Annotated in this window: 59 protein-coding genes and 1 tRNA gene (2 of these 60 only partly in view); 35 read left to right on the top strand and 25 right to left on the bottom strand. The window is 72.4% G+C overall.

Annotated features, from left to right (window positions below; genetic code table 11):
• Positions 1-435: the 5' portion of an ABC transporter permease gene (locus QQX10_RS06975; protein ID WP_301121971.1), read on the bottom strand. Its footprint begins 735 nt before the window's first position; 435 of the gene's 1,170 nt are visible here — the first part of the coding sequence; its start codon is at positions 433-435; its stop codon lies off the left edge, out of view.
• Positions 432-1,373 carry an ABC transporter ATP-binding protein gene (locus tag QQX10_RS06970; protein WP_367281261.1) on the bottom strand — a complete coding sequence of 314 codons (942 nt, stop codon included), beginning with the start codon at positions 1,371-1,373 and terminating at the stop codon, positions 432-434. The genes QQX10_RS06975 and QQX10_RS06970 overlap by 4 nt, the downstream gene beginning before the upstream one ends.
• A gap of 122 nt (positions 1,374-1,495) precedes the next feature.
• On the opposite strand from QQX10_RS06970, the gene QQX10_RS06965 reads away from it, so the two are divergent.
• The gene (locus QQX10_RS06965) at positions 1,496-2,059 is read left to right on the top strand and encodes a TetR/AcrR family transcriptional regulator (RefSeq protein ID WP_301121973.1); all 564 of its coding nucleotides are present in this window, start codon (positions 1,496-1,498) and stop codon (positions 2,057-2,059) included.
• Here the strand turns inward: QQX10_RS06965 and QQX10_RS06960 are convergent.
• A complete protein-coding gene (locus QQX10_RS06960) occupies positions 2,056-3,564 on the bottom strand; it encodes a carboxylesterase/lipase family protein (protein ID WP_301121975.1) in 1,509 nt (502 codons plus the stop codon). The genes QQX10_RS06965 and QQX10_RS06960 overlap by 4 nt on opposite strands.
• Positions 3,565-3,680: 116 nt before the next feature.
• Between QQX10_RS06960 and QQX10_RS06955 the strand changes: the two genes are divergently transcribed.
• Both QQX10_RS06955 and QQX10_RS06950 read left to right on the top strand, forming a co-directional pair.
• Complete coding sequence (locus QQX10_RS06955) at positions 3,681-4,952, top strand: aspartate kinase (protein WP_301121977.1); 1,272 nt, start codon at positions 3,681-3,683, stop codon at positions 4,950-4,952.
• The gene (locus QQX10_RS06950; RefSeq protein ID WP_301121979.1) at positions 4,949-5,992 is read left to right on the top strand and encodes an aspartate-semialdehyde dehydrogenase; all 1,044 of its coding nucleotides are present in this window, start codon (positions 4,949-4,951) and stop codon (positions 5,990-5,992) included. Before QQX10_RS06955 ends, QQX10_RS06950 begins: the two co-directional genes overlap by 4 nt.
• A gap of 76 nt (positions 5,993-6,068) precedes the next feature.
• On the opposite strand, the gene QQX10_RS06945 is transcribed toward QQX10_RS06950, so the two are convergent.
• From QQX10_RS06945 to QQX10_RS06930, 4 genes are all read right to left on the bottom strand, one after another.
• Entirely contained in the window at positions 6,069-6,716 is a 648-nt protein-coding gene (locus tag QQX10_RS06945; RefSeq protein ID WP_301121981.1) for a hypothetical protein, read from the bottom strand.
• Between the two features lie 287 nt (positions 6,717-7,003).
• A tRNA-Pro gene (locus tag QQX10_RS06940) sits at positions 7,004-7,077 on the bottom strand.
• Positions 7,078-7,144: 67 nt separating this feature from the next.
• Complete coding sequence (locus QQX10_RS06935) at positions 7,145-8,053, bottom strand: metallophosphoesterase (RefSeq protein WP_301119360.1); 909 nt, start codon at positions 8,051-8,053, stop codon at positions 7,145-7,147.
• A gap of 2 nt (positions 8,054-8,055) precedes the next feature.
• Positions 8,056-10,563, bottom strand: a complete 2,508-nt coding sequence (locus tag QQX10_RS06930; RefSeq protein WP_439710116.1) for a penicillin-binding protein — start codon at positions 10,561-10,563, stop codon at positions 8,056-8,058.
• 160 nt (positions 10,564-10,723) lie between these two features.
• Between QQX10_RS06930 and sp36 the strand changes: the two genes are divergently transcribed.
• Both sp36 and QQX10_RS06920 read left to right on the top strand, forming a co-directional pair.
• Positions 10,724-10,882, top strand: coding sequence for a Sp36 family protein (gene sp36, locus QQX10_RS06925; protein WP_301119356.1), 159 nt, complete (start codon positions 10,724-10,726; stop codon positions 10,880-10,882).
• A 2-nt stretch (positions 10,883-10,884) separates the two neighbouring features.
• Positions 10,885-11,358, top strand: a complete 474-nt coding sequence (locus QQX10_RS06920; RefSeq protein ID WP_301119354.1) for a RidA family protein — start codon at positions 10,885-10,887, stop codon at positions 11,356-11,358.
• A 63-nt stretch (positions 11,359-11,421) separates the two neighbouring features.
• Here the strand turns inward: QQX10_RS06920 and QQX10_RS06915 are convergent, their stop codons facing one another.
• Both QQX10_RS06915 and QQX10_RS06910 read right to left on the bottom strand, forming a co-directional pair.
• Positions 11,422-12,114: a Crp/Fnr family transcriptional regulator gene (locus QQX10_RS06915; protein WP_301119352.1), complete on the bottom strand. Its 693-nt coding sequence runs from the start codon at positions 12,112-12,114 to the stop codon at positions 11,422-11,424.
• A 1-nt stretch (position 12,115) separates the two neighbouring features.
• Positions 12,116-12,520, bottom strand: a complete 405-nt coding sequence (locus QQX10_RS06910) for a hypothetical protein (RefSeq protein ID WP_301119350.1) — start codon at positions 12,518-12,520, stop codon at positions 12,116-12,118.
• A 95-nt stretch (positions 12,521-12,615) separates the two neighbouring features.
• Between QQX10_RS06910 and nth the strand changes: the two genes are divergently transcribed.
• Entirely contained in the window at positions 12,616-13,314 is a 699-nt protein-coding gene (nth, locus tag QQX10_RS06905) for an endonuclease III (protein WP_301119348.1), read from the top strand.
• A gap of 11 nt (positions 13,315-13,325) precedes the next feature.
• On the opposite strand, the gene nhaA is transcribed toward nth, so the two are convergent.
• Together nhaA and QQX10_RS06895 are read right to left on the bottom strand one after the other, a co-directional pair.
• A complete protein-coding gene (gene nhaA, locus QQX10_RS06900; protein ID WP_301119346.1) occupies positions 13,326-14,663 on the bottom strand; it encodes a Na+/H+ antiporter NhaA in 1,338 nt (445 codons plus the stop codon).
• Between the two features lie 47 nt (positions 14,664-14,710).
• The gene (locus QQX10_RS06895; RefSeq protein WP_301119344.1) at positions 14,711-15,421 is read right to left on the bottom strand and encodes a response regulator transcription factor; all 711 of its coding nucleotides are present in this window, start codon (positions 15,419-15,421) and stop codon (positions 14,711-14,713) included.
• A gap of 56 nt (positions 15,422-15,477) precedes the next feature.
• Between QQX10_RS06895 and QQX10_RS06890 the strand changes: the two genes are divergently transcribed.
• The 13 genes from QQX10_RS06890 (at position 15,478) to QQX10_RS06830 (ending at position 26,353) form a co-directional block, all read left to right on the top strand.
• Complete coding sequence (locus QQX10_RS06890; protein WP_301119342.1) at positions 15,478-16,212, top strand: hypothetical protein; 735 nt, start codon at positions 15,478-15,480, stop codon at positions 16,210-16,212.
• An 18-nt stretch (positions 16,213-16,230) separates the two neighbouring features.
• Positions 16,231-16,665, top strand: coding sequence for a thioredoxin family protein (locus tag QQX10_RS06885; RefSeq protein WP_301119340.1), 435 nt, complete (start codon positions 16,231-16,233; stop codon positions 16,663-16,665).
• 33 nt (positions 16,666-16,698) lie between these two features.
• Positions 16,699-17,136, top strand: a complete 438-nt coding sequence (locus QQX10_RS06880) for a DUF4395 domain-containing protein (protein ID WP_301119338.1) — start codon at positions 16,699-16,701, stop codon at positions 17,134-17,136.
• A 1-nt stretch (position 17,137) separates the two neighbouring features.
• A complete protein-coding gene (locus tag QQX10_RS06875) occupies positions 17,138-17,497 on the top strand; it encodes a DsrE family protein (RefSeq protein WP_301119336.1) in 360 nt (119 codons plus the stop codon).
• Positions 17,498-17,645: 148 nt separating this feature from the next.
• The gene (locus QQX10_RS06870) at positions 17,646-18,209 is read left to right on the top strand and encodes a heme-binding beta-barrel domain-containing protein (protein WP_301119334.1); all 564 of its coding nucleotides are present in this window, start codon (positions 17,646-17,648) and stop codon (positions 18,207-18,209) included.
• A 25-nt stretch (positions 18,210-18,234) separates the two neighbouring features.
• A complete protein-coding gene (gene ygfZ / locus QQX10_RS06865) occupies positions 18,235-19,374 on the top strand; it encodes a CAF17-like 4Fe-4S cluster assembly/insertion protein YgfZ (RefSeq protein WP_301119332.1) in 1,140 nt (379 codons plus the stop codon).
• Between the two features lie 283 nt (positions 19,375-19,657).
• Positions 19,658-19,918 carry a hypothetical protein gene (locus QQX10_RS06860; RefSeq protein ID WP_301119330.1) on the top strand — a complete coding sequence of 87 codons (261 nt, stop codon included), beginning with the start codon at positions 19,658-19,660 and terminating at the stop codon, positions 19,916-19,918.
• A 2-nt stretch (positions 19,919-19,920) separates the two neighbouring features.
• Positions 19,921-20,352: a type II toxin-antitoxin system VapC family toxin gene (locus QQX10_RS06855; protein ID WP_301119328.1), complete on the top strand. Its 432-nt coding sequence runs from the start codon at positions 19,921-19,923 to the stop codon at positions 20,350-20,352.
• 6 nt (positions 20,353-20,358) lie between these two features.
• Positions 20,359-20,718, top strand: coding sequence for a DUF2516 family protein (locus tag QQX10_RS06850; protein WP_301119326.1), 360 nt, complete (start codon positions 20,359-20,361; stop codon positions 20,716-20,718).
• 7 nt (positions 20,719-20,725) lie between these two features.
• Positions 20,726-21,151, top strand: coding sequence for a D-aminoacyl-tRNA deacylase (gene dtd / locus QQX10_RS06845; protein ID WP_301119324.1), 426 nt, complete (start codon positions 20,726-20,728; stop codon positions 21,149-21,151).
• A 228-nt stretch (positions 21,152-21,379) separates the two neighbouring features.
• On the top strand, positions 21,380-23,893 hold the full coding sequence (locus QQX10_RS06840) for an ATP-dependent Clp protease ATP-binding subunit (RefSeq protein ID WP_301119322.1): 2,514 nt from the start codon (positions 21,380-21,382) through the stop codon (positions 23,891-23,893).
• 296 nt (positions 23,894-24,189) lie between these two features.
• Complete coding sequence (locus QQX10_RS06835) at positions 24,190-25,329, top strand: neutral zinc metallopeptidase (RefSeq protein WP_301119320.1); 1,140 nt, start codon at positions 24,190-24,192, stop codon at positions 25,327-25,329.
• A gap of 10 nt (positions 25,330-25,339) precedes the next feature.
• Entirely contained in the window at positions 25,340-26,353 is a 1,014-nt protein-coding gene (locus tag QQX10_RS06830; protein ID WP_301119319.1) for an aldo/keto reductase, read from the top strand.
• Positions 26,354-26,372: 19 nt separating this feature from the next.
• Here QQX10_RS06830 and QQX10_RS06825 read toward each other — a convergent pair whose 3' ends face one another.
• Positions 26,373-27,278, bottom strand: coding sequence for an HhH-GPD family protein (locus QQX10_RS06825; protein ID WP_301119317.1), 906 nt, complete (start codon positions 27,276-27,278; stop codon positions 26,373-26,375).
• A gap of 59 nt (positions 27,279-27,337) precedes the next feature.
• Between QQX10_RS06825 and QQX10_RS06820 the strand changes: the two genes are divergently transcribed.
• On the top strand, positions 27,338-27,964 hold the full coding sequence (locus QQX10_RS06820; protein ID WP_301119315.1) for a hypothetical protein: 627 nt from the start codon (positions 27,338-27,340) through the stop codon (positions 27,962-27,964).
• A 27-nt stretch (positions 27,965-27,991) separates the two neighbouring features.
• On the opposite strand, the gene radA is transcribed toward QQX10_RS06820, so the two are convergent.
• Positions 27,992-29,365, bottom strand: a complete 1,374-nt coding sequence (radA, locus tag QQX10_RS06815) for a DNA repair protein RadA (protein WP_301119313.1) — start codon at positions 29,363-29,365, stop codon at positions 27,992-27,994.
• A gap of 78 nt (positions 29,366-29,443) precedes the next feature.
• On the opposite strand from radA, the gene QQX10_RS06810 reads away from it, so the two are divergent.
• Genes QQX10_RS06810 through proC form a run of 5 tightly spaced genes read left to right on the top strand, consistent with a single transcriptional unit; the run spans position 29,444 to position 33,645 of the window.
• On the top strand, positions 29,444-30,631 hold the full coding sequence (locus QQX10_RS06810) for a hypothetical protein (RefSeq protein WP_301119311.1): 1,188 nt from the start codon (positions 29,444-29,446) through the stop codon (positions 30,629-30,631).
• On the top strand, positions 30,628-31,242 hold the full coding sequence (locus tag QQX10_RS06805) for a TetR/AcrR family transcriptional regulator (protein ID WP_301119309.1): 615 nt from the start codon (positions 30,628-30,630) through the stop codon (positions 31,240-31,242). Before QQX10_RS06810 ends, QQX10_RS06805 begins: the two co-directional genes overlap by 4 nt.
• A 32-nt stretch (positions 31,243-31,274) precedes the next feature.
• Entirely contained in the window at positions 31,275-32,006 is a 732-nt protein-coding gene (locus QQX10_RS06800; RefSeq protein ID WP_301119307.1) for an ABC transporter ATP-binding protein, read from the top strand.
• Positions 32,003-32,752, top strand: coding sequence for an ABC transporter permease (locus tag QQX10_RS06795; protein ID WP_301119301.1), 750 nt, complete (start codon positions 32,003-32,005; stop codon positions 32,750-32,752). The genes QQX10_RS06800 and QQX10_RS06795 overlap by 4 nt, the downstream gene beginning before the upstream one ends.
• 50 nt (positions 32,753-32,802) lie before the next feature.
• The gene (gene proC, locus QQX10_RS06790; protein WP_301119294.1) at positions 32,803-33,645 is read left to right on the top strand and encodes a pyrroline-5-carboxylate reductase; all 843 of its coding nucleotides are present in this window, start codon (positions 32,803-32,805) and stop codon (positions 33,643-33,645) included.
• Positions 33,646-33,775: 130 nt separating this feature from the next.
• On the opposite strand, the gene QQX10_RS06785 is transcribed toward proC, so the two are convergent.
• Positions 33,776-34,813, bottom strand: coding sequence for an aminotransferase class V-fold PLP-dependent enzyme (locus QQX10_RS06785; protein WP_301119292.1), 1,038 nt, complete (start codon positions 34,811-34,813; stop codon positions 33,776-33,778).
• Between the two features lie 78 nt (positions 34,814-34,891).
• On the opposite strand from QQX10_RS06785, the gene QQX10_RS06780 reads away from it, so the two are divergent.
• Positions 34,892-35,776, top strand: a complete 885-nt coding sequence (locus tag QQX10_RS06780) for a LysR family transcriptional regulator (protein ID WP_301119290.1) — start codon at positions 34,892-34,894, stop codon at positions 35,774-35,776.
• 474 nt (positions 35,777-36,250) lie between these two features.
• Here QQX10_RS06780 and QQX10_RS06775 read toward each other — a convergent pair whose 3' ends face one another.
• From QQX10_RS06775 to QQX10_RS06765, 3 genes are read right to left on the bottom strand one after another with little or no spacing between them, the layout of a single operon-like run.
• On the bottom strand, positions 36,251-38,029 hold the full coding sequence (locus tag QQX10_RS06775; protein ID WP_301119288.1) for a carbohydrate-binding domain-containing protein: 1,779 nt from the start codon (positions 38,027-38,029) through the stop codon (positions 36,251-36,253).
• 12 nt (positions 38,030-38,041) lie between these two features.
• Entirely contained in the window at positions 38,042-38,821 is a 780-nt protein-coding gene (locus tag QQX10_RS06770; RefSeq protein WP_301119286.1) for a polyphosphate polymerase domain-containing protein, read from the bottom strand.
• Positions 38,818-39,435, bottom strand: coding sequence for a DUF4956 domain-containing protein (locus tag QQX10_RS06765; RefSeq protein WP_301119284.1), 618 nt, complete (start codon positions 39,433-39,435; stop codon positions 38,818-38,820). Before QQX10_RS06765 ends, QQX10_RS06770 begins: the two co-directional genes overlap by 4 nt.
• Positions 39,436-39,613: 178 nt before the next feature.
• Between QQX10_RS06765 and QQX10_RS06760 the strand changes: the two genes are divergently transcribed.
• From QQX10_RS06760 to QQX10_RS06750, 3 genes are all read left to right on the top strand, one after another.
• Positions 39,614-40,297 carry a response regulator transcription factor gene (locus QQX10_RS06760; RefSeq protein WP_301119282.1) on the top strand — a complete coding sequence of 228 codons (684 nt, stop codon included), beginning with the start codon at positions 39,614-39,616 and terminating at the stop codon, positions 40,295-40,297.
• Positions 40,294-41,739, top strand: a complete 1,446-nt coding sequence (locus tag QQX10_RS06755) for a sensor histidine kinase (protein WP_301119280.1) — start codon at positions 40,294-40,296, stop codon at positions 41,737-41,739. Before QQX10_RS06760 ends, QQX10_RS06755 begins: the two co-directional genes overlap by 4 nt.
• Positions 41,740-41,886: 147 nt before the next feature.
• A complete protein-coding gene (locus QQX10_RS06750) occupies positions 41,887-42,813 on the top strand; it encodes an endonuclease domain-containing protein (protein WP_301119278.1) in 927 nt (308 codons plus the stop codon).
• An 85-nt stretch (positions 42,814-42,898) separates the two neighbouring features.
• On the opposite strand, the gene QQX10_RS06745 is transcribed toward QQX10_RS06750, so the two are convergent.
• Positions 42,899-43,510, bottom strand: a complete 612-nt coding sequence (locus QQX10_RS06745) for a TetR/AcrR family transcriptional regulator (protein WP_301119276.1) — start codon at positions 43,508-43,510, stop codon at positions 42,899-42,901.
• Between the two features lie 101 nt (positions 43,511-43,611).
• Between QQX10_RS06745 and QQX10_RS06740 the strand changes: the two genes are divergently transcribed.
• Positions 43,612-45,057, top strand: a complete 1,446-nt coding sequence (locus tag QQX10_RS06740) for a DHA2 family efflux MFS transporter permease subunit (RefSeq protein WP_301119274.1) — start codon at positions 43,612-43,614, stop codon at positions 45,055-45,057.
• 25 nt (positions 45,058-45,082) lie between these two features.
• On the opposite strand, the gene QQX10_RS06735 is transcribed toward QQX10_RS06740, so the two are convergent.
• Positions 45,083-45,511 carry a cupin domain-containing protein gene (locus tag QQX10_RS06735; protein ID WP_301119272.1) on the bottom strand — a complete coding sequence of 143 codons (429 nt, stop codon included), beginning with the start codon at positions 45,509-45,511 and terminating at the stop codon, positions 45,083-45,085.
• 98 nt (positions 45,512-45,609) lie between these two features.
• Here QQX10_RS06735 and QQX10_RS06730 point away from each other — a divergent pair, with 98 nt between their 5' ends.
• Together QQX10_RS06730 and QQX10_RS06725 are read left to right on the top strand one after the other, a co-directional pair.
• Entirely contained in the window at positions 45,610-46,929 is a 1,320-nt protein-coding gene (locus tag QQX10_RS06730; RefSeq protein ID WP_301144534.1) for an anaerobic C4-dicarboxylate transporter family protein, read from the top strand.
• A complete protein-coding gene (locus QQX10_RS06725) occupies positions 46,922-48,073 on the top strand; it encodes an N-formylglutamate amidohydrolase (RefSeq protein WP_301119270.1) in 1,152 nt (383 codons plus the stop codon). The genes QQX10_RS06730 and QQX10_RS06725 overlap by 8 nt, the downstream gene beginning before the upstream one ends.
• Before the next feature lie 30 nt (positions 48,074-48,103).
• On the opposite strand, the gene QQX10_RS06720 is transcribed toward QQX10_RS06725, so the two are convergent.
• Positions 48,104-48,595 carry an SRPBCC domain-containing protein gene (locus tag QQX10_RS06720; RefSeq protein ID WP_301119267.1) on the bottom strand — a complete coding sequence of 164 codons (492 nt, stop codon included), beginning with the start codon at positions 48,593-48,595 and terminating at the stop codon, positions 48,104-48,106.
• A 52-nt stretch (positions 48,596-48,647) separates the two neighbouring features.
• Here QQX10_RS06720 and QQX10_RS06715 point away from each other — a divergent pair, with 52 nt between their 5' ends.
• Positions 48,648-49,430 carry a putative protein N(5)-glutamine methyltransferase gene (locus QQX10_RS06715; protein WP_301119265.1) on the top strand — a complete coding sequence of 261 codons (783 nt, stop codon included), beginning with the start codon at positions 48,648-48,650 and terminating at the stop codon, positions 49,428-49,430.
• Here the strand turns inward: QQX10_RS06715 and QQX10_RS06710 are convergent.
• The 5 genes from QQX10_RS06710 to QQX10_RS06690 all read right to left on the bottom strand — a co-directional run bounded on the left by QQX10_RS06710 (position 49,391) and on the right by QQX10_RS06690 (position 52,642).
• On the bottom strand, positions 49,391-50,386 hold the full coding sequence (locus tag QQX10_RS06710; RefSeq protein WP_301119263.1) for an SRPBCC family protein: 996 nt from the start codon (positions 50,384-50,386) through the stop codon (positions 49,391-49,393). The two genes, QQX10_RS06715 and QQX10_RS06710, sit on opposite strands and share 40 nt — an antisense overlap.
• Before the next feature lie 28 nt (positions 50,387-50,414).
• Entirely contained in the window at positions 50,415-50,759 is a 345-nt protein-coding gene (locus QQX10_RS06705) for an ArsR/SmtB family transcription factor (RefSeq protein ID WP_301119261.1), read from the bottom strand.
• A 243-nt stretch (positions 50,760-51,002) separates the two neighbouring features.
• Entirely contained in the window at positions 51,003-51,539 is a 537-nt protein-coding gene (locus tag QQX10_RS06700) for a helix-turn-helix domain-containing protein (protein ID WP_301119259.1), read from the bottom strand.
• A 20-nt stretch (positions 51,540-51,559) separates the two neighbouring features.
• Positions 51,560-52,228 (bottom strand): methyltransferase family protein, encoded by a 669-nt coding sequence (locus tag QQX10_RS06695; protein WP_301119257.1) that lies wholly within the window; start codon positions 52,226-52,228, stop codon positions 51,560-51,562.
• A gap of 21 nt (positions 52,229-52,249) precedes the next feature.
• Positions 52,250-52,642 (bottom strand): FKBP-type peptidyl-prolyl cis-trans isomerase, encoded by a 393-nt coding sequence (locus tag QQX10_RS06690; protein WP_301119255.1) that lies wholly within the window; start codon positions 52,640-52,642, stop codon positions 52,250-52,252.
• A gap of 137 nt (positions 52,643-52,779) precedes the next feature.
• Here QQX10_RS06690 and QQX10_RS06685 point away from each other — a divergent pair, with 137 nt between their 5' ends.
• Positions 52,780-54,060: an ATP-binding protein gene (locus QQX10_RS06685; RefSeq protein WP_301119253.1), complete on the top strand. Its 1,281-nt coding sequence runs from the start codon at positions 52,780-52,782 to the stop codon at positions 54,058-54,060.
• 42 nt (positions 54,061-54,102) lie between these two features.
• On the top strand, positions 54,103-54,186 hold the start of the coding sequence (locus QQX10_RS06680) for an iron chaperone (RefSeq protein ID WP_301119251.1). The gene runs 282 nt beyond the window's last position; 84 of the gene's 366 nt are visible here — the first part of the coding sequence; its start codon is at positions 54,103-54,105; its stop codon lies beyond the right edge, outside the window.

The raw sequence follows: 54,186 nt of genomic DNA, 5'->3' as shown, positions 1-54,186 counted from the left end.
CATGAACGGGATCGACAGCGCGAGGAAGGCCAACGACGCCGCCCACGCGGCTAGCAGCTTGCCCAGCACGATTTCGATGGCGCTCAGCGCCGTCACCTGCAGCGGCGCGAGCGTGCCGTCCTTGTTGTCGCCGTTGATCGAGGTGGCCGACAGCGTCGGCGACACCAGCAGCCCGAGGAAGAGCACGAAGAAGACGAGCACCCCGAACACCACATCACCGGGGCCGCCGTAGAACATCTCGCCGCCGACCGTCGACTCGAGCAGCAGCGTGACCGCGCCCACGAGGGCCACGAACACCGCGAGCGCCCACTTCCAGCGCGTCGACCGGATCCGCTGGCGCAGCTCGAGCTGGGCGACCAGGAGGATCCCGGAGAGGGAGGGTCGCCACGCTCCGCGCTGTCGGGTCTCCCCGGTGGAGATGTCGATCGCGGTCATCGCCGGTCCTCCTCCATGGTGAGGTACGCCTGCTCGAGCGCGCTGCCCGCGGGGCCGAACGCGATGAGCGGCACCTCCGCACCCACCAGCACCGCGAGGAGGGCCGCCGCGTCCGCCTCGTCCACCACGTGCACGGCGGCGCGCTCCGGCGCGTCGCCCACCGGCTCCCACGGTCGCCCGAGATCGCCGAGCACCGCGCGGACGTCCGTGCCCGGCAGCGCGGTGATCAGCCATCGCCGTCGCGCCTTCTCGACCACCGCGTCGGCGTCGGCGCCGAGCGTCGCCCCCTTGGACATGAACACCGCGGAGTCGACCATCTCGTCGAGCTCGGACAGCACGTGCGAGGAGATCAGGATCGCCTTGCCGTCCGCGGCGAGCGCGCGCACCAGCTCCCGCAGCTCGATCCGTGACCGAGGGTCGAGCCCCGAGGCCGGCTCGTCCAGGATCAGCACCTCGGGATCATGGACCAGCGCGCGGGCGAGGGAGAGGCGCTGCTTCTGGCCGCGGCTCAGCACCCTCGCCGGCTGGGAGGCGTACTCCGACAGATGCACGGTGCGGAGCAGGTCGAACGCTCGCGCGCGTGCGGGCTCACGCGCCAAACCGTACGCACGTCCGAAGGTGGTGAGCGTCTCCTCGCAGGTGAGCGAGTCCCAGGTGCCGAGCACGTCGGGCATCCACCCGAGGTGGACCCGGGCCGCCGCCCCCTCGGCGAGCGGATCCCTGCCCGCGACGCTCACCTCGCCGCCGTCGGGGCGCAGCAGGCCCGCGAGCATCAGCATCAGCGTGGTCTTGCCGCAGCCGTTCGGGCCGATCAGCGCGGTGACGTGACCCGGCGGCACGGCGAGGGACGCGTCGACGACCGCCTGCACGGTGCCGAAGGCACGGCGCAGGCCACGTGCCTCGAGCGCCAGGCCGCGGTCCACCTCCATGTGTGACATGACGCTCAACCTAGTGGTGATCGTTGTGTCGCGTGCACCCCCAATAGTGGGGGCAGCGCGCGATGGAGCCCGCTCGATAGAGTCGACTCACTCAGTCGCACGCCCATCGACAGGAGCGCCGCATGCCCCGTACCTCGGACAAGCCGGAGCGGCTGCGCGCCGCCGCCTTCACCCTGACCCGCGACAAGGGGGTGGACGGCTGGACGCTGGCCGACGTGGCGGCGGCCGCCGGGGTTCCCGCGGGCTCGATCTTCTACCACTTCCGCACCAAGGAGGCGATGGTGCTCGGCGTCGCCGACGAGCTCGACTCCGACCTCGCCGCCATCCTCGCGACCTGCGCGCTCGAGGACGGGCCCGTCGCCCGGCTGACGGCCCTCCTCGACACCTACGGCGACCGTTCGTCCGAGATCGTGGCCCGCGGCACCGCGATCGGCACGCTCGCGCCGCAGCTGCGCCGTGCGGGCGCCGCCGACCGCGTGGTGGCGCTGCAGGAGCGCCTGGTCGGCTGGATCGCGGCCCAGTTCGAGGAGCTCGGGTTCGCGCCGGCCGCGGCCCGGGCGCGCGCCCTCCACCTGCTGAGCGGGATCGAGGGGGCGGCCGCGCTCGCGAACGCGCTAGGCGACCCCCAGCCCCTCGACCTCGAGGCGGCGCACCTCGCGCGCTGGGTGAGCCGCGCGAGCGCCTAGCCCGGCAGCGTCTCGGCGGCGAACGCGCGCTCGAAGGCGTACCCCGCCTCGACGCCCCGGACGGGGTCGCCGTAGACGATCGTGGCCGTGCCGTCGGCATGCGGCGGCGCGTCGACTGTGCCGTCGACGACGACGCGGAGCCAGTCGCCGTGAACGGCGTCGGCGAGCGCCTGAGGCGCGGCGAGCCCCACCCGACGGATGGCCTCCCGATCACGAAGGATGTCGAAGCCGAAGGGCAGGTCAGCGCAGTGCGGGGCCTGCCCCAGCTCGGGGATGCTCCAGCGGAAGTCGTAGGCCCATGTGCGGGATGCCGCCTCTCCCGCGGCGCGCAGCGACGCCCACCGTGCCACGTGCCGCCTGAACATGGCGTCGGACAGCGCCTGACCGACCACGTCGGCGGCATCGCCGCCCTCGACGCGCGCCGCCAGCTCGGCCGCGAGGGGACCGCTGATCCCGGCGCGCTCCAGCGCCGCCGTCGGCTCGACGCCGTCGAGCGCCTCGCGCATGCCGGCGGCGACGGCGTTGAACTCGTGCGCGGTGGACCCGATCAGCAGCGCGACGTCGGCGCCGACGCCCGCCGCGATGCCCTCCGCGATCGTGCCGGGGATCAGCCCCCCATCGATCACGGGCGAGAGCCGTAGGTTGTCGTCGAGCAGGCCCGCGAGCGCGTCCTCGCCCGGAGGACCGTCGAGGAACGTGGCGCCCTGGGCGTCGAGCACCTCGATCTCCGAGCGCGATCGCATGCCCGCCAGGTCCGGCGCCACGCCGAGGGTGCCGGCGACCCGGGTCCCGAACGCACGCGCGTCGTCGACGGTGACCCGGACGTCCGCGGGGGACAGCGCGATCGCGCCCCGGAACAGCCCCTGGGCGGCGGGCATCGTCAGCAGGCGCATGACGGACGCCCCGCCCGCGGACTGGCCCGCGATGGTCACGCGCGACGGGTCGCCGCCGAAGGCCGAGATGTTCTCCTGGACCCACCGGAGCGCCGCGAGCTGGTCGAGCACCGCCCGGTTGAGCGGCGCCCCGTCGATCCAGCCGAACCCGTCGAATCCGAGCCGGTAGCCGAACGTGACGGTGACCACCCCGTCGCGCTGGAACGCCTGACCGCCGTACCACGGGCTCGCGGGTGAGCCGCCGACGAACCCGCCTCCGTGGATGTAGACCAGCACGGGCAGCCCGGCGCCCGCGCGCGGGTCCGGGGTGCCCACGTCGAGCGTGAGCGTGTCGGCTCCCGGGACCGTCGGCTCGGGGATGAAGGAGTCCGCCCACGGCGAGCGCCGCTGCGGGGTGGACCCATGCAGGGCGCAGTCCCGCACCCCGTCCCACGCCGCACGCGGCACCGGCGCGAGGAACCGCCGGTCACCGACGGGCGCCTCGGCGTAGGGGATGCCCAGGAACACCGCGGCGCGCGACACCTCCCCGTCGACGGAACGATGCTCGCGCCAGACCCCCCTCGCGGAGCCGGAGCGGGTGAGGACCTCGGGACGTCGGGAGGGCGTGGTCATGACGGCACGGTAGCCCAGCCGCTCGCGTGTGTGCGCCGCGCAGCGTGCCTCTAGAATGAGGCCCGGTGCCCGCCGTGTGCAGGGCGAAGCGACCCCCCTCCCTCTGGAGCAGAAGCATGTCCCTTGTGGTGCAGAAGTACGGCGGCTCGTCCGTCGCGGACGCCGCGGCGATCCGGCGCGTCGCCGCGCGCGTGGTCGACACGGTCCGCGCGGGCAACGACGTGGTGGTCACCGTCTCCGCCATGGGCGACACCACGGACGAGCTGATCGACCTCGCCAACGAGGTCACCACCGCACCCGACCCCCGCGAGATGGACATCCTGCTCACCGCGGGCGAGCGGATCTCGATGGCGCTGCTCGCGATGGCGATCAACTCCGCGGGCATCCCCGCGCAGGCCTTCACGGGCCCGCAGGCGGGCGTGATCACCACCGAGCACCACGGCCGCGCCCGGATCATCGACGTCGCACCCGGCCGCCTGCAGCGCGCGCTGTCGCAGGGTCGCGTGGCGATCGTCGCCGGCTTCCAGGGCCTCAACCAGGAGACCCAGGACGTCACCACGCTGGGACGCGGCGGCTCCGACACCACCGCGGTGGCGCTCGCGGCCGCGCTCGGCGCGGACGTCTGCGAGATCTACACGGACGTCGACGGCGTGTTCACGGCCGACCCGCGCATCGTCCCCGCCGCCCGCAAGCTCACCCGCATCACCTATGAGGAGATGCTCGACCTGGCCGCCTCCGGCGCCAAGGTCCTCATGCCGCGCTGCGTCGAGTACGCGCGCCGGTTCAACGTCCCCGTCCACGTGCGCTCCTCCTTCTCCGGCCTGGAGGGCACGTGGGTGACGGACGGCACCGAGGAAGGAGATGACATGGAAGACCCGATCATCGCGGGAGTCGCGCACGACCGCTCCGAGGCCAAGATCACGGTCACGGGCGTCCCCGACGTCCCGGGCTCCGCGGCCCGGCTGTTCGAGGCCGTCGCACGTGCCGACGTCAACATCGACATGATCGTGCAGAACGTCTCGGCGACCAACACGGGCGTCACGGACATCTCCTTCACGCTCCCGCAGGCCTCGATCCCCGCGGCCATCGCCGCGATCGAGGGCGACCACGAGGGCATCGGCTACGCCGCCCTCGCGACCGACGACACGATCGGCAAGATCTCGCTGGTCGGTGCCGGCATGCGCTCCAACTCGGGCGTCTCCGCGAAGTTCTTCGCGGCGCTGCGCGACGCGGGCGTCAACATCGAGATGATCACCACCTCCGACATCCGCATCTCCGTGGTCACCCGCGACGCGGATCTCGAGAAGGGGGTGAAGGCGGTGCACACCGCGTTCGACCTCGACTCCACCGAGGGCGAGGCCGTGGTCTACGGAGGGACGGGACGATGAGCCTGACAGTTGCAGTCGTGGGCGCCACCGGGCAGGTGGGCGCCGTCATGCGCGAGCTGGTCGCGGAGCGCTTCGCCGATGCGGAGGTGCGCTTCTTCGCGTCCGCCCGCTCCGCGGGACGCGCGCTCGAGCACCTGGGCCGCGAGATCGTGGTCGAGGACGTCGCCTCGGGCGACTACGCCGGGATCGACATCGCGGTGTTCTCCGCGGGCGGCGCCGCGTCCAAGGAGTACGCGCCGCTCTTCGCCGCGGCGGGCGCGATCGTGATCGACAACTCCTCGGCGTGGCGCAAGGACCCCGAGGTGCCGCTGGTGGTCTCCGAGGTCAACCCCGAGGCGCTGGACGACATCCCCAAGGGGATCATCGCCAACCCCAACTGCACCACCATGGCCGCCATGCCGGTGTTGAAGCCGCTGCACGAGGCCGCCGGCCTCGAGCGCCTGGTCGTGTGCTCGTACCAGGCCGTGTCGGGCTCGGGCCTCGCGGGCGTGGAGGAGCTGCACTCGCAGGCCGCCGCCGTGGTCGACGGCGCGAAGGCGCTCGCGCACGACGGCTCGGCGGTCGAGTTCCCGACGCCCGTGAAGTACGTCGCGCCGATCGCGTTCAACGTGGTGCCCCTGGCCGGCTCCGTGGTCGACGACGGCTCCAACGAGACCGACGAGGAGCAGAAGCTCCGCAACGAGTCGCGCAAGATCCTGGGCCTGCCCGAGCTGATGGTGGCGGGCACCTGCGTGCGCGTGCCCGTGTTCACCGGTCACTCGCTGTCGATCAACGCCGAGTTCGAGCGGGGCATCACCCCCGAGGATGCGTACGAGATCCTGGCCGCCGCCCCCGGCGTGCGGGTCGAGGAGGTGCCGACGCCGCTCGCGGCCGCCGGCGGCGACGTCTCGCTGGTGGGCCGGATCCGTCAGGACCGGTCCCTCGAGGGCACGCGCGGCCTGGTGCTGTTCGTGTCCGGCGACAATCTCCGCAAGGGCGCCGCGCTCAACGCGGTGCAGATCGCGGAGCTGGTCGCCGCGAAGCTCGGGGCGAACGCGTAGGCGACCGCCGCATCGTCCGACCGAGGCCCGGGCCCCCCTCCAGCGGGGACCCGGGCCTCGGCGCGTGTGCGGGCGCTCAGCGGCGGTTGAGCACGTGGACGTGGACGTCGGTCGGCACCGCGTCCTCGATCCAACCGCCTGCGGGGTCGGCTGTCAGGTGCACCTCAACCGTGGCGGCCGCATGGATCACCCAGCGCTCGCCTTCTGCGGTCCGCACCGTGCCCCGCACCGAGTTCGCCGCGCTGATGTGGACAGCGTCGGGGAGCCCGCTGATGTCGACCATGGCGCGGTCCTGCAGGTTGCCCACCCCGGTGGCGATCGGGTCGGGAGCGGAGCCCGCCTCGACCGCGGGGCAGAACACGGTGTCGATCCATTCCAGGAGCTCGACGCCACCGCCGTCGTACACCTCGATGGTGGCGCGGTTGTTGATGAGGCGCTCGAACACCACCCCGTCGTCGGGACGGATCCTGTCGAGCTCCATCGAGACCTCGGGAGGTGCGCCCGTGCAGAGGTCGGGGGCGTGCATGCCCGCGAACACCAGCAGGTCGGCCTCGAACGGCGCCGTCGAACCGCCCGGGACGCCGGCGTTGCCGTAGAACCGGCCCATCGGGAACTCGTACCTGTCGACCTCGGTGCGTGCCGAGGCGGGCGTGGCCATCGCCACGGCGAGCCCGATCGCCGCGGCGACGGCGAGCAGGGCGGGCTTGAGCGTGGATCGTGTCATGATCCTCTCCCCCGGCCCCCGGTGCGCCGGCGGGCGCCCTCCCCCTTTGGACGGGCCCACGAGTCGCAGTGAGCGCGGCCACCCTTGGGGACCTCGCACCCTAGAACAGACGGGCGGCGCGAAAGGTTGTGCCGGCCGTCCGCGCGCGGGGAGAGGGCATCGTGCGACGATGCGGGCGGGAGGCGTCGCGCGACGCACTGCCGGCGCGCACCCGACCGCCGAGACGACTCGCGGCGGAGACGACGAAGGGCCGGACGCTGTCGCGTCCGGCCCTTCTCTCACAACCGTCGGGGTGACAGGATTTGAACCTGCGGCCTCGTCGTCCCGAACGACGCGCGCTACCAAGCTGCGCCACACCCCGGTTTTTGAGCCTGCCTAGGATATCCGACGCGGGGCCGAATCATGAAATCCGCGGCCCCCGGGCTGGGTCAGGACCGCGGCACCAGCGTCAGGACGGTGGCCTCGGGCCGGCACGCGAACCGCACCGGAGCGTACGGCGACGTGCCGAGCCCGCCGCTGACGTGGAGGAACGCCCCGGCGCCGCCCGAGTCGGGTCGCACTCCGGGCCAGCCGTGCAGGCCGCTCGCACGGCTGGTGTCGAGGTCGCAGTTGGTGACGAGCGCCCCGTAGAGCGGCACGCAGACCTGCCCGCCGTGCGTGTGGCCCGCGAGGATCAGCTCGGCTCCGTCGGCCGCGAGCCGGTCGAGCGCGCGCGTGTACGGGGCGTGCACCACGCCGATGCGGGTCGCCGCGCCCGCGGCGAGCGCGGCGGCCTCCGGCATGGCGTCCCGGCCGATGTGCGGGTCGTCGAGCCCGACCAGGTCAAGGATCGACCCCGCGGCCTGCACGACGCCGCGCGCGTTGTCGAGGTCGAGCCAGCCGGCGTCGGTGAGACCGCGACGCAGGTCGTCCGTCGGGAGCCGCACCGGCTCGGGACGCACCCGCGTCGGGCTCGCGAAGTACGTGAACGGGTTCTTGGGGTGCGGCCCGAAGTAGTCGTTCGAGCCGAGGACGAACGCGCCCGGGAGGCGCAGCAGCGGCTCGAGCGCCTCGAGCACCGTCGGCACCGCCTCGAGGTGAGCGAGGTTGTCACCCGTCGTGATGACCGCGTCGAGCGGCTCCGCCGCCAGCGCCCGGACCCACCGCACCTTGTCCCGCTGCGACGGGGTCAGGTGCAGATCCGAGAGGTGCAGGATCCGCACGGGACGGCTGCCCGCGGGCAGCACCGGCACCGTGCGGCGGCGCAGCACGAAGGAGTGCGCCTCGGCGAGGCCCCACGCCAACCCGGCGCCGGCCGCGAGCGCGAGAGAGCCGACCACGCCGAGGGAGCGCCGCATCGTCAGTTCCCGTCGCTGCCGTCGTTGTTGTTGCCGCGACCGTTGCCGTTGTTCCCGTCGTTGCCGTTGTTGCCGTCGTCGGAGTCGTCCGAGCCGTCGTCGGTCAACGGCCAGCCCGAGGGCGGGTTGGTCGCGAAGTCGGCGGGGGGCCAGGAACCGCCCCACCAGTCGTCGGGTGCGACGTTCGGGTCCCAGCCGTCCGGCCAGTTGTACCACCAGTCCGGTCGCTCGTCGGTCGCGACCGAGAAGTAGATGGTCGAGCCCGGAAGCGCCTGACCCGAGGGCGACTGCGACACGACGATGCCCGGCGCGTACGCCTGGCTGAAGACCCGGGTCGGGTACTCCGCGAGCCGGAAGCCCGCGGCGGCGACCCGGTTCCGCGCCTCGTCCGCGGTGAGACCGACGATGTAGGGCACGTCGATCGGGTTGCCGTAGAGGATGTCGTCGCTGGGCTCGCCGAAGGTCTCGACGGGCATGCCCTCGAGCGCCACGTCCATGTACGCCTTCCAGGTCGGCGCCGACAGCGACGAACCGTAGAGCACGTTGTAGTACCTGCCGTTGAGCGTGATGTTGCGGCCGGGCTCGTCCACGTTGGGGTTCCCGAGCCACACGGTCGCGACCAGGTTGGGGGTGTAGCCCATGAACCAGAGGTGCTTGTTGAGCTGAGCGGTACCGGTCTTGCCGGCGGCCGGACGCCCGTCGGCCAGCTGCGCGACCACACCGGTGCCGCGCTCGACCACCTGCTGCATGGCGTACGCGACACCCGTCGCGATCTCCTCGTCGATCACGCGCTCGCAGCTCTCCTGCGGCACGTCGAGCGAGTTCCCGTCGGCGTCGGTCACGGACAGGATCGCGAGCGGGTCGCAGCGCACGCCGCCGTTGGCGAAGACCTGGGCGATCTGCGCCATGGTCAGCGGGGACGCGTTCTGGGTGCCCAGCGTGACGGACGGGACGATCTCGAAGTCGGCGCCGTCCGCGCGGTGGAAGCCCAGGTCCTCCGCGGTGTCGCGGACGGCGCACAGGTCGAGCTGGTTCGCCATGTTCGCGTACGCGGTGTTGACGGAGTTCGCCGTCGCGTCCAGCACCGTCTGCTGGTAGGCGCGGGCGCCCTCGACGTTGCCGGGCTCCCAGGTGCCGCCGCCGACGTTCCAGTTGTCGTCGAGGCACGATGCGGTCCACGAGTCCGCCTGGTACTCCTGCTGACGGCCGTCCACGTTCTGCATGAGCGCGTGGCCGCTCCGCAGCCACTCGGTCAGGATCACCGGCTTGAACGTCGAACCAGGCGAGAAGCCTCGAGAGCCTCCCCATTCACGGTCGACCGCGTAGTTGATCGCCGTCGAGTCGATGGTGTCGGCCGCCGGGTCGAAGTCCTTGTTCTGCGCCATCGCCAGGATCTCGCCGGTCTTCGGGTCGAGCGACACGAGCGCCATCGCCCAGCCGCTCGGGTCGTCCGCCGGGAGCGACTCGCGCAGCGCCGCGTTCGCGGCCTTCTGCTTGTCGAGGTCGAGGGTGGTGACGATGTCGAGGCCGCCCTGGTAGAGCAGGTCGGCGCCGGTCAGCCCGGAGTCCTCCTGGTTGAAGACCTCGTCCTTCTTGATGATCTTGGTCACGTAGTCGCAGAAGAACGGCGCGTCCGCCGCGGCCACGCAGGAGAACTTGGGCCGCTGCACCTTGAGCGTGTCCTCGATCGGGATCGAGGTGTACGTGTCGAACTCCTCGGCGGTGATCTCGCCCTGCTCGTACATGGTCAGCAGCACGGTGTCGCGGCGGTCCTGCGCGTTCTGCGGGTAGCGCACCGGGTTCCACTTCGAGGGGTTCTGGGTGATGCCCGCGATGGTCGCCGCCTCGATCGCGTTGAGGTCCTTCGCGGACTTCGAGAAGTAGTACTGGGCGGCCGCCTCGGCGCCGTAGATGTTCGTGCCGAACTGCGCGATGTTGAGGTACTGCTCGAGGATCTGCTCCTTGCCGCAGTCCACCGCGGGGTCCTCGTCGCTGCACTCGGTCCCGTAGGTCTGGTCGACCTTCTCCTCGAACGCGAGCGCGAGCCGCCACTCGCGGATCTTGCGGGTGAGGGAGACCTCGGTCGCCGCCTCGATCGCCTCGTCGTCCTCCGTCTCGATGGCCTGCTGCAGCAGCGTGTTCTTGACCAGCTGCTGGGTGAGCGTCGAGGCGCCGGGGCTCGACGAGGAGGTGAGGTTCACGTATGCCGCGCGCAGCAGGCCCTCGCCGTCGACGCCGTGGTGCTGCATGAAGCGCTTGTCCTCGATGGAGATCACCGCGCGCTGCAGCCACACCGAGATCTCCTCGAGCGGCACCACGACCCTGTTCTGTGTGTAGAACGTGGCGAGGAGGTTCTCCCCCGTGCGGTCGTAGATGTTCGACTGCTGCGGGAGCGACACCGAGTCGAGCTCCTGCGGCAGCTCCTCGAAGAGCTCGGCCGACCCCTGGGCGGCGGAGCCCGCGACCGTCACCGCAGGCAGAGCCACGCCTGCGAGGAGGAATCCCCCCATGATCGACAGTGCGACGAACGCCGCCAGAGCGGTCACGACCTGCACGAGCGTCACGCGGGTGCGGGGGCGAGGGGAACGAGCCATGCCTTCCAGTTTAAGTCAGCGATGCTGAGAGCCCGTCCGGCCGGTGCGCGGGGTACGCGGAGGATAGGCTCGCGGCATGACTGAGAAGTGGGAATACGCGACCGTGCCGCTCATCGACCACGTGACCAAGCAGATCCTGGACCAGTGGGGCGACGACGGCTGGGAGCTCGTGCAGGTGGTGACCGGTCCGACCGGCGGCCTGGTGGCCTACCTCAAGCGTCCCAAGGTCGGCTGAGCGTGAGCGCCTCGCAGCGCCTCGCCGCGCTGGGGCTCGAGCTGCCCGAGGTGGCGACCCCGGTGGGCACCTACGTCCCCGCGAAGCGGATCGGCGACCTCATCCACACGTCGGGTCAGCTGCCGCTCGTCTCGGGCGACCTGATCGCGGTCGGGGTCGTCGGCCAGCGGTCCGGCGACGTGACCCCGGAGCGCGCGAACGAGTGCGCCCGGGTCGCCGCGCTCAACGCGCTCGCCGCGGCCGCGCAGGCCGCCGGCGGGCTCGACAGCATCGAGTCCGTGGTGAAGATCACCGGCTTCGTCGCCTCCGCTCCCGGCTTCACCGCGCAGCCCGCGGTCATCAACGGCGCCTCGAGCCTGCTCGTCGAGGTCTTCGGCGAGGCGGGTCGCCACGCGCGCTCCGCGGTCGGCGTCGCCTCACTCCCGCTGGGGGCACCGGTCGAGGTCGAGCTCACCGTCGCGCTTCGCTCCCTGTAGCGGGACGATGCGGCGACCACCGCATCGTCCCGCGTCGCCTCGCCGTCGGGCGGCGCGACGCGGCTAGCGCGAGCGGGCCCGGAGGCGCTCGGGCTCGTACACCTCGACGGCGCCGATGTGGACGTCGATCCATCCGCGCGAGGCGAAGTCGGCGAGCGCCTTGTTCACGGTCTCGCGCGAGGCTCCGACGAGCTGGGCGAGCTCCTCCTGCGTGAGGCCGTGCCTCACGGTGACATGGCCGCGCTCCATCCTGCCGAAGCGGTGGCCCAGGTCGAGGATCGCCTTGGCGACGCGCCCGGGCACGTCGGAGAACACCAGGTCCGCCATCGTGTTCGACATCCGCCGGATGCGCTGGGCGAGGGCGCGCAGCATGTGGCGCGACATCTCGAGGTGGTCGTCCAGCCAGACGTCGAGCACGCTCTTCGGCAGCTCGTAGACGATCGAGTCCTCGACCGCGTGCGCCCGCGACAGCCGCGGGCCGGGGTCGAAGACGGACAGCTCGCCGAGCATGTCGCCCACGCCGAGCAGGGCGAGCAGGTTCTCGCGGCCGTCGCGCGCGGTCCGGGCCAGCTTGATCTTGCCCTTGACCACGACATACAGGGCGTGACCGTCGTCGCCCTCGTTGAAGATGGTCTCGCCGCGGGCGAGCTCGCGGCGCTTCATCTGCCCGACGAGCGAGCGTGCGGTCGCCTGATCCATGCCGCCGAACAGCGGCGAGGAGCGCAGCAGCTGCTCCTCACGAGCGGCATCGGCCATGTCAGGGACCCTTCTCGCCGTCATCCATCCGGTGCGTGTCCGCGAGCGCGCGCACCATCTGCGCCGTCACATTATCAAGGGTCGCGGCCACGCGAGTCTCGTACGCCTCCAGCCCGGCGTCGAGCCGGTCGAGATCGTCGACGGTCGCGACGGACAGGCCGGCAGCGTCGGGCCACAGCGCCCGGGAGAGCTCGTCGCCCGTCGGCGCACCGGCCGCGAGCGCCTCCCACGACAGATCGAGGCCGGCGTCACCCGTGATCTCCGGTCGCGCCAGGAACGCGACGGCGAGGTCGCGGCGCGCCTGCACCAGGCGGCGCCACCAGCGCACGCGGGCCAGCTCACGTCGTGTGTCGCGGCGTCGCTGACGCAGCTCGGCGACGGCGTCTGCAGTCGAGGACGGGGTCACCTTCACCTCCCTCGCGACCGGCGGGCCGTGTGCTCGCCACATCCGTGTATCGGCCGGGGCCAGGCGAGGCTTGAGCGGTCGCTAGGGTGAGATCCATGTCCCGCCCCGCACCGCTGACCGTCGCGAGGAGCGACCAGGAGGCGCCCCCGGTCGCGCTCGTCCGCCGGGCCCGCGCGATCAACCGGGCGCTGGCCGACGTGTACCCGGACGCCCACTGCGAGCTCGACTACGGCACGCCGTTCCAGCTGCTCGCCGCGACGGTGCTGAGCGCACAGTGCACGGACGTCCGCGTGAACCAGGTGACTCCCGCGCTGTTCTCCCGGTTCCCCGACGCCGCGGCGATGGCCGGCGCGGACCGGGACGAGCTCGAGGCGCTGATCAAGCCCACCGGCTTCTACCGCTCCAAGGCGGAGTCGCTGCTCGGGCTGAGCCGCGACATCGTCGAGCGGTACGACGGCGCGGTGCCCGGCCGGCTCCGGGACCTGGTGACGCTGCGCGGCGTGGGGAGGAAGACGGCGAACGTGGTGCTCGGCAACGCGTTCGACGTGCCGGGCATCACGGTCGACACCCACATGGGCCGCCTCGCCCGACGCCTGGGTCTCACGGTGAGCGAGGACCCCGTGGTGGTCGAGCGGGACCTGATGGCCTTGATCGAGCGCCGCGAGTGGACGCTCTGGTCGCACCGGGTGATCTTCCACGGTCGCCGCCGGTGCATGGCGCGCACGCCGGACTGCGGCTCCTGCGAGATCGCCGCGCTGTGCCCCACCGCTCCCGGGGCGCGCGTCCGGCGGTAGCCCCCGGGGCGCTAGTGGTCCGCGCGCGGGTGCTCGTCGACGCCGACCTCGTCGGGGTCGACCCCGACGCTCTTCGCGAGGTCCTCGGGCTTCGCCATCCGGTTGGCGGGCAGCGGCACCGGCGTGGAGCGCCGCTCGTACAGCCGTCGGTAGAAGCGGTCGCGGAAGCCCAGGAGCCCCGCGCCGAGCGCGGCCGCGAGCACGGACGCGGTCAGCACGGAGAGCTTGACCACGTCGGCGTTCTCCCCGCCGAACGCGAGGTCTCCGATCAGGAGGGAGACGGTGAAGCCGATGCCCGCAAGGAACCCCATCCCCGTGACGTCCCACCACGAGAGGCCCCGATCGAGCTGGGCGTTGGTGAAGGTCGCGACCAGGAAGGTGGCGAGCACGATCCCGAGCGGCTTGCCGATCACCAGGCCGACCACGACACCGTGCGCGACCGGGCTCGCGATCACCTCGGAGATGGCGTCCGCGCTGATGGCGACGCCGGCGGCGAACAGGGCGAACACGGGGACCGCGAAGCCGGCCGACACGGGGCGCCACAGGTGCTCCCAGTGCTCGGCGAGCGAGTGCTTCTCGCCCTTGCGGGCGACCGCCGGCACCATCATGCCGAGCGCGACGCCCGCGATGGTCGCGTGGACCCCGGAGGCGTGCATGAAGGCCCACGCGGCGAACGCGATCGGCACCAGCAGGAACGGCGAGGTCCAGCCCTTGCGGATCACCAGGCCGAATCCGACGATCAGCACCGCGGACACCGCCAGCCACAGGAAGTTGAGGTCGCTGCTGAAGAACACGGCGATGATGATGATCGCGAGCAGGTCGTCCACCACGGCGAGCGTCAGCAGGAACGCGCGGAGCGCGTTGGGGAGCCACTTGCCGACCACTGCGAGCACGGCGATGGCGAAGGCGATGTCCGTGGCGGTCGGCACCGCCCAGCCCTTGAGGGACCCGCCCTCGGCCAGGTTGAGGGCGACGTACAGCAGCGCGGGGACCGCCATGCCGCCGATCGCGGCGACGATCGGGACGATCGCGGTCGACGGGCGGCGGAGCTCGCCGACCACGATCTCGCGCTTGAGCTCGAGGCCCACCACGAAGAAGAAGATGGCGAGCAGCCCGTCCTTCGCCCACGCCTCGACGCTCAGGTCGAGGTGGAGGGCGTGCGGCCCGATCACGAAGTCGCGCACCGACTCGTAGAGCTCGTGCAGCGGGCTGTTCGCGAGCACCAGCGCCGCGACCGTGCCGATCAGGAGCAGGATGCCGCCGGCGCGTTCGGTCCGCAGGACGTCGGCGAGCGTGCGCTCCGTCGACGGTGTCAGGCGGGAGAAGAGGCGCGTCGCGCGAGTGGGCATGCTGCTCCGAAGATCTCGTCGGGGAGGGTGCAGCAGGAGTCTACCCGTCAGACGGTGGCTGCTCCCTGGGCCGCGGTGCGCGCGGGCTGCGGGGGATCGAAGCGGTAGCCGACGTTGCGCACGGTGCCGATCAGGTGCTCATGCTCGGCGCCCAGCTTGGCGCGCAGCCGGCGTACATGGACGTCGACGGTGCGGGTGCCGCCGTAGTAGTCGAAGCCCCACACCTCCTGCAGGAGCTGGTCGCGCGTGTACACGCGGCCCGGGTGCTGCATCAGGTACTTGAGCAGCTCGAACTCCTTGTACGTGAGGTCCAGCGGGACGCCCTTGAGGCGGGCCGTGTAGCCGCCGACGTCGACCGTGAGGTCGCCCGAGGAGTACTCGGCCGCCCGCTCGAGGGGGTCGGCGGCGCTCGCGCGTCCCATCAGCAGCCGCACCCGCGCCTCCACCTCGGCGGGGGACGCCTCGGCGAGCACCACGTCCGCGGCGCCCCAGTCGGCGTTCACGATCGACATGCCGCCCTCGCGGAGCACCAGGAGGATCGGGACCGCGACGCCGGTCACCTGGATGAGGTTGCAGTTGTTGCGGGCCTCGACCAGGTCGGCGCGCGCGTCGACCACCAGGATGTCGGCGTCCATCGCGTCGAGCATCGCCGACGGCTCGGGCGCGACCACGCGGGTGCGATGCGACAGCAATGCGAGGGCAGGCAGGACATCGGCCGCGCCGTCTGCCGACGGCGTGAGCACGAGCAGGTCTGCCATCGCCACCTCCGATTGGGCTTCACTGTACCGCCGCGGGGTCTGAGAGACTAACGCCCATGATTCCGACGACGAGGGCGACCATCACGGCCGCCGCCGCCGCCCTCGTCGGCGTCGCCGGATACCTGGGGACCAGGTATCTCGCGGTCGCGGTGCTCGCACTGATCACGCTCACAGCCCTGGGATGGCCCGCGCTGCTGCGCGCGTCCCGCAAGCGCCACGCCACGGTGATCCTGACCGTGGGCGGCGCGCTGGCGCTCGCGGCGATCGCACTGGGCAGGACCGCGCCCCACCTGCGCCACGTGGTCGCGGCGGTCGCCCTCATGGTCATCGCCGCGCTCGTCTCCGAGGTGTTCTTCGCGAGCGCACGGGGACGGACCGTCACCTCGGTCGCCGCCGTCGCGGCGGGGGCCATCGTCGTGACCTCAGGTGCGGCGTGGCTCGCGGCCGCCCGCACGCACGGCTCCGAGGACCTGGTGGTCGCGGGCGCCGTCGCGCTGGCGGCCTCGTCCGTGGCGGCGGTCTCGACGCCGAACCCGCACCTCAACACCATCATCGCGCTGGTCGCCGGCACCGGCTTCGGGCTGGGCACGGGCTACCTGTTCCCGGACCTGGTCTGGTACGCCGGCGGCTTCGTGGGCTTCCTCTGCGCGGTGATCGTCACGCTGCTGCAGGAGCTGTACCGGCGGGAGCCGCGACCACGCGACTGGATGCCGGGAATAGCATCGGCACTCTCGCCCGTTCTGGCGGCGGGCGCGCTCGTCTACATCGCCGGCCGTCTGCTCATCGGCTGAAGCCCTCGAAGGAAGTCCATGCTCGTCCGTGTCCTCATCGTCGTCGCGATCCTGGTGGTCGCGTCCCTCGCCGCGCTCTGGTGGCAGCGGCGCCAGGGAGTCGCGCACGAGGTCGAGCGAGCGGGCTCGCTGTCCTCCGCGACGCTCGGCGCGAAGCGCGGCTACCACGCGACGTTCGTGCAGTTCTCGACGCCCATGTGCGCGAAGTGCCCGCCCACCGCGTCGCTGCTGGGACGCCTCGCCGCCGAGGACCCCCGCGTGGTCCACATCGAGATCGACGCGTCGGAGCGGCTCGACCTGGCCCGCGAGCTCGAGATCATGCGCACCCCCACCATCCTGCTGCTCGACGGCGACGGCGTGGTCGTGTCGCGCATCTCGGGAGCCCCCACCGAGCACCAGGCGCGCGAGGCCCTCGCAGCCGTGCCGCGCACCGGCACCGACTACTCCATCTGAACCCCCGCATCGTCCCCACCCCAGGAGCCCCCCATGAACGACCTCCAGCTCGACCCGCGCGGCCCTCGCTTCGGCGCGTTCTTCCAGCTCGCGTTCTCCGTCGCCGCCCTGCTCGTGGGCGCCAACACCGGGGGCATCGCGATCATGGCGGTGCTGCTCGTGCTGTTCATCCCCGGCGCGATCGTGGGTCCGCAGGCGACCGTGCAGTCGTGGGTGTTCAAGACGTTCGTGCGTCCCCGCCTCGCGCCGCCCACGGAGACCGAGTCGTTCCGGCCGCCGCGCTTCGCGCAGCAGATGGGCCTCACCTTCTCGATCCTCGCCGTCGCGTGCGGCCTGCTCGGCCTGGACCTCGGCTTCTACGTCTTCACCGGCTTCGTGACCTTCGCCTCGTTCCTCAACGGCGTGTTCAACCTCTGCCTGGGCTGCGAGATCTACCTGCTGGTCAAGCGCCTCACCACCCGGGCGGCCTGACATGCCCGCGCTGGTGGTCAAGTGCACCTGGGGCGCGGAGCGGCCGGAGGCGTTGATGCAGGCGTTCACCGTCGCCGCGACCGCGGCCGCCAGCGGCCGGACCGTCAGCGTGTGGCTCACCGGTGAGGCGAGCGTCCACGGCGTGCTCGGGTCGGAGGACGTGGAGCTGGCGTACTCGCCGCCACTGTCCGCGCTGCGCGAGGCGATCCTCGCCGCCGGCGGGACGCTCACGGTCTGCACGCAGTGCGCGCAGCGGCGCGGGATCACCGAGGCGGACCTCATCGAGGGCGCGCGCATCGCCGGCGCCGCGGCCTTCGTCGCCGAGGCGACCGCGCCCGACGCGACCGCGCTGGTCTACTGACCCCTGCCGAAGGTCCCGGATCCACGACTAGACTCACCCCTATGACCGCTCTTGAGATGACGTTCACCGCCCTCGCCGTCGCGGGCTTCGGCGCCACCGCCTGGATCGCCGGGATCGTGGTCTACCGCCTGGTGAAGGGTCCCGCCCGGTGACGTTCGTCATCCCCAGCGACCTCGCCCCCGAGGTCTACCCGCTCGCGTGGGTGGTCGGGACCTGGGAGGGCCACGGCGTGGTCGACTACCCCGGGATCGACGCCGCCGACTTCCGCCAGCGGGTCGTGTTCGATCACGACGGCGGGCCGTACCTCATCTACTCGTCGACCATCACGCTGATGGGACCCGACGGCGAGGACGGCCAGGTCTGGTCCCAGGAGTCCGGCTACTGGCGCGTCGCGCCGTCCGCGCCTGAGGGCGTCACCCTTCAGGACTTCCAGCACCCGCTCGAGGTGGTGCTCGCCGACGCGTCCGGCCTGCTCACCGCGTACTTCGGGGCGGTGGGCAACGGCCGCATCGACCTCGCCACGCGGTTCGCGGCGGCCACCGAGTCCGGCCCCGACGTCCGCGGCGCGACCCGCATGTACGGCAACGTCGGCGGCGAGCTCATGTGGGCATGGGACCTCGCGGCGTTCGGCCAGGAGCTGCAGTCCTACGCGAGCGCGCGGCTGTCGCGCGTCGAGGGTCCCGAGGTCCCCGACGCGCCCGAGGAATCCTGAGAGCGTCCCCGCGCGTTCACCGCACATGAGCATCTCACCGACCCTCGCGCGGCACGGCGCGGTCCCCGCGGAGGGACCCGACGCCGGCGTCGCCTGGCACTACGGCGACCCGACGGCCGAGCAGCGCGCGCTCGAGGCAGGCCGCGCGGTGGTCGACCAGTCGCACCTCGGAGTCGTGACGGTGACCGGCCCGGACCGCCTGAGCTGGCTCAACTCGCTGTGCACGCAGGAGGTCGCGGCGCTCGCGCCCGGCGTCTCCACCGAGATCATGATCCTGTCGCCGCAGGGCCGCATCGAGCACGTCGCCGGTCTGATCGACGACGGCACCACCGCCTGGCTGCTCACCGAGTCCGCACCCGCGCTCGCCACGTTCCTCGACCGCATGCGCTTCATGCTGCGCGTCGAGGTGGACGATGCGACGAGGGCCTGGGCGGCGATCGGCGAGGCCGTGTCGCGCCCCGCCGCCGACGGCGAGCCCGTCACCTGGGTGGACCCGTGGCCTCACATCGCCGCGGGCGGCACCACCTATGCCGCCTCTCCCGCAGATCACCCCGGTGCCACGCGGGCCTGGCGGCTGGTGCTCGTGCCCCGGGACTCGCTCGCAGATGAGATCCAGGCACGGCTCGACGCCGGCTGGACGCTCGCGGGCACCTGGGCGACCGAGGCGATCAGGATCGCCGCGCATCGTCCCCGCGCCGCCGCCGAGATCGACGCCACCACCCTGCCGCACGAGCTCGACTGGCTCCGCACCGCGGTCCACCTCCACAAGGGCTGCTACCGCGGGCAGGAGACGGTCGCGAAGGTCCACAACGTGGGCCGGCCTCCCCGGCGCCTCACGCTGCTCCACCTCGACGGCTCCTCGCACGAGATCCCCGCGGCCGGCGCGGACGTGCTCGGGAGGGACGGTGCGGTGGTCGGCCACGTGACCTCAGCCGCCCGCCACCACGAGCTGGGTCCCATCGCGCTCGCCGTGCTCAAGCGCTCGGTCGACCCGTCGATGACGCTCACCGTGCCGACCGACGGCGGCCGGGTCGCCGCGGCGCAGGAGCTGATCGTGAACGCGGACGGCTTCTCCGCCGACCGGCCCCCGAAGGTGGGGCCCACCATGAAGGGGCTGCTGATGGGCAAGGGCTGCGCGGCGGACGGCGGCGACCTGCCCGACTGAGGGACCCTGCCGGCGCGCGCATCGTCCCTCGGGACCGGCTCCCGGTCGGCGCTCCCGCAGTGGCGCGCCGCGCCCACCCCACGCGCGAGCTCCACGCCGCCCCTCGCCCACTCCACACAGCCCCTCGCCCACCCCACATCCGCGAAATGGACGCTGGGTGCACAGGAACAGCCGGTTCCGAGCACCGAGAGTCCATCGGGGTGGGGAGCGCGAGCGGCCAGCCCGGGACGATGCGCGCGGCGCGCTCCCGGCAATCCGAGCGCGCCGGCGTTACGGTGAGGGCGTGGAGATTCCCGCAGGCGAGCTCGGCTCGCGCATCGAGGAGGCCCTCGCAGCGGCGCGTGGGGGCGAGGACGTGGTCATCACCGAGGACGGGATCGCCGTGGCCCGGCTCGGCGGCGTCGACTCGGCGCCGCTCATGGAGCGCCTCGCCGCCGACGGTGTGATCGCGGTCCCCGCCGACGAGCGCGCGGTGCCCCGCCTGCCGCAGGCGGAGGCCGCCAAGGACGCGCTGTCCAGCCTGCTCGGACGCCTGCGCAGGTAGCGATGTCACTGGTCTACCTCGACACCTCGGCCCTGCTGAAGCTCTGCGTCCTCGAGACCGGCTCCGACCTCGCGGTCGCCGTGTGGAAGGGCGCCGACGCCCTGGTCACCTCGCGGATCGCCGATGCGGAGGTCCGCTCCGTGCTCGCGTCCGCCGAGCGGATCGGCCGGATCGACGCCGCTCCCGCAGCCCAGGCACGTGACCGCTGGGCCGAGCTGTGGCCCGGGCTCGCGAAGGTCGAGGTGGTCGGGGCGGTGACCGACCGCGCCGCCGAGCTGGTCGACCGCAGGCCGCTGCGCGCCGGTGACGCCATCCATCTCGTGAGCGCGCTGCTGCTGGCGGAGGCGAGGCCGCTGTTCGTCGCCTGGGACCGCCGGCTTGCGACCGCGGGCCGCGCGGAGGGGCTCCGGGTGCTGCCGCCTGCGCTAGCGTAGGTGCCCATGCTGGGCTTCCTTCAGGAACTGATCAACTGGGCGCTGTCCGCCGCGGTCCTCGCGGGCGGCATCTGGGCGCTGATCGACGCGATCCGCCACTCCGACGGGTCCTTCTCCTCCGCGGGCAAGCTCTCGAAGATGGTCTGGGTCGCGATCCTCGCGGTCGCCACCGCGATCGCATTCATCTCCCTGCCCGCGCTCCCGATCCTCAACATCTTCGGCGCCAGCGGCGGCGGCGTGTTCTGGATCGGCGGCCTCGCGGCCTCGGTCGCCATCATCGTCTACCTCGTGGGCGTGAAGCCCAAGCTCGGCCCGGCCACCGGCGGCTCGGGCGGCTCGCGCGGCCGCTCCACCGGCGGCTGGTGAGCGCCGGGTGAAGGCGGTCCTCCAGCGCGCCTCGCGCGCGTCGGTCACGGTCGACGGAACCGTCACCGCATCGTTCGACCGGCAGGGGATCCTCGCGCTGGTCGGCGTCACGCACGGCGACGGACCCGACCAGGTGGCGACCATCGCCCGCAAGATCGCGGACCTGCGGATCCTCGACGACGAGCGGAGCGCGGCGGATGTCGACGCCCCGATCATCGTGGTGTCGCAGTTCACGCTCTACGCCGACTCCCGCAAGGGCCGCCGCCCCACCTGGAACCAGGCGGCGCCGGGCCCGGTCGCCGAACCGCTGGTCGCGCAGGTGGTCGAGAAGCTGCGTGAGAACGGGCTCACCGTCGGCACGGGGATCTTCGGCGCGGACATGAAGGTCGAGCTGGTGAACGACGGCCCGGTGACCATCCTCCTCGAGGCCTGACGCCGCCCCTCCCCCTCCTACCGGGACACTCAGCACTGCTGGGGCCGCGCATCGTCCCCCCACGGGACGACCAGTACCGATCGCACGATGTTTCGCCGCGGTAACCATCGTCACGCCCCTGGCGAAATCGGGCAGACCGGCCCCATGCCCGTGGTTAGCCTGGAGACACCGCGGCGGAGCTGTCGCCGCGACCCCCGGCCCCGGCCGGACGATTCAAGGGAGGGTGACATGTTCGAACGGTTCACCGATCGGGCCCGTCGAGTGGTGGTGCTCGCGCAGGAAGAGGCGCGCATGCTCAACCACAACTACATCGGGACGGAGCACATCCTCCTGGGACTTGTCCGCGAGGGCGAGGGCGTCGCCGCGAAGGCGCTCGAGGCCATGGACATCTCTCTCAACGGCGTCCGCGAGCAGGTGCAGGAGATCATCGGCGAGGGCTCGCACGCCCCGTCGGGCCACATCCCCTTCACGCCGCGCGCCAAGAAGGTCCTCGAGCTGTCCCTGCGCGAGGCGCTGCAGCTGGGCCACAACTACATCGGCACCGAGCACATCCTGCTGGGCCTCATCCGCGAGGGCGAGGGCGTGGCAGCGCAGGTGCTCGGCAAGCTCGGCGCGGACCTGGGCGGCGTGCGCCAGCAGGTCATCCAGCTGCTGAGCGGCTACGAGGGCAAGGAGCCGGTCGCCACCGGCGCCGGCCCGCAGGAGGGCCAGCCCGCGGGCTCGACGGTCCTCGACCAGTTCGGCCGCAACTTCACGCAGGCGGCGCGCGAGGGCAAGCTCGACCCGGTGGTCGGCCGCGAGCTCATCATGGAGCGCGTCATGCAGGTCCTCAGCCGCCGCACCAAGAACAACCCGGTGCTGATCGGCGAGCCCGGCGTCGGCAAGACCGCCGTGGTCGAGGGCCTCGCCCAGGCGATCGTGCGCGGCGACGTGCCCGAGACCCTCAAGGACAAGCACCTCTACACGCTGGACCTCGGCTCCCTGGTCGCGGGCTCCCGCTACCGCGGTGACTTCGAGGAGCGCCTCAAGAAGGTGCTCAAGGAGATCCGCACCCGCGGCGACATCATCCTGTTCATCGACGAGATCCACACCCTGGTGGGTGCGGGTGCCGCCGAGGGCGCGATCGACGCCGCGTCGATCCTCAAGCCCATGCTGGCCCGCGGCGAGCTGCAGACCATCGGCGCGACCACGCTCGACGAGTACCGCAAGCACGTCGAGAAGGACCCCGCGCTCGAGCGCCGCTTCCAGCCCATCCAGGTGCCGGAGCCGGAGCTGTCGCACGCGATCGAGATCCTCAAGGGCCTGCGCGACCGCTACGAGGCGTTCCACCGCGTCACCATCACCGACGACGCGATCGTGGCTGCCGCCACCATGGCAGACCGCTACATCTCCGACCGCTTCCTGCCGGACAAGGCGATCGACCTGATCGACGAGGCGGGCGCGCGCCTGCGCATCCGCCGCATGACCTCCCCGCCGGAGCTCAAGGAGCTGGACGACAAGATCGCGAACGTGCGTCGCGACAAGGAGTCCGCGATCGACGAGCAGGACTTCGAGAAGGCCGCCAACCTCCGCGACGTGGAGCGCCGCCTCTCCGAGGAGCGCGCCCGCAAGGAGGAGGCCTGGAAGTCGGGCGACCTCGACGTGGCCGCGGTCGTGGACGAGGACCTGATCGCCGAGGTGCTGTCGATGTCCACCGGCGTGCCGGTGACCCGCGTGTCCTCCGACGAGTCCAACCGCCTCCTCACCATGGAGAAGGAGCTGCACAAGCGCGTGATCGGTCAGGAGCAGGCCATCAAGGTCCTCGCCCAGTCGATCCGCCGCACCCGTGCCGGCCTCAAGGACCCGAAGCGTCCCGGTGGCTCGTTCATCTTCGCCGGCCCGACCGGTGTCGGAAAGACCGAGCTCGCCAAGGCGCTCGCCGAGTTCCTGTTCGGCGACGAGGAGTCGCTGATCTCGCTCGACATGTCGGAGTACGGCGAGAAGCACACGGTGGCCCGCCTGTTCGGTGCGCCCCCCGGCTACGTCGGCTTCGAGGAGGGCGGCCAGCTCACCGAGAAGGTGCGTCGCAAGCCGTTCTCCGTGGTGCTGTTCGACGAGGTCGAGAAGGCCCACCCGGACATCTTCAACTCGCTGCTCCAGATCCTGGAGGACGGCAAGCTGACCGATGCTCAGGGCCGCGAGGTCAACTTCAAGAACACCATCATCATCATGACCACCAACCTGGGTGCGGACGCCATCTCCCGCCGTCAGGCGACCGGCTTCACGGCGCTGACCGAGGGCGGCCACACCTACGAGGACATGGTCAAGCTGGTGAACGGCAAGCTGAAGGAGCACTTCAAGCCGGAGTTCCTCAACCGCGTCGACAACGTGGTGGTGTTCCCGCAGCTCACCCAGAACGAGATCATCCAGATCGTGGACCTCATGGTCGCCCGCCTCGACGAGCGCATGAAGGACAAGGACATGGGCATCGAGTTCACCACGGCGGCCAAGGCGCTGCTCGCGGAGAAGGGCTACGACCCGGTCCTGGGCGCCCGTCCGCTGCGCCGCGCGCTGCAGCGCGAGATCGAGGACCCGCTGTCGGAGAAGATCCTGTTCGGCGAGGTCACCTCGGGGCAGATCGTCCGCGTCGACGCGCAGGGCGAGGGCATCCTCGGCGAGTTCACGTTCGAGGGCGTCGACCGCGACGACGTGACCGGCGAGCCGCTCACCACGGACCCCGAGGTCACCACCAAGAAGGACTAGCGCTCCGCCCCTCCCAGGCTTGGAACGCAGACGAGGCCCGGCTCACCCGCGAGGGTGGGCCGGGCCTTCGTCGTGCCGGGCGGGCGGCGGGACGATGCGGGGGTGGGCTCCGGTCATGAGCGTCCCGGGCGGCGCCACGGGGCCGGCGCCGCAGTACTGAGCGTCCCGGCGGGGGTGGGCCGCGGGCGGTCGGACGATGCGGGGGCGGGCGGCGGGCGCCGGTCGGACGGGGGTGGAGGACGTGGCACCCGTCACATCGGCCCGAACTCCTACAAATCGGACGTACCCTGATCTGCGTGCGTGTGACGGCCTGGACCCTCCCCGCCGCCGCGGCCCTGCTGCTGGCGGCGTGCTCCGGCGGCCCCGCGGACGACGACGCGCCGGGCACCGAGGCCGTCACCCGCGACACCGTCGACGCGCTGGACACCTTCTGGACCGCGCGGGTGCCGGACTACACGTCCCCCACGGTCGACCTCTACCGCGAGGCCGACCTCCCGCTGGCGGCGAACGCCTGCGAGATCCCGCCGGAGCTGTACATCGACAACTCGTTCTACTGCGGCGCGGACCGGTCGATCGCGCTCAACCTCGACCTGCTCGAGGGGCTGTCCGACTCGCAGGACTCCCCGGGCCCGGCGATGCTGGTCGCCGCGCACGAGTGGGCGCACCACGTCTCCCTGCTGGAGGGGCTCGAGGCGCGCATCGACGTGGGCGAGGAGCTGCAGGCCGACTGCAGGGCCGGGATCTTCGTCGGCGCCGTGGAGGACGGCGGCTACACGGTCAGCGTGTCCCCCGAGGATGTGGACGCGATGCTGAGCTCGCTCGTCGACCTGTCCTACCTCGACGAGACCGGCTGGTTCGACGCCGGCGCCCACGGCGACCCCTTCGCCCGGACGCAGGCGCTGTGGATCGGCTACGAGACGGGCAGCGAAGACTTCTGCGACGCGTACATCGCGATGGAGGACCGGGTCGCGGAGGCGGACTTCGACGACTTCTCCGTGTCCTTCCTGCCGTCGATGACGATCGTGAACGAGGCGACCAGCCGCGACGGCTACCCGTTCGCGCGCGCCGCGTCCGACTACTTCGAGGACCTCACGGTGGTGGCGTACGAGGTGCCCGCGAGCTCGCAGGACGCGGTCGACGTGTTCCATGCCGTGGTCGACGAGGAGTTCACCGGCGACGGCATCACGGTGCTGGACGACGTGGCGGCGCGCGAGGTCGAGGAGTGGCGCGGCGCGACCGCGGTGTCCGCCCGCTATGCGCAGGTCTACGGCGGCGATCCGTACCACGGGATGCTCCTGGTGGTCACGGAGGGGCAGGGCAAGGCCGCGCTGCTCGACGTCTACGTCCCGGGCGAGGCCCCGGCGGTCGAGGACGAGTCGGGCTGGCGGTATCTCGAGCAGGCCACGGACGCCCTGCTGCGGGGCGTGGACCCGTAGTCTGGCAGGCATGACCAACGATCCGTACGCTGCCGAAGCCGCCCGCTACGACTCCATGGACTACCCCCGCTGCGGGCGGTGGGGGCTCCGCCTCCCGCGCATCAGCCTGGGCCTGTGGCAGAACTTCGGCGGGCACCATCCGCTCGACCGCCAGCGGGGGATCATCCTCGCGGCCTTCGACATGGGGATCACGCACTTCGACCTGGCGAACAACTACGGGCCTCCGCCGGGGAGCGCGGAGACCAACTTCGGCGGGATCTTCGCGCGCGACCTCGCTCCGTACCGCGACGAGATCATCGTCTCCACCAAGGCCGGCTACTACATGCACCCGGGGCCCTACGGCGAGTGGGGTTCGCGCAAGTACCTCCTGAGCAGCCTCGACGCGTCCCTGTCGCGGATGGGCCTCGACTACGTCGACGTCTTCTACCACCACCGCCCGGACCCCGACACGCCCATCGAGGAGTCGATGATGGCGCTCGACCAGGCCGTGCGCTCGGGCAAGGCGCTGTACGCGGGCATCTCGAACTACGGCCCGGCGGAGACCGAGGAGGCCGCCCGGATCCTGGCCGAGCTCGGCACCCCGCTGCTCATCCACCAGTTCAAGTACTCGATGTACGAGCGCACCCCCGAGGACGGCCTGCTCGACGCGCTCGATCAGGTGGGCGCCGGCTCGATCGTGTTCTCCCCCCTCGCGCAGGGCATGCTCACGGACCGCTACCTGACGGGCATCCCCGCGGGCTCGCGGATCACCCACTCGCAGTTCCTGCACGAGGAGCAGGTCACCGAGACCTACCTCGCGCGGACCTCCGCGCTCAACGAGATCGCAGCCGGTCGCGGCCAGTCGCTCGCCCAGCTCGCGTTGCAGTGGGTGCTGCGCGGCGGCCGTGTCACCTCGGCCCTGGTGGGCGCCTCCTCGGTCGCGCAGCTGAAGGCGAACGTGGCGGCCCTCGACTTCCCCGAGCTCACGGAGGCGGAGATCGCCGCCATCGAGCCGCACGCGGTGCACGGCACGTACTACGCCTAGCGACGATGCGCGGGGCCGGTCACAGCGTGTAGGTGCCGCGGTCGGCGTCGTCGAGCCGGATGAGCCCGTCCGCGAGCAGGCCCTCGAGGCAGCGGTCGAGCTGGCCGGGCTCGACGTCCTCGAGGGTCGCGTGGCCCGTGACGTTGACGGGGGACGATGCGGCGCGCAGCAGCGCCATCACCCGGCCGCGGACCTGGCGGTCCGTGCCGTGCCATGGCTGCGTCCGGCGCGGAGCCAGGTCCAGCCCGGGCCGCCCCTGTGCTAGCCACGCGCACTCCCGGGCCAGCGGGCACTCGTCGCACCGCGCCACCCGGGCGGTGCACACCAGCGCGCCCAGCTCCATCGAGGCGACGGCCCACTCGGCCGCCCCCGCATCGTCCCGTGGCACCAGCGACGCCGCATGCGCCCGCTCGCCCACCGTCTGATGCGCGGCCGGCAGGGCGCGCCCGTGCCACGCGCGGCCGATCACCCGCCTGACGTTGGTGTCGAGCACCACCGACCGCCCGCCGTGCGCGAAGGCCACCACGGCGGCGGCGGTGTAGTCGCCGATCCCGGGCAGCGCCACGAGCTCCTCGTAGGTGCGGGGCACCACGCCGCCGTGCCGATCGACGAGAGCGCCGGCGCACTCCCACAGCCGCTTGGCCCGCCGCGGGTAGCCGAGCCGCCCCCAGGCTCGGACCGCGTCGGCCTGCTCGGCTGCGGCGAGGTCCACGGGGGCGGGCCAGCGGGCCATCCACTCGCGCCACACCGGCTCGACTCGGACCACGGGGGTCTGCTGCAGCATGATCTCGCTGACGAGCACCCCCCATGGGGTCGCCGAGCCCCCGCGCCACGGCAGGTCGCGGCCGGCCTGGGCGAACCATTCAAGGACCGCGGCGACCATGCGCGCATCGCGCGCGGCGGCGGACTCGGATTCGTGCGGCATGCCGCCATTCTCCCGGTCCCGGGCGCGGTTACGGTAGACGCAGAGTCCGGAGGTGAGTGATGGATCAGGTGCCCCAGGCGCCGCGGCGGCTGCCGCCGGAGGTGTACCGGCGCCGACGGATCGTCGTCGCGTTCGCGCTGATCGTCATCGTCGCCGTGACCTGGCTCGCGATCCGCGCGATCACCTCGAGCGGCGCCGACACCGCCGCGCCGAGCGCCACCCCGTCCCCGACGGCGACCGCCGCGCCGAGCGCCTCCCCGTCCCCGACCGTGACCACCAGCACGAGCGCCGAGCCCGCCGCGATCGCCGACTGCACCGCCACCGACGTCGCGGTGGCGCTCGGGACGCCCGACGTGTCCGCCGATGCCGTCACGTTCCCCGTGACGCTGACCCAGATCGGCACCGTCGAGTGCCTGCTCGACGGCACGGTCGACACGTCCCTGCTGATCACGTCCGGCGACACCCGCGTGTGGATGTCGACCGACTGCGACGCGACCGCCGCGATCCTGGACACGAGCTGGCTGCTGCAGCCGGGCGCCGAGGAGACGACGTCGGTGGCCTGGCCCCGCGAGTGGTCCTTCGAGGGCTGCGGCAGCTCGAACGACGTGCCGCAGCCCGGCTACTACTACGCCGAGCTGACCGTGCAGGGGATCACCGCCGAGCGGCTCCAGTTCCAGATCGGGTAGCGGCGCCCCTGCCCCGCGCGGCGGGTCTCACTCCCCGGGGATCGCGAGCGCGACCGCCTCGGCGACGGAGCCCACCGGGTGGAGCCGGATCCCCGCCGCGAGACGCCCGGCGTCGACCTTGGCCGGCACCACCACGTCGGTGAAGCCGAGCCTGGCAGCCTCGGCGACGCGCTGCGCCGTGGCCGCGACCGGACGCACCGCACCGGAGAGCGCCACCTCCCCCACGGCGGCCCAGCCGGCCCGCACGGGACGGTCGGCGCGAGCCGAGGCGAGGGCGAGCGCCAGCGCCACGTCCGCCGCCGGCTCGATGACCCGGGCGCCTCCCACGGTCGAGACGTAGACGTCGTCGGCCGCGAGAGCGACGCCCACGCGCCGGTGCAGCACCGCCAGGAGCATGGCGACGCGCGACGAGTCGACCCCCGAGGTGGCCCGGCGCGGGTTCGACAGCGCGCTCGGAGCCACCAGCGCCTGGATCTCCGCCGGCAGCGGCCGCTTGCCGTCGAGCGTGATGGTCGGGCAGGTGCCGGGCACCGGCTCCGACTCGTGCGACAGGAACAGCCCGCTCGGGTCCGCGACGGACTCGATGCCGGAGTCGACCAGCTGGAAGCAGCCCACCTCGTCGACCGAGCCGAAGCGGTTCTTGAGCGCCCGCAGGAGTCGCAGCGGGCTGTGCTGGTCGCCCTCGAACTGGCAGACCACGTCGACCAGGTGCTCGACGATGCGCGGGCCGGCGACCGACCCGTCCTTGGTCACGTGCCCCACGAGCACCATGGGGAGGCCACGGGTCTTCGCGGCCTGGATGAGCGCGGACGAGACCTCGCGCACCTGCCCGACGCCGCCGGGGGTGCCGTCGATCTGCGCGGAGGCGATGGTCTGGATCGAGTCGATCATCACGAGCGATGGCGCCGCCTGGTCGAGGTGGGCGAGCACGGCGCCCAGGTCCGTCTCGGCCGCGAGGAGGACCTGGTCCTCCAGGGCCCCGATGCGCTCGGCGCGCAGCCGGATCTGGCCGGCGCTCTCCTCGCCCGACACGTAGAGCACCGTGCCGCCGTCGCGCGCCGCACGCGCGGCGACGTCCAGCAGCAGGGTCGACTTGCCGACTCCCGGCTCGCCGGCGAGCAGCACCACCGCGCCCGGGACGAAGCCACCGCCGAGCACCCGGTCGAGCTCGCCGACGCCGGTCGGAGTGCGGCGCGCCGCGGCCGCGTCGACCCGCGGCAGGGGGGTCGCGGGCGTCGTCACCGCGGTGGCCTTGGTGGCCGGGCCCGCCGGGGCGGCGCCCGCCTCGACCACGGTGCCCCACGCCTGGCACTCGCCGCACCGGCCCACCCACTTCACAGCGGTCCAGCCGCACTCGGTGCACCGGTAGCCGGGGGTGCTCTTCCTGGTCGAGGTCGCCATGCGGCACACGCTACCCGTGCGGTGTGACACGCGGTGCGGCGCCGCCGCGCGGTCGGACTGCGCCTCTACGCTGGCCCCATGACCGAGCACCCCGAGGGTCCCGACGCGCGCGCAGGGGACGCGACGGACGTGCCGGAGCGCGACCAGGTCGCGCCATCCAAGCCCGTGACGCCGCTGTCGCCCCGCCGGAGCGCACCGTCCCCCGAGCCCGTCGATGTCGAGGTCGACGAGTCGGTGATCGTGTCGCCGGTGGCGTCTCCTTCGCCCGACGAGGTCGCGCCGGAGCCGCGCGGCCCCTTCGAGACCATGCCCCAGGACGCGCCCGCGGTGGCCGACGGCCCCCTGACCTCGATCCAGCTGCTGGGACGCGCGGCCGCGGCCAACGCGTCCCTCTCTGCCTCCGGAGCGCCGACCCCCCTGGGCGGGATCCCCCGGGTCGACGCGAACGGCGCCGCGCCGGCCGACCTGGGCGACTCCGAGCCGCGGTGGGTGCCGACGTTCGCCGGAGCGGCCGCGGCGCCCGGGGACGAGCCTCGCGTGTCGACGCCCGAGCCCGCGATCGCGTCGGCCGCGGACCTCCGCCGACACCACCTGGATGCGGACACACCGCTGTACCGGCCCCGCGTCGCCGCGTCCGAGGACGGTACGGAGGGCCCCGGCTCCCCGCCCGACACCCCCGCGCCTCCGCCCGCCGTCGACCTCGCGGAGCGCCGGCCCGGGCGCGCCTGGCCCCTGGTGCTCATCGGCCTCCTCACCATCGCGGCGATCACCCTCGCGATCCTCTGGCCCGCCCTGCACCCGGCAGCCATCGACATCCCGGCGCAACGGGTGATGAGCGCCCCGGCGGGCGCCGTCGTGGAGCCCATCGAGCTCGAGGAGCCGACGCCGTTCCTCGCCGCGATGCCGCTGGTGGCCGGCACGTGGGCCCTGACGGCGGTCGACACCCACGCTGCGGCGTCGGACGAGGCGCTGCCGGGAAGGGTCGCCGAGTGGCACACCCTGACCTACTCCGACGGCACCGAGGAGGTGACGGTGGAGGCCCGGCAGCTCTACACCGAGGACGATGCGCACCTGGCCCTGGTCGCCGCGGCGGGGAGCGACGCCGAGCTGACCGACGCGACCGCCGGCGGCCAGGTCGTGGGCGAGCGCGCCGAGCTCTCCGACGAGGAGGACACGCGGGTGATGTGGACCCACGGGTCGGCGTACTTCGAGGCGGTCGGAGCCGCGGGGACCGTCGACGGCCTAGTCGAGGCGCTCGGGCTGTGACCGGCAGCACCGCCGCGGAGCGCCCCCGCCAGCGGGGGCCACGGGGCGGCGACGCGGACACCCGCGGAGACATCCTCGCGGCCGCGGCCGAGGCCTTCGCCACCCAGGGCTACGGCGCCGCGTCGCTCCGGGGGATCGCGCGCCAGGCAGGAGTCGACCCGGCGCTGGTCCGGCACTACTTCGGGTCGAAGTCGGAGCTGTTCGTCGAGGCCATGCGCCCGCTGAGGGCGGACGATGCGGCGGTGACCGCGCTGCTCGCGACCCCGGCGGAGCAGCGCGGCGAGGCGTTCATCCGCCTCGCGCTCTCGCTCTGGGACGACCCGGTGATCGGCGCCCGGCTGCGAGCGATCCTCGCCTCCATCGCGGCCGTCGACGATGTGGGCGCCGCGTTCGCCCAGGTCATGATGCGCGACGTGCTGCTGCGGATGGTGCGACCCGACCACGCGGAGGATCGGGCCGCGGCGTGCGCCACCCAGATCGCCGGCCTCGCCATGGGCCGCTACGTGCTGCGCGTGCCCAGCCTCGCCGACGCCCCCGTCGAGCGGCTCGCGGCGATCTACGGCCCCACCTTCCAGCGCTACCTGGACGGGGACCTCGACCTCAGCGATTGACACGGTCCTCGACGGAGAGGAGTATTCATCACATGGAGAATTCACCGGCGGAACCTCCCGCCATCGACGTGTCCAGCCTCCGCGTGGTCCGCGGCGGCAAGGAGATCCTCCCCGACCTCTCCCTCGCCGTGCCGCGCGGCGCCGTCGTGGGGCTCCTCGGCCCCTCGGGCGCCGGGAAGTCCACGCTGATCCGGGCCATCGTCGGCGCGCAGATCATCGCCGGAGGCACGGTCACGGTGCTCGGCCACGAGGCCGGGTCGCCCCCGATCCGCGCGCGGGTGGGATACGTGACCCAGGCGCCCTCCATCTACCTCGACCTCACGGTACGCGAGAACGTGGCGTACTTCGCGTCGCTGGTGGGAGCGGCCGCGGACACGGTGCCCCACACCATCAACGCGGTCGGCCTCGCGGACCAGACCGACCAGCTGGCCGGCACCCTCTCGGGCGGGCAGCTCACCCGGGCATCGCTCGCGGCCGCCCTGGTCGGGCACCCCGAGGTGCTGATCCTCGACGAGCCGACGGTGGGCCTCGACCCCGCGATCCGCAACGACCTGTGGGCGCTGTTCCGGCGCTTCGCGGAGGCCGGCACCACCATCGTCGTCTCGAGCCACGTGATGGACGAGGCCGTCCGGTGCGACCGGCTGGTCTTCATCCGCGACGGCCGCGTGCTCGCCGACGGCACGCTCGCGGAGATCCTCGCCGAGACCGGGGCCGAGGACGCCGAGCGGGCGTTCCTCACGCTCGCGGGAAGGAGCGCGGCATGAACCCCCGGCTCACCGCGACCACCGCGAGGCGCATCCTCCAGCAGTTCCGGCGCGACAAGCGCACCATCGGGCTGCTCATGTTCGTGCCGATCATCCTGCTCACCCTGCTGTGGTGGATGTTCGGCGACACCCCGGATCCCGCCACCGGCCAGCCTCTGTTCGACCCGCTGGGCGCGAAGATCATGGGCCTCTTCCCCATGATCCTGATGTTCATCATCACGTCGGTGTCGACCCTGCGCGAGCGCACCTCCGGGACCATGGAGCGGCTCATGGCCTCGCCGCTGCGCCGAGGCGACGTGGTGATGGGCTACGCGGTGGCCTTCGGCATCGTCGCCGTGATCCAGGGGACCCTGCTGGTCCTGTTCAGCGTGTACGCGCTCCAGCTCGACATCCAGGGATCGACGCCCGCGCTGGTGCTCGTGATCGTCCTCGACGCGCTGCTCGGCACGGCGCTGGGGCTCGCCGCCTCGTCGCTCGCGCGCACCGAGTTCCAAGCGGTGCAGATGATGCCCGCCGTGATCCTGCCGCAGCTGCTCATCGCGGGGCTCTTCATGCCGCGCGAGGCGATGCCGCGGGCTCTCGAGATCATCTCGAACGCGCTGCCGATGAGCTACTCGATCGACGCGATCAACGACCTGGTCGCGGGCGACACCGGCGACATCTGGCCCGAGGTCGGGATCCTGCTCGCCTTCATCGTCGGCTCGCTGCTGCTCGGCGTCCTGACGCTCCGCCGCCGCACCGAGTGAGCGCCTCCCCGACCTGAACCGGCGATCCCTCCCGCGATAGGTTGGAGGGCATGAGCACCGAAGCCCTGTCCCCGTCCGACCTGCCCCGCGTCGCCGTGATCGGCGGCGGCGTGATGGGCGGCACCATGATCGCCGCGCTGCGCGTCGCCGGATGGCCCGGCGAGTCGATCACCGTGGTCAACCGCACCGCGGAGCGCAGCGCCGCTCTCGCCGCCGAGTACCAGATCACCGCCGAGGCCGACCCGCGCGCCGCGCTCGCGGGGGCCGGACTCGTGATCCTCGCCGTCAAGCCGCAGCAGATGGGCGACCTGCTCGACGCCGTGGGCGACGCGGTCGCGCCCGGCGCGCTCGTGTTCACCGTCGCGGCCGCGCTGCCGTCCTCGTTCTACGAGTCACGGCTGCCCGCCGGCACCGCGGTGGTGCGCGCCATGCCGAACACGCCCGCGCTCGTCGGCGCCGGCGCGACCTCGATCTCCGCGGGCGCGCACGCGACCGAGCAGCACCTGCTGCTCGCCGAGACCATGCTGCGGTCCACCGGTGTGGTCGTGCGGGTCGACGAGGAGCTGATCGATGCGGTCGGCGCCACCGCCGGGTCCTCGCCGGCCTACTTCTACGCGGTGGTCGAGGCCGTCGTGGAGGCCGGCGTGATGCAGGGCCTCGAGCGTGAGACGGCGACCCTGCTCGCGCAGCAGACGTTCATCGGCGCGGCCCGCCTGCTCGCGGAGTCCGGGGAGACCCCGGGCGAGCTCCGGCGTCGCGTGAGCTCGCCGGGCGGCACCACGCTCGCCGCGCTCGCCGCCATGGAGAACGCGGGTCTCCAGGGCGTGATCTCGGCCGGCATGAACGCCGCCGTGCACCGGTCGAAGGAGCTGGGCCAGCAGCTCGCGGGCTGATCTCGCCACCCCCACCAACACCCGCGAGATGGACGCGGGGGGCTCGATTCCGGCTCGTTTCGGGCACCGATCGTCCATTTCGAGGGCGAGGGCGGTGCCGGGTGAGGGCCGGGACGATGCGTCGCGCCCCTCAGACCCCGGCCGGCACCCCGGCGCGGATCGCGCGGGCCGCGTTGAGCGCATCGTCCTCGGTGCTGTGCACCCAGAACGCCAGGCGGGCGCGCCCGTTGCGGGTCGCGGCCCGGATGCCGGCCGCGGCCAGCGCGTCGGCGCGCGGCAGGTCGACCGCGACGATCGGCGACGCCCCGGGCGCGAGGCCCGCCTCCGCGCGGAACAGGTTCGCGAGGCCCACGGCGTGCTCGCGGATCGCCGGCGCGCCCTGGGCGGCCAGGATCTCGAGCGCCACCGCGCCTGCCTCCGCCGTCTGCCACGCGGGCGAGGTGTCGAGGCGCCGCGCCCCGGCGCTCAGGTCGGCCGCCGACCCGTACAGCGCGTCCCACGGCACGTCCGCCCCGTACCAGCTCGCCACGACGGGGCGGATCCAGGTCGCGGCCGGGTGCACGGCCGCCAACGCGATCCCGCGCGGCGCCCCGAGCCACTTGTAGGCGCTGGCGACCACCACGTCGAACTCGCGCGCCCGGATGTCCATCCATCCGGCGGCGTGGCTCGCGTCGACCAGGGTGCGCGCGCCGGCGACGCGGGCGGCGAGCGCGAGCGCGCCAAGATCCACGACCGTGCCGTCCGCGGACTGGACCGCGCTCACGGCGACCAGGTCGACCCCCGGGCGCACCTCGTCGACCAGCCGTGCGAGCGGCACCTCGATCACGCGGAGCCGGGGGTCGGCCTCGAAGGGCATGCGAACGGAGGCGAAGTCGCCGCGCGCGACCAGCACCCGGGCGCCGTCGGGCAGCGAGGCGGCCACCATCCCGACCACCTGCGAGGTCGACCCGGCGAGGGTGACGTCGGCCGCCTCGGCCCCCACCAGGCTCGCGTAGGCCGCGCGCATGCGGTCGACCGCGGCGTCGAGCGCCACGGGGTCGAGCGCGCCGACCGCCCACGCGTCGGTGGCCTCGTGCAGCGCACGGATGGTGGCGTGCGCCGGCAGCCCGTACGTGGCGGTGTCGAGGTAGCCCGGGACTCGGGGGAACAGGGGCGCGATCTCCAGCATGGATCCATGGTCAGGCGCGCCGGTGAACCAGACAAGATGCCGCTGTCGGCACCCAGACCTCGATGAGATGATGGTCTCATGATCGATGTCGAGCGTCTCCTCATCCTGCGCGAGGTCGCGCGCCACGGCTCGAAGGCCGCCGCCGCCCGCGCGCTCACCCTCTCCGAGCCCACCGTCGCCCACCACCTCCGGGCGCTCGAGCGTCGCGCCGGCGTGCCGCTCACCATGAGGTCCGGCCGCGTCACCCGGCTCACCCCGACCGGGGAGGCCCTGCTGCGGCACGCCGACTCGATCGCGGCGAGCCTCGAGGACGCCGAGCGCTGCCTCCACCGCCACTCGGGGCTCCAGGTGGGGCGGTTGCGTATCGCCACCTTCACGTCGTTCGCGGCGACCGTGCTGCCCCGGCCCCTCGCGATGTTCGCGCGCACCTACCCCGGCGTCGAGGTGGGGTTCGAGGAGAAGGAGACGGACGATGCGCTGGCCATGCTGCGGGCCGGAGAGGCCGACCTGGCCATCAGCTTCTCGGACTCCGCGACCCCGGCCCCGGAGGACCTGCCGCTGGTCGAGCTCGAGCGCGACGAGTACCTCGCGATCCTGCCGGCCTCCCACCCGCTCGCCGGGCGGGACCGCATCGACCTGGGCAGCCTCGCGGACGAGCGCTGGATCTCGGGCTGCGTCCGCTGCCGTACCCACCTGGTCGCGCACGCCGCCGACGCCGGGTTCGCGCCCAACATCGCGTTCCTGACAGAGGACTACGTGGCGGCGCAGCGACTGATCGCGGAGGAGCTCGGCGTCGCACTCCTCCCCCGCATGGCGCTCGACGCCAGCCCGGCCATCCCCGGCATCGTCGCGATCCCGACCCAGCCGCCCACCTACCGCGACATCTTCGTCGCGATGCCGGCGGAGCCCGCGCCCGCCGCGGCGGCCTTCGCCGAGCTGCTGACGGGAGGCTCGCTCGCCTGAGCCCCGGGCCCGGACACGGCTCGAGGCCCCCGGGGTGGCAGTCCCCGGGGGCCTCGTGTCCTGGAAGGAGGCGGTGCGGCTAGCGCCGCACCGCGATGCGGTGACGGTCGTCGGTGGCAGGGCCGACGACCGCGTGAGACAGCGACGGATGTCCCCCCGGGACCAACCTTCCCGGGAGGACGGAGCAGTCGAGCGAGGCCAGGTCCGCCGCGGCCGCGGCGTTCAAGGAGGCGGAGAACGCCCCGGGGATCCGGGGACGGGCCGCGACCAGCATGGCTGCTCCTTCCGTCTGGTGAGGTCCCCCGAGGGGGTGGGGGCCTCGACTCCTATACAACGCCGCGTCCCTGGGAGGGCGCTGAGAGCCGGAGGGGAGTTGCCGGGGAGCGGGACGATGCGGGACCGCCGCGCGCACGAACGCCCCCTCCCGCGGTCCGGCGGGAGGGGGCGTCGGGCTGAGGTCGCGCCCGGGGCGCGTCAGTCGGCGGTGAGGTCGCCGAGCTCGGTGCCGCCGGTCGCCGTTCCGTCGACCACGAGGCCGCCGACGGAGGTGCCCGTGACGGTCGCGTCGGCGGTCACCGTGTAGGTCTCGCCGCTCACGATCTCGGGAGAGGACAGCACCAGCGACTGGGCGGTCTTCTCCGACGTGAAGGAGGCGATGACGTTCCCGTCGGTGTCGGTCACCGTGAGCACGGTGCCGGCGGCGACCTGCGACGAGAACGCGATGGTGAGCACGCCTTGACCGTCGGAGGTGGGCGCGACCAGCATGCCGCTCGACCCCGAGGCGGCCAGCGTGCCGCCGGAGACCGTGAACGAGCCGTTGACGTCGAGCGCGCCGTTGCCGCTGCTCGCCGGGCCGTTGACCACGACCGTGCCACCGGTCATGACCGCGGTGCCGTTCGAGTCGAGGCCGTCGCCCTCGGCGTCGATCACCCAGGTGCCGCCGCTGATCTCGAGGTAGACGCCCTCGGACGCGGTCTCGCCCATGCCGCCCGCGACGGTGGTCGCGTCGGTGGCGCCGTCGGTGGTGGTCGACGTGGTCGTGTAGGCCGCGGTGGTGACCGCCGTGGAGTCGCCGGTGGTGGTCGAGGAGGTGCTCGAGGTGTCGGTCGAGGAGGAGTCGCGGCCGGGACGCGTGCCGCCACCGGGCATCTGACCGCCGCCCATCTCGGTGCCGCTCGAGCCGGAGCCGTCGGTCGCGTTGAAGCCGTCGTCGCTCGAGACGATGGTGCCGGTGCCGCCGGACAGCAGGATCTGCATACCCTCGAGGCCCTCGTAGGAGGTGGTCACGTCGACCGTGCCGTCGGAGATCGCGAGGATCCCGTCGGAGTGGATGCCGTCGTCGCCGGCGGCGATGGTGAGCTCGCCGCCCGCGATGGTCGCCTGGTAGACCACGTCGATGCCGTCGGACCCCGACGTGATGTCGACGGTGCCGCCGGACATCCACAGGACGCCCACGGCGTCGCCGTTGTCGTCGACCACGTCCTCGTTGGTGACCTTGAGCCCGTCGCCGTCGGCGTCGACCGTGATGTCGCCGCCCTCGATGACCAGGTAGTCCTTGCCGCGGATGCCGTCGTCCGCCGCGGTCACCGTGATGGTGCCGTCCTCGATCACGAGGCCGTCCTTGGACGCGATGCCGTCGTTGGCGACGGCGGTGACGTCGAGCGAGCCGGTGCCGGCGATCCACAGGTCGGCGGTCGAGTACAGCGTGGCGTTCGGCACGTCGGTCTCGGAGTCGTCGGTGGAGGCGGTCGCGTCGGCGGCGTCGGCCAGGGAGTTCGTGGAGCCCTCTGCGAGCCAGACGACCACCTCGTCGGCGTTCTCGATGTCGAGCGCCGCGGTGTCGTCGGAGGTGATGGAGACGCCGTCGAGGATGATGTTCACGTCCTCGTCGTCGGTGTCGACGATCACCTGCCCGGCGGACAGGGTGCCGGTGAGGCGGTACGTGCCGCCCTCGGTGATGGTGACGGTGGATCCGTCGACCGTCACGCCGTCGCCGCCGGTCGAGCCCGAGTCGGACAGGGTGATGTCGATCGCGGAGGCCTCGTCGAACGGGATCTCGACGTCCTTGACCCCGAGCTGCTCGTAGGTGCGCTCGGTGACGTCGGTCGCGGACAGGGTGGTCGACGTGGTCTCCGTGGTCGTGGTGGTCGTGTCGGAGGTGCCGGTCGAGGTGTCGGCGGTGGTGCTGCAGCCCGCGAGGGCCAGCGCACCGGCGACGGTGAGGCCGGCGAAGATCATGGTGGGCTTGCGCATGGGGGATGCCTTTCAGCTGCCGGCGGCGATCGCCGGGTCGAGAGTCGGGAGGTGGCGGCGGAGCGTGCGGGCCCACCGGTTGGCGGGCAGCTCGGGGCGCAGCGCCGCGAGGGTGGTGCAGTACTTGGAGACGCGGCTCGGGCGGATGCCGCGCGCCCACAGCGCCCGGTCGACCGCGCCGGCCCGCAGGGCGGACTTGGTCTCGACGATCAGCCGGTCGCCGAAGTCGACGGCCTGGCCGTCGACCGCGGTTCCGGTGACGGCGCGATCGATCGTGATGCGGCCGTCCGGGGTGAGCAGCGTGGCCCGCTCGTACGACGTGCGCAGCACTGGCTCGAGATGATCGACCGCCGACGCCACGGAGGGGAACGAGGCGACGAACGCGCGCGCCTCGCCCGCGAGCGGCCCCTCGGCCACCGCATCGTCCTGCAGCCACGCGCGGTGCTTGACCGTCTCGCCCTTGCCCGACCGGAGCTTGACCTCGATCGCGCGGGAGCCCGTGTCCAGGTACTCGCGGGTGCGGACCTTGTAGCGGGACGGCCGCTTGCGGGCGGCCGCGGTGTACGAGTGCAGCTCCGGGGTGTCGTAGTAGACCGACGAGTAGCGGAAGATCCGGGCGCCGTCGATCTCGAGGACGCGGACCCCGTCGAGGCTGCCGAGCACCTGCGACCAGGTCTCGGGGTCGACGATGTACTTGCGGTCCACGCGGGTCTGCAGGCCCGCCTCGGAGTCGATCTGCTCGAGGCTCACGGCCGGCAGGGTGCCGAGCCGCGAGGTCCAGCCCCTGGTCATCGACGGACCTCGACCTCAGGGGCGGTGACGACCGCGGCGAAGCGGTCGTCGAGCGGCGTAGGGTCCGCGGCCGCCAGGAGGGTGTAGCGGACGTCCACCAGGGTGGACTCGTTGACCAGGTCGACCTTGCGGACGTTGATGCGCTGGATGTCGGCGCCGAGCGTGACGGCGAGGTGCTGCGTGAGCTCCCCCTCGTCGGTGAAGGCCTGGTCGAGCATCATGAGCTGCTGGCGGGTGCGTCGGAACAGGGCGGGGTGGTCGCCGACGGCGATCACGGCGAGCAGGACGGCCATGAGCGTGAAGCTGATGGTGGGGCTGATCGCCGGGAACCCTCCGAGGAGGCCCAGCGCGATCGCCGTGAAGTAGTACGCGATCTCCGCGTGGTCCATCTCGGTCGAGCGGAGGCGGATGATGGAGAGCACCGCGAAGATGCCGAGTCCGAATCCGAGCGAGATGTCCGCGTTGGTCATCGCGTACGTGACGCCCATGACGCCCACGTTGATGGACAGGAACGCGACGATCATGTCGCGGCGGCGGTGCCGCGGGAAGTACAGGCCGAAGACCATCACGGCGATGGCGATCAGGTCAGCGGCGATGAAGGCGTAGACGGGCATGGCTTCCTCTCGGGTGAGGCTCCCGGGGTTCGGGTCGGGAGCCGACGTTCACCGGTAGTCAACCGACGGCGCCTGGGAGAACGCTGGGACGGCCGGGAGAATCGACCGGGAGTGTGCTCCGGGCGCTCCCCCAGCGCGCTCCCAGCCAATCCTGAGAGTCCCGCGACATAATCGATGCATGCCTGAACGCCGCATCCTCGTGGTCGATGACGAGGACAACCTCCGCACCATGCTCTGCGCCGCCCTCCGCTACGAGGGCTACGACGTCTCCCAGGCCGCCGACGGCCAGGAGGGGCTCAAGGCTGCGCGCGAGACCCGCCCCGACCTGATCATCCTCGATGTGATGATGCCCGGCCTCGACGGCTTCGCCGTGTGCCGTCGCCTGCGCGAGTCCGGCGACCGGACCCCGATCATCTTCCTCACCGCGCGCGACAGCTCGAAGGACAAGGTCGAGGGCCTCACGATCGGCGCGGACGACTACCTCCAGAAGCCGTTCAACCTGGACGAGCTGGTCGCCCGGGTGGAGGCCGTGTCCCGTCGTGTCGACCGCGAGCCGTCCGCCGCCGACGTCTACCGGGTGGACGACCTGGAGCTCGACGACGTCGCGCACCGCGTCACCCGCGCCGGCGTCGACATCCAGCTCTCCCCGACCGAGTACAACCTGCTCAAGTACCTCATGCAGAACACGGGCCGTGTCCTGTCCCGCGGCCAGCTGCTCGAGAACGTGTGGGGCTACTCGCGCGACGACGACCCGGGCGTGGTGGAGACGTACATCGGGTACGTGCGACGCAAGGTCGACGCGAACGACCCCAAGCTCATCCAGACCATCCGCGGTGTGGGGTACACGCTGAGGCTGCCGTGACCCGTCGCGGCAGCCTGTCCCTGCGGGCCCGCGTCCTGATCGGCCTGGGCTCGATCGCCGCCGTCGCGGTCGCCGCCGCGATCGCCGTGACGGCGGTCACCCATTCGCACCTGGTGGTCCAGCTAGACGAGCGGCTCGACTCGTTCGCCATCCCGCTGCGGGAGAGCGATCAGGACCCGGAGCTGGTCGACCCGAACGACCTCCGGCGCGAGTACGCGCGCCCCTCCGACGCCTGGCGCGCCTTCCTGCTCTCCTCCGGCGAGCTCGGCGGGATCGTCGCACCCAACACGATCGGCAGCACCGACGCCTCGCCCGTGCTGACCCTCGACGACCTCCCCGAGACCGGGGACGCGTACTTCACGGTGCCGTCGTCCGACGGCGAGGGCGAGTGGCGCGTCTACGCGCGCGTGTCCGCCCTCGGCACCGACCTCACCGCGCTGCCCCTCGACTCCGTCGAGTCGACCACGCAGCAGCTGATCGTGATCGAGGCCATCAGCATCGGGGCGACGCTCATCGGGCTCAGCGTGGTCGGCTGGTGGGTCATCCGGCTCGGCATCTCTCCCATGCGCCGGATGGTCGACGCGAGCGCGAGGATCGCGGACGGTGACCTCGACGTGCGCCTCGAGGGCGTGGGCCACGGGTCGGAGAGCGCGGAGCTCGCGCAGTCGCTCAACACCATGATCGGCACCCTCACCGACGCGCTCGACGAGCGCGAGCGGTCCGAGGCGCGGCTGCGGGAGTTCGTGGCCGACGCCTCCCACGAGCTGCGGACGCCGCTGACCACCGTGCTCGGGTACGCCGAGCTGTACCGCCGCGGCGCGCTGCGCCAGGACGAGGACGTCGCGGACGCCTGGGGTCGCACGGAGGCGGAGGCCTCGCGGATGCGACGCCTGGTCGAGGACATGCTCGAGCTCGCACGCTTCGACGCCGAGCCCCAGCTGATGCTCGTCACGGTCGACCTCGCGACGCTCGGCGCCGAGGTCGTGGGCGACGCCCGGGCCGCACGCGAGGGCGTCTCGTTCACCGTCGACGCCCCGGTCGCGGTGCCCGTGGTGGGCGACGCGGACAAGTTGCGGCAGGCCGTGATCAACCTGGTCACCAACGCCGCCGTCCATGGCGGCTCGGCGATCACGGTGCGGGTGCGGGTCGACGGCGACGACGGCGTGGTGCAGGTCATCGACGACGGCCCGGGCATGACGCCGGAGATGGCCGCCCGCGCGACCGAGCGCTTCGTGCGCGGCGACGGCTCCCGCGCCCGCTCGACCGGTGGCTCCGGCCTGGGGCTCGCGATCACCTCGGCGATCGTGGACGCCCACGGCGGCACCCTCGCGGTGGAGTCGGTCGAGGGCGAGGGCACCACGGTGACCATCCGGATGCCGCTCGGCACCTACGAGCCGCCGGTGCGGACCTCCGAGATCGAGGCCGCCCCGGCCTCCGACTGACCGCGGCTCCCACCTCCTCTGCCCCTGTGAGGAGTTGAGGGTACGAATCGTGCACATTCGTACCCTCAACTCCTCACAGGGAGCACAGCTGTCCACAGATGCAGTTGCCACCGCCGGTGATCTCGCTCGGGACGGTCTCATGGTGGGATGCGCCTCCTTCCCGGCGTGCCTGCGCCCACCGGCCGGCTCGACGAGTTCCTCGTCGCTCACGCTCACGCCTTCACCCGCGCAGAGCTGGTGCGCGCGTGGTCACGGCGCCGACTCGAGAACGGCGTCATGAGCGGGGTAGTCACACGCATCCTCCCCGGTGTGTACTGCGCGGCGACCCACCGCGACGACCCCGTGGTGCGCGGCGAGGCCCTCAACCTGTGGCAGCCCGGGGGCGCCGTGACCGGGGCGCTGGCACTCCACCTGCATGCGGTACCGCTACCGAATCCGCCTGTTGCGGACTACGCGGTGCTGTCGGGACAGCACCACCGGGTTCCGGCATGGGTGCGACTCCGACAGGGGGCGCTGGGCCGGGTCACGATGAGCGCGCGAGGCGTCACCACGGTCACCACTGAGCGCGCGGTCATCGATGCGTGGAGCACCGCCCCACCATCGGGCCGCCGAGAGGTGCTCTACCAGGCCTTGTGGTCCCGGATCTGCACCTGGCAGCAGGTGCGGAGAGAGCTTGCGCGCACGCCACGCGTGCCTGCGCGCCACGAGCTCCAGCGCGTCCTGGGATGGTTCGAGGCGGGAGCCACCACGCCGCTCGAGGTGCGAGCCCGCTACGAGACGTTCGCCGACCCGCGCTTCGCCGCCTTCGAGTGGCAAGCAGAGCTGTGCCTCCGCGGCCGGCGGGTGCAGGCCGACATGCTCCACCGCGCGGCGCGGCTGGTGGTCGAGCTCGACGGGCATCGCTATCACTCGTCGCGCGCGGCGCAGCAGCGTGACCGCGAGCGGTCCACCGACCTTGCCGCGGCGGGCTACCTCACCGTCCGATTCGGATGGGACGACCTGGTCCGGAGGCCCGACTGGTGCCGCGATCGGCTTGTGCAGGTGCTCGCGGCCCGCCTGACCCGGGCCCTGTGAGGAGATGAGGGTACGAATCGCGCCGATTCGTACCCTCATCTCCTCACAGGAGAACTGCCGGGAGGACGATCCGCGCGGGCGCAGCTCACGCGCGGGCCGGTGCGTCCTCGTACAGCGCGAGGATCGCCTCGCATTGGGGACCCATGCTCGTGCTGAGCAGCTCGAAGGCCATCGGGTCCTCCTTGCGGTCCGGCATGCGCATCGCGAGAAGGATGGTGTTGAGCATCCCGCGGGCGAAGAAGTCGGTGGCGTCCTCGGGTGAGAAGCCGGCCTCCTCGCGCACCAGGCGGTAGACCCCGAGGAAGGAGTCCCGCGCCTCGGGCCCGAACACCGGGTCGTGGCCGAGGCCGAACAGGTGCAGCAGCGACAGCAGGATCCCGCGGTCGGCGACCAGCTCGCCGTACGCCCGCCCGAGCGCGGACTGGCGCTCGAGCATCGTCTCCTCGCCCGAGAACTGCGAGATGACCGCGCGGAACTCGGCCTCGAGGCGCCCCACGGCGCGGCGGGCGACCTCGAGGAACAGCTGCTCCTTCGATCCGAACATGCGCACCACGTAGGCCTGCGAGATGCCCGCCTCGCGCGCGATCGCGTCGGTGGTCCCGCCGGCGTAGCCGCGCTCCCCGAACACCGCCGTGGCGGCGGCGAGGATCTGCTCGCGCCTGTCCTCGCTGCTCAGACGGCCTTCTGTCGCTCCCATGTTGACATGTTATCAAGCGATAACTTACTGTGCCACCAAGAGGTAATCAATTGATTACTTCACCGAAGCGCGGGAGTACGCGCCGACCCTGGGAGGGGAACATGTCCACCACCGCACGCCGCGCGCCCGTCGGGCTCGTGATCCTGGCGGCCTCGGTCCCGGCCTTCATGGCCAGCCTCGACAACCTCGTGGTGACCAACGCGCTGCCCGTGCTCGCCACCGACCTGGAGGCGACGCTCGAGCAGCTCCAGTGGTTCGTCAACGGGTACTCGCTCGCCTTCGCGAGCATGATCCTCATGGCGGTCGCGCTCGGCGACCGCTACGGCCGTCGCCGCGTCTTCTCCGGCGGCATCGCGCTGTTCACGTTCGCCTCGATCCTCTGCGCGCTCGCCCCGACGGCCGAGGCGCTCATCGCCGCCCGGGTGCTCCAGGGCATCGGCGGCGCGGCGCTCATGCCGCTCTCGCTCGCGATCCTCGCGTCCAACGTGTCCGAGCGGATGCGCCCCATGGCGATCGGCATCTGGGGCGGCGTGGCCGGCCTGGGCGTCGCCGTGGGCCCGCTGGTCGGCGGCGCGGTCGTCGAGGGGATGAGCTGGCACGCGATGTTCTGGCTGAACGTCCCTGTCGGCATCCTCGCGCTGATGCTCATCCGCGCCTACCTGACCGAGAGCAGGGGCGCCCGGGCGCCGCTCGACATCGTGGGCCTCGGGCTCGGCATGGCCGGCGTGTTCGGCGTGGTCTTCGGCATCATCCGCGGCAACGAGGCGGGCTGGACCAGCGGCCAGGTGCTCGCCGGCCTGGTCGGCGGCTCCGTCCTCCTCGCCGGCTTCGTCGCCTGGGAGAGGCGACGGGACGATGCGCTGCTGCCGATGCGCCTGTTCCGCGACCGGTCCTTCTCCGTCGCGAACGTCGTCGGCGTGATGTTCTCCATCGGCATCCTCGGGGCCGTCTTCATCCTCATCCAGTTCCTCCAGGTGGTGCAGGGCAAGAGCCCGCTGGAGGCCGGGGTGATGACGATGCCGTGGACCATGGCACCGCTGGTGGTCGCCCCGCTCACGGGCCTCATCGCCCCCCGCGTCGGCACCCGCGCGCTGGTCACCGCGGGCGTCTCGTCCCAGGCGGTCGGCCTGGCGTGGATCGGCCTGGTGCTCGACCCGTCGGTCGCCTACGGCGCGCTGGTGCCCGGGTTCGTGCTGTGCGGCGTCGGGATGGGGCTGGTGTTCGCCCCGCTCGCCACCGCCGTGCTGGCCCACATGAGCGAGGCCGACCAGGCGAAGGCGTCGGGCACCAACGCCACCCTGCGGGAGATCGGCGTGGCGCTCGGCATCGCCATCCTCACCGCCGTGTTCACCGGCGCGGGCGGCGAGCTCACCCCGACCGGCTACACCGACGCGGCGCAGACCGCCGTCCTGGTCGGCGCCGCGATCCTCGCCGTGACGGTCATGGTGGCGACCCTGCTGCCGAGGCGATCGGACCAGCCGACGGTCGCGGCACGCGACGATGCGGCGGGCGCACCCGCCGAGGCCCCGGCGCTCATCCCCGCCTGACACGGACCGACCGGCCCGCTCCTCGTCACCACGGCGAGGGGCGGGCCTCGTCGCGCGTCGCATCGTCGGGCAGGTGCGGAAGCTCGCCGCCGCCCGCGCGGATGCAGAACCAGCGCATCGGCCCCGGGCTGTCGGGCACGCAGCGCCACGTGCGCCACACCCCCTGGCCCACCCGCACCACCGTGCCGGGGCCCACGTCGACCACCTCATCGTCCAGGCCCATCTGTCCGCGGCCGGCGAGGAAGACGTACATCTCCTCGATGTCGCGGTGGGTGTGCCAGTAGCCGGCCTCCTCGCCGGGGACGAACGCGTTGGCGGTCATCCCGATGTACTGCATGGCCAGCTCGTGGTCGACCACCCGGCGCCCGTCGCGCAGCGTGTGCGGCTGGAAGCCACCGTGGTGGCCCCGCCACTCGTCGAGCCCGCCCATCTCCAGCACCTGGTAATCGCTCATGGATCGACCCTAGCGGTGCCCCTGTCTCGTCGCCCGACTCGGGTGCTAGCGTGATCTAGAGCGGATACCAGGCAGCTCGTAGGTTCCAGGGGGCAACCGTGGATGTGGCGCTTCAGGCTCTGACGGTGCTAGCGGCGATCGCGCTCGGCGTGCGCACCAAAGGCCTGACCGTCGGCCTGTGGGGCGCTGCCGGCGTCCTGGTGCTCGTGTGGGTGTTCGGGTTGCCTCCTGGGTCGGTGCCGACGTCGGCAATCTTCGTGATCTTCGCCGTCGTCACCGCGGCCGGCGCGATGCAGGCCGCGGGCGGGATCGACTACCTGGTCGGCATCGCGCAGCGCGTCATACGCGCCCACCCGAACCAGGTGACGTTCATCGCCCCGTACGTCGCGTGGCTGTTCGCCACCGGAGCGGGCACCGGCTTCGTCTACTACTCGATCCTCCCGGTGATCTACGAGGTCGCGTACGGCAACAAGGTGCGCCCGGAGCGGCCCATGGCTATCGCGCCGACCGCGTCCCAGATGGGCATCACGTCGAGCCCCGTCTCCTCGGCCATGGCGATCATGGTCGGGCTGATGGCTCCCCTGGGCTTCGAGATCACGAACATCCTGTCGATCGTGCTGCCCTCGACGGCGATCGCGATCGGCGCAGCCGCCTTCGTCCAGAACAAGATCGGCAAGCCTCTCGACCGCGACCCGGTGTACCAGGCACGACTCGCGGCTGGCGAGGTGACGGCACCCGAACCGGTCGACATAGGCGTCGCCAGCGCATCGGCGAAGCGATCGACCTGGATCTTCGGCACCGGGATCCTCCTGATCCTGGCCTTCGGCATCTTCGAGGGCCTGCGGCCCGTCATTCCCGGCGCCGACGGGCCTGAGCCGTTGGCGATGACCACCATGATCCAGATCATCATGCTGATCGTCGCGCTGGTCATCCTCCTGTGGTGCAGGACACGATCCGCGGATGTTCCGCGCGCGCAGGTCTTCCGCTCGGGCATGAGCGCGATCATCGCGCTGTGGGGAGTGTCGTGGCTCGCGAACACCTTCATCGCCGCGAACGAGGACTCCATCGTGGAGGGACTCGGCGGGATCGCCGACAACGCACCGATATTCATCGCCGTCGCTCTGTTCATCGTCGCTGCTCTGACCACCAGCCAGTCATCGGCGACCATCGCGATCATCCCGATCGGCATCACGTTGGGCCTCGAACCGTGGCAGCTGACCGCCATGTGGATGGCGGTGATCGGCCTCTACACCTTCCCGATCAACGGCTCCCAGCTGGCCACCATCGAACTCGACGCCACCGGTTCGACGCGCATCAGCCGGTTCGTCATCTACCACTCGTTCACGATCGGCATGCTCGTGATGGCGGTCGTGTCCGTGCTCGTCGGCCTCGGCATCGGCGGCATCTTCTATGGGTGACCTCGACCCGTGGCGGCTCGACCGCCGCCTCCGACTGGACCCCGAGACGACCATCGATCCAGCCTCGCTCATCAGCGCCAGCCCTGCGACGCCTCTCGCGGACGTCACCACGGTCGTCCACGATCCCCATGCCTCCGTCGCCCTGCCCTCCGAGGTCGAGGAGTGGCTCGCAGCCGACGTGTCAGAACGCCGTCGCATGGACTTCTCCGACTTCGCCTCGGATGCTCTCGGGCGCCACTGGGCAAGCCTCGACCCTCACATCGTCTACGTTCGCAACCCGGTGAACCGGCTGGTGCTCGACCCCAACCGCGCGCGCCCGTCGCGAGCGACCGCGCGGGAGCAGCTCGTCGAGGCCATCGCCCGCACCCGGTCGGCGGCTCAGCGAGGAGAGACCCCGCGGCTGGCAGGAGTCGACACCATCCGGACCGTCACGTTCGCCGGCCTGCCCCTCCTCGACATCACTCGGGTGGAGGCGGACATCGACGGCTTCCTCGACGTCATCTTCGAGGCGGCCGCACGCACCGTGGACGTCTACCACCGCACCGTCGAGGCCATGATCACCAGGGTGATCGCGGCGAAGCGGGCGGCCCTCTCCGCGCTGCCCGATGACCGTGGATCGGCCGCTGAGCGCGCCAGGATCGGCCACCTGCTGATCGTGGGACTCCACGACACCAGCAACTACACCCTCACCGCCGACGACAGGCTCAACGTCGCCAAACCAGAAACAGACCGGCTACCCCGGTACGTCGACTTCGGCACGCGCGGAGATCCCGCCGGCGAGCCCGTGGGGACGGAGCCGACCTCGATGCCATCGCCCTCGGTCGAGGCCCTCAAGGACGCCTACATGAAGGTGTTCCCCGGGGCGGCGGGCTTCAGCATCAACGCGCCCTATCGCGGCGCCGCCGAGACGGTGCAGCTGCGCGACACCTTCGGCTCGACGGGCGGGTCAGCCGAGCCGGTCGTCGACGTGGTCCAGGTCGAATGGAACCGCGAGACCCTGTACGGCGAAGCCGCCGCCGCGGCGCTACGAGCGGAGGGCCGAGAATGGCCGCAGGAGGCGAGCGAGATCGACCGTACAATCGCGCCCCTCGTACGCGACGCTCACGCACTCTGGCGGGGCCAGCACCGCGGACGGCCCGCCTGACGCGGTCCCGTCGCGGCACTCCTGCGCCACTCAGCCGCCGGCTTGCGAGTACAGCCGCTGCAGCTCCTCGAAGTGCGCGTCCGACTCGACCGCTGCCGGATCCTCGCCCACCAGGTGCTGGGCGAGCCGGTCGAGGTGCCAGTGCCAACCCGCCGCGTAGTCGGGGTCGTGCGGATCCGGGGCCAGGTGGTCGAAGGTGAGCAGCGTGCCGCCGTCGACCGCGTCGAGCATGAGGCACAGGTGCCAGCGGCCTCCCGGCCCGTCGAACGCGTACTCGAGCACGCGCCCGGGCTCCCACGCGAGGACCTCCCCGACCTCCGCGCCGTTCGCGGACACGGCACCTCCGACGCGCGGCTCGTAGCCGGTCGGGAAGCCCCAGGTCCCGTTGCGGTCGGGCGACACCAGGGAGTCCCACACGTCGACGGCGGGCGCGGGATACGTGCGCTCGAAGCGCAGCACGTCGGTGGCCTCGGCGTGGATGACCCGGCCCAGGTGCGCCGGGTCGATGACCGCATCGTCCATGTCCCTCAGTGTGCCCTGTCCGGCGCGGTCCGTCACGGGTAGCGTGCCGCGCATGGACGATGCGATGGTGACGCGGCTGCGCGCCGCGGGCTGCGTGTTCGCGGAGGAGGAGGCCGCACTGCTCGCCGCCGCGGGCGGCGACCGGGACGCGCTGGTGGCGCGCCGCGAGCGCGGCGAGCCGCTCGAGCTGGTGCTCGGGTGGGCCCTGTTCGCGGGGTTGCGCGTGCCGGTCGCCCCCGGGGTGTTCGTGCCGCGCAGGCGGACCGAGCTGGTCGCGGAGGTCGCCCTCGCACTGGCCCCCGCGGGCGGCACCATGGTCGACCTGTGCTGCGGCGCGGGCGCGATCGGGGGCGCCGTCGCGTACGCCCGTCCCGACCTGACGGTGGTCGCGGCGGACATCGACCCGGCCGCGGTCGATCTCGCGCACGCGCTGCTCGCGCCGCTCGGCGCCACCGCGATCGCCTCGGACCTGGACGATGCGCTGGCGCACCTCCGCGGCCTCGTCGACGTGGTGACGGCGTGTCCGCCGTACGTGCCGACCGCCCAGATCCCGCTGATGCCGCGCGAGGCTCGCGACCACGAGCCGGTCCTCGCCCTCGACGGCGGACCCGACGGCCTGGACCTGCAGCGCGGGGTGTTCGCCGCATCGTCCCGCCTGCTGCGCCCCGGCGGCGCCTGTGTCGTGGAGACGAGCGACGCCCTGGAGAGGCTGACGGTGGCCGCGGCCGCCGGCGCCGGGCTCGTCCCCGCGCTGGAGCGGGACGACGAGCGCGGCGCCGTCGTCGTGGTGGCGCGTCAGGCCGGTGCGAGCACCTCCTCCTCGAGCCGCGCGTAGCTGGTCTCCATCCCGTCGGTCATGCCGGTGCCGAGGATCATGTCGCGCATCTCCGCGTTCGGATATGTGATGAGCAGGCTGAGGAGCGTGGTGCCGTCGGAGCGGGGGATCAGCGTGAGCTCGTTGACGTTGCCCTCCCCGGGCATGCCGATCATCCGCTCGGTGGTGACCTCGCGGTACGGCGGCTCGGATGCGAGCAGCTCGCCCTCGAAGCCGAAGCCGGGCTGCCCGTCGGCGGCGCCGCCCGCGACGGGCGCCCACTCGTTGCGGTAGGAGTCGCCCACGTTCCGGGCGACCACGCACACCGGCATCGTCCATCCCTCGGGTCCCAGCAGCCATCGCCTCATCAGCTCGGGCTCGTGGTGGGCGCGCCAGACCTGCGCGGCGCTGCCGCGGATCACGCGGGAGATCCGGACCTGCGTGTCGGACAGGATCTGTGATTCGGTGCCGCGGCCGGCGGCGAAGGACTCGAGATCCGCGACCACCGCGTCGATCTGGCTCATCGCGGAGCGCATGCCCTCCTCCATGCCCATGCCCAGCAGCTGCTCGAGGGCCTCGAGGCTCGGGAAGCGGGTGGTGGTGGTGAGGCGGGAGCCGGCGGGCGTCGACTCGAACGTGAAGGTCATACGCATGGACGGCAGGTCCGGGTTGCTCTCCGCGTCCTCGGTCGCGAAGCCATCCTCGACCTCGAAGCTCCGGCCCGGGTCCACCGCGAGCCAGGTCCAGTAGCCGCCGGAGCGCTCGCCGTCGGGGCCGGTCATGTAGTAGTCGGTGCGGCCGCCCACGGCGCAGTCGTGGCGCGTGAACGTCGCGGGCCACTCGACCGGACCCCAGAACCTCTCGATCTGGCGCGGGTCGGTGTAGGCGTCCCAGAGGCGCTCGACGGGGACGGGGAACTCGGCGACCACGGTCATCGTGAGCGCCTCGGGGTCCTTGGTGACGGAGGTGATGGGCATGGTGGGGACCTGTCTCGTGCGGGTGGGGTCAGCGGTCGGGCCGCTCGGCGAAGAGCGAGTCGAGCCGGTCGACGCGGTCGCGCCAGAGCTGCTCGTAGGCATCCAGGAGGCGTTGGGCCTTCCTGATCCTGTCGGGGTTGCCGCGGACCAGGCGTTCGCGGCCGCGTGGCGTCTTCACCACCAGGCCCGCTCCTTCCAGGACGGCGACGTGCTTCTGCACGGCGGCGAAGGACATGTCGTAGGCCTGCGCCAGCTCGCTGACGGAGGACTCGACCGTGAGGGTGCGGCGCACGATGTCGCGGCGCGTCGCGTCGGCCAGAGCGTGGAAGATGCGGTCCACCTCGGCGTCGGAGAGATCAGTTTGTACAACCATTTGGTTGCAGGTTAGACCCGGGCGGGGTGCGGCGCAACCCCTCACCCTCCGCCCGCCCCTCACCCGCCGGGGTCGGGACAGCCAGTCCTCATCTCGAGCCGGATCTCGCGTTCCCGGGACAGTCAGTCCTCTTCGATGGGCCGGATGAGGACTGAGTGTCCCGAGAGCCCGCGATTCAGCAGATTCGGAGGACTGAGTGTCCCGACAGGCGCAGGGCGGTTGCGGCACGAGCCGGGCCGTGGATCAGTACTGACCGTCCCGGTGGGAGAGGCCGCGGAGGATCGCGCTCACCGCCTGCTGCGAGATGCCGAACCGCACCGCCAGCTCCGCCTGGCCCGCACCGGCCTCCGCAGCCGCACGCAGCTCGGTCACCTGCGCGTCGGTGAGGGACCCGCTGCCCGCCGACCCGCTGCGCCGACCGCTCATGATCGAGTGAACGGTGTGGATCGACACCCCCTCGGCCTCGGCGACGGCCGCCCGCGGCTCCCCCGCCGCGACCCGCGCGCGGATCGCGTCGACGCGCACGGGGGTGAGGCGCGTCCGGCGGGACGATGCCCCGGCCGGGCCCGGTCCCGGCGCGGACCCGCTCCGAGCACGGCGCGCGCGGGGAGCCGACTCCTTGACCGGCCCGCCCGCCGCCGCGCGGGTGCGACCCGACACGATCGCCGAGACCGCGGTCTGCGAGATCCCGAAGCGAGCGGCGAGATCGACCTGACGCGCGCCCGCCGCGTAGGACTCGCGCAGCTCCACCACCTGGGCGTCGGTCAACGGGGCGGCCATCCCGCGAGCCTACGCGCCCGTCACCACACGAACGGGATGTACCGCCTGGTGCGGGCGGCGTACGCGCGGAACGCATCCCCGTAGTGCTCCTCGAGGTGCGCGTCGAGCCGCGGGATGTGCCCGAACGCGAAGCTGGCCGCCATGATCGCGGCGGCCAGCAGCGGCCACCAGCCTCCCGCCACCATCGCGAACCCCGTGAACAGCAGGGTGTCGCCCAGGTAGTTCGGATGGATCACCACGGAGAACAGGCCTCCGGTGAACAGCACGCCGCGGTGCGCCGGGTCCTTCTTGAACCGCCGCCGCTGCTCCTCGGACCAGGTGTTGAGCCACGAGCCGAGGGCGTACAGCGCGACGCCGACCCACACGACCCCGTCGACCGGGGCCTGGGTGGTGCCGCCGAACCACGCCATGGTGAGCTGCAGCACCACCACCCACGGCCCGACCGCGAGCGCCTCGGCCCACGGGAACGGCCGCGTCACCATGACGTACTGGGTGATCAGCAGGCGCCCGAGGTAGACCACCGCGAGGAGCCCGGTGAGCCAGCGCCGCAGCGGGTCCGCGACCGGCAGGTCGCCGCCGAACCACTCGTGCACGCCGGTGGTGAGGAACGCGATGCCGAGCGCCACCGCGCCGACGTGCAGCGCCGTGACGAGGTGCTTCGGAGCGGACGATGCGGCGGCGGCCTCCATGCCGGACCGGACGAGCCCGGGCTACTTGGCGTCGAGGACGTCGACCACGAACACCAGAGTCGAGCCGGCGGGGATCGGACCCATCGGGCGGAAGCCGTAGCCGGACTCCGGCGGGACCACCAGCAGCAGCTGCGAGCCCACGGGCTGGCCCACGATCCCGTCGACCCAGCCGTCGATCAGCGAGCCGTACGCGATGCGGAAGGAGATGGTGTCGCCGCGGTCCCACGAGGAGTCGAACTTCGCGCCGTCCCACAGCCAGCCGGTGTAGTGGACCGTGATGTGGTGGCCCTCGGCCACCTCGGGGCCGTCGCCGGCGGCGAGGACGTCGACCACGAGACCCTCGGGCTTCTCGGCGCCGGAGAAGTCGACGGAGGGCGCGCCGGAGGCGTCGCGGGTGATGGTGGGGTTGCTCATGTTCGCTCCTTAGCGATCCGGGTACCCGGCCAGCCTAGGCCGAGAGGACGCGCGCGGGCCGACGCCTGGCGACCGGATACCCCCCTGGAGTAGCGTCGAGACGTCCCCGCTACGACGACGTAGGCAAGGAGCGACCCATGGCCAGCTGGCGCATCCGCGACGCGCACGCCGACGACCTCGAGGGCATCGTGCGGCTCTGGGAGCAGTCCCGATCCGCCGGCGTCGAGCCCGTCTACGCCCTGGCGGAGGTGCTGACCTCCGCGACCGAGGACATGGCGGTGGTGGCGACCGTCGACGAGCAGATCGTCGGCGCGGCCGTCGGCCGACGCGCGCACCGCCAGGCGTGGGTGGTGTTCCACGGCGTGGACGATGCGATGCACGGCCAGGGCATCGGCCCGGCCCTGCTCGGCGCCCTCGAGGCCCAGGTCGCCGAGGCGGGCCCGTCGACGCTGTCCGCCCTGGTGCCCGCGGAGCAGACCCACCTCGACGCCTTCCGCGACGCCGGCTACGGGGAGAAGAAGGCGGTCCGCTACCTCGAGCGTCGGCTCCCGGTGCAGCGCGAGGAGATGGCGATGCTGTCCGAGCTCGGGGGGCGCATCCTCCCGCGCGGGCTGTGGGACGGCGTCGCCGGCATGCGCGCGGAGAAGGCGCTGATCGAGAAGCGCCTGGTGCTGCCGCTGGCCGAGCCGTCGCTCGCGCAGCGCTACGGCGTCGCACCGCCGCGCGCGGTGGTGATGTTCGGACCGCCCGGGACCGGCAAGACCACGTTCGCGAAGGCGATCGCGTCGCGCCTCGAGTGGTCGTTCGTGGAGGTGTTCCCGTCGCGGCTGGCGGCGGACCCGGGCGGGCTCGCGGGCGCGCTGCGCGAGACCTTCCACCAGATCGCGGAGCTCGAGCACGCGGTGGTGCTGATCGACGAGGTCGAGGAGATCGCCTCGCACCGCCGCGGCGATCCGCCGTCGCCGCTGCAGGGGGTGACCAACGAGCTGCTCAAGATCATCCCCGCCTTCCGCGAGCGCCCGGATCGCCTGCTGGTGTGCGCCACCAACTTCATCCGCTCCCTCGACAGCGCGTTCCTGCGCCACGGCCGCTTCGACTACGTGATCCCGATCGGCCTGCCGGACGGCGAGGCCCGTCAGGCGATCTGGTCGCGGTTCGTGCCCGCGGACGCGGCGGCCGGCGTCGATCTCGATGCGCTGGTCGCGGCCTCGGGAGGGTTCACGCCCGCGGACATGGAGTTCGCGGCGCGGCGGGCGTCGCAGTCCGCGCTCGAGGCGGCGGTCGACGGCCGCGGCGCCGGCGCACCCGGGCCCACCACGGACGACTACCTCGCGGCGATCGCGTCCACCCGGGCGACCGTGTCCGACGAGGTCGCGGGGGAGTTCGGTCAGGACATCGTCGCCTTCGGACGTGTGTGAGCCGCGGCGCGCAGGGACGATGCGCGACGTAGCGTGGGCGGCATGACCGCCGCGGAGATCGACGCGTACCTGGCGGGGCTCGACGAGCCGCACCGGAGCACGCTCGCCGCGCTGCGCGACCTGCTC

It is taken from the genome of Demequina lignilytica (assembly GCF_030418305.1).
GTDB classification, from domain to species: Bacteria; Actinomycetota; Actinomycetes; order Actinomycetales; family Demequinaceae; genus Demequina; species Demequina lignilytica.
Note: the sequence above shows the minus strand (reverse complement) of the source record. Positions and strands in the feature narration are given on the sequence as shown.

What these genes read in the sequence shown, in the direction of transcription:
- QQX10_RS06840 (WP_301119322.1), top strand. Translation starts at nt 21,380, where the DNA reads ATGTTCGAACGGTTCACCGATCGGGCCCGTCGAGTGGTGGTGCTCGCG.
- QQX10_RS06935 (WP_301119360.1), bottom strand. Translation starts at nt 8,053, where the DNA reads ATGCGGCGCTCCCTCGGCGTGGTCGGCTCTCTCGCGCTCGCGGCCGGC.
- QQX10_RS06765 (WP_301119284.1), bottom strand. Translation starts at nt 39,435, where the DNA reads ATGCCCGTCTACGCCTTCATCGCCGCTGACCTGATCGCCATCGCCGTG.
- QQX10_RS06800 (WP_301119307.1), top strand. Translation starts at nt 31,275, where the DNA reads ATGGAGAATTCACCGGCGGAACCTCCCGCCATCGACGTGTCCAGCCTC.
- QQX10_RS06700 (WP_301119259.1), bottom strand. Translation starts at nt 51,539, where the DNA reads ATGGCCGCCCCGTTGACCGACGCCCAGGTGGTGGAGCTGCGCGAGTCC.
- QQX10_RS06760 (WP_301119282.1), top strand. Translation starts at nt 39,614, where the DNA reads ATGCCTGAACGCCGCATCCTCGTGGTCGATGACGAGGACAACCTCCGC.
- QQX10_RS06695 (WP_301119257.1), bottom strand. Translation starts at nt 52,228, where the DNA reads ATGGAGGCCGCCGCCGCATCGTCCGCTCCGAAGCACCTCGTCACGGCG.
- QQX10_RS06775 (WP_301119288.1), bottom strand. Translation starts at nt 38,029, where the DNA reads ATGCGCAAGCCCACCATGATCTTCGCCGGCCTCACCGTCGCCGGTGCG.
- QQX10_RS06965 (WP_301121973.1), top strand. Translation starts at nt 1,496, where the DNA reads ATGCCCCGTACCTCGGACAAGCCGGAGCGGCTGCGCGCCGCCGCCTTC.
- QQX10_RS06715 (WP_301119265.1), top strand. Translation starts at nt 48,648, where the DNA reads ATGGACGATGCGATGGTGACGCGGCTGCGCGCCGCGGGCTGCGTGTTC.
- QQX10_RS06825 (WP_301119317.1), bottom strand. Translation starts at nt 27,278, where the DNA reads ATGCCGCACGAATCCGAGTCCGCCGCCGCGCGCGATGCGCGCATGGTC.
- QQX10_RS06750 (WP_301119278.1), top strand. Translation starts at nt 41,887, where the DNA reads ATGCGCCTCCTTCCCGGCGTGCCTGCGCCCACCGGCCGGCTCGACGAG.
- QQX10_RS06850 (WP_301119326.1), top strand. Translation starts at nt 20,359, where the DNA reads ATGCTGGGCTTCCTTCAGGAACTGATCAACTGGGCGCTGTCCGCCGCG.
- QQX10_RS06795 (WP_301119301.1), top strand. Translation starts at nt 32,003, where the DNA reads ATGAACCCCCGGCTCACCGCGACCACCGCGAGGCGCATCCTCCAGCAG.
- QQX10_RS06745 (WP_301119276.1), bottom strand. Translation starts at nt 43,510, where the DNA reads ATGGGAGCGACAGAAGGCCGTCTGAGCAGCGAGGACAGGCGCGAGCAG.
- QQX10_RS06780 (WP_301119290.1), top strand. Translation starts at nt 34,892, where the DNA reads ATGATCGATGTCGAGCGTCTCCTCATCCTGCGCGAGGTCGCGCGCCAC.
- QQX10_RS06945 (WP_301121981.1), bottom strand. Translation starts at nt 6,716, where the DNA reads ATGACACGATCCACGCTCAAGCCCGCCCTGCTCGCCGTCGCCGCGGCG.
- QQX10_RS06950 (WP_301121979.1), top strand. Translation starts at nt 4,949, where the DNA reads ATGAGCCTGACAGTTGCAGTCGTGGGCGCCACCGGGCAGGTGGGCGCC.
- QQX10_RS06915 (WP_301119352.1), bottom strand. Translation starts at nt 12,114, where the DNA reads ATGGCCGATGCCGCTCGTGAGGAGCAGCTGCTGCGCTCCTCGCCGCTG.
- QQX10_RS06830 (WP_301119319.1), top strand. Translation starts at nt 25,340, where the DNA reads ATGACCAACGATCCGTACGCTGCCGAAGCCGCCCGCTACGACTCCATG.
- QQX10_RS06820 (WP_301119315.1), top strand. Translation starts at nt 27,338, where the DNA reads ATGGATCAGGTGCCCCAGGCGCCGCGGCGGCTGCCGCCGGAGGTGTAC.
- QQX10_RS06885 (WP_301119340.1), top strand. Translation starts at nt 16,231, where the DNA reads ATGCTCGTCCGTGTCCTCATCGTCGTCGCGATCCTGGTGGTCGCGTCC.
- QQX10_RS06895 (WP_301119344.1), bottom strand. Translation starts at nt 15,421, where the DNA reads ATGGCAGACCTGCTCGTGCTCACGCCGTCGGCAGACGGCGCGGCCGAT.
- QQX10_RS06720 (WP_301119267.1), bottom strand. Translation starts at nt 48,595, where the DNA reads ATGGACGATGCGGTCATCGACCCGGCGCACCTGGGCCGGGTCATCCAC.
- nth (WP_301119348.1), top strand. Translation starts at nt 12,616, where the DNA reads ATGTCCCGCCCCGCACCGCTGACCGTCGCGAGGAGCGACCAGGAGGCG.
- nhaA (WP_301119346.1), bottom strand. Translation starts at nt 14,663, where the DNA reads ATGCCCACTCGCGCGACGCGCCTCTTCTCCCGCCTGACACCGTCGACG.
- QQX10_RS06710 (WP_301119263.1), bottom strand. Translation starts at nt 50,386, where the DNA reads ATGCCCATCACCTCCGTCACCAAGGACCCCGAGGCGCTCACGATGACC.
- QQX10_RS06875 (WP_301119336.1), top strand. Translation starts at nt 17,138, where the DNA reads ATGCCCGCGCTGGTGGTCAAGTGCACCTGGGGCGCGGAGCGGCCGGAG.
- QQX10_RS06810 (WP_301119311.1), top strand. Translation starts at nt 29,444, where the DNA reads ATGACCGAGCACCCCGAGGGTCCCGACGCGCGCGCAGGGGACGCGACG.
- QQX10_RS06880 (WP_301119338.1), top strand. Translation starts at nt 16,699, where the DNA reads ATGAACGACCTCCAGCTCGACCCGCGCGGCCCTCGCTTCGGCGCGTTC.
- QQX10_RS06690 (WP_301119255.1), bottom strand. Translation starts at nt 52,642, where the DNA reads ATGAGCAACCCCACCATCACCCGCGACGCCTCCGGCGCGCCCTCCGTC.
- sp36 (WP_301119356.1), top strand. Translation starts at nt 10,724, where the DNA reads ATGACTGAGAAGTGGGAATACGCGACCGTGCCGCTCATCGACCACGTG.
- QQX10_RS06770 (WP_301119286.1), bottom strand. Translation starts at nt 38,821, where the DNA reads ATGACCAGGGGCTGGACCTCGCGGCTCGGCACCCTGCCGGCCGTGAGC.
- QQX10_RS06955 (WP_301121977.1), top strand. Translation starts at nt 3,681, where the DNA reads ATGTCCCTTGTGGTGCAGAAGTACGGCGGCTCGTCCGTCGCGGACGCC.
- QQX10_RS06930 (WP_439710116.1), bottom strand. Translation starts at nt 10,563, where the DNA reads ATGGGGGGATTCCTCCTCGCAGGCGTGGCTCTGCCTGCGGTGACGGTC.
- QQX10_RS06890 (WP_301119342.1), top strand. Translation starts at nt 15,478, where the DNA reads ATGATTCCGACGACGAGGGCGACCATCACGGCCGCCGCCGCCGCCCTC.
- QQX10_RS06725 (WP_301119270.1), top strand. Translation starts at nt 46,922, where the DNA reads ATGGGTGACCTCGACCCGTGGCGGCTCGACCGCCGCCTCCGACTGGAC.
- QQX10_RS06705 (WP_301119261.1), bottom strand. Translation starts at nt 50,759, where the DNA reads ATGGTTGTACAAACTGATCTCTCCGACGCCGAGGTGGACCGCATCTTC.
- QQX10_RS06970 (WP_367281261.1), bottom strand. Translation starts at nt 1,373, where the DNA reads ATGTCACACATGGAGGTGGACCGCGGCCTGGCGCTCGAGGCACGTGGC.
- QQX10_RS06685 (WP_301119253.1), top strand. Translation starts at nt 52,780, where the DNA reads ATGGCCAGCTGGCGCATCCGCGACGCGCACGCCGACGACCTCGAGGGC.
- QQX10_RS06855 (WP_301119328.1), top strand. Translation starts at nt 19,921, where the DNA reads ATGTCACTGGTCTACCTCGACACCTCGGCCCTGCTGAAGCTCTGCGTC.
- QQX10_RS06785 (WP_301119292.1), bottom strand. Translation starts at nt 34,813, where the DNA reads ATGCTGGAGATCGCGCCCCTGTTCCCCCGAGTCCCGGGCTACCTCGAC.
- proC (WP_301119294.1), top strand. Translation starts at nt 32,803, where the DNA reads ATGAGCACCGAAGCCCTGTCCCCGTCCGACCTGCCCCGCGTCGCCGTG.
- ygfZ (WP_301119332.1), top strand. Translation starts at nt 18,235, where the DNA reads ATGAGCATCTCACCGACCCTCGCGCGGCACGGCGCGGTCCCCGCGGAG.
- QQX10_RS06740 (WP_301119274.1), top strand. Translation starts at nt 43,612, where the DNA reads ATGTCCACCACCGCACGCCGCGCGCCCGTCGGGCTCGTGATCCTGGCG.
- QQX10_RS06735 (WP_301119272.1), bottom strand. Translation starts at nt 45,511, where the DNA reads ATGAGCGATTACCAGGTGCTGGAGATGGGCGGGCTCGACGAGTGGCGG.
- QQX10_RS06960 (WP_301121975.1), bottom strand. Translation starts at nt 3,564, where the DNA reads ATGACCACGCCCTCCCGACGTCCCGAGGTCCTCACCCGCTCCGGCTCC.
- radA (WP_301119313.1), bottom strand. Translation starts at nt 29,365, where the DNA reads ATGGCGACCTCGACCAGGAAGAGCACCCCCGGCTACCGGTGCACCGAG.